Origin of the sequence: Vibrio sp. L3-7, from assembly GCF_963898195.1 — a bacterium.
In the GTDB taxonomy this organism is placed as follows: domain Bacteria; phylum Pseudomonadota; class Gammaproteobacteria; order Enterobacterales; family Vibrionaceae; genus Vibrio; species Vibrio echinoideorum.
Window position 1 is genome coordinate 230,686 of the sequence record NZ_CAWQUW010000023.1, and the last position, 57,671, is coordinate 288,356.

Annotated in this window: 46 protein-coding genes and 1 pseudogene (2 of these 47 only partly in view); 18 read left to right on the top strand and 29 right to left on the bottom strand. The window is 42.3% G+C overall.

Annotation, left to right across the window (positions count from 1 at the left end):
* From AACW75_RS16095 to AACW75_RS16110, 4 genes and pseudogenes are all read right to left on the bottom strand, one after another.
* Positions 1-326: the 5' portion of an HdeA/HdeB family chaperone gene (locus AACW75_RS16095; protein WP_145568976.1), read on the bottom strand. Its footprint begins 49 nt before the window's first position; the window shows 326 of its 375 coding nt (coding positions 1-326); it begins with the start codon at positions 324-326; its stop codon lies beyond the left edge, outside the window.
* 515 nt (positions 327-841) lie between these two features.
* Complete coding sequence (locus AACW75_RS16100; protein ID WP_065205778.1) at positions 842-1,207, bottom strand: hypothetical protein; 366 nt, start codon at positions 1,205-1,207, stop codon at positions 842-844.
* 90 nt (positions 1,208-1,297) lie between these two features.
* A pseudogene (gene tolC / locus AACW75_RS16105) lies at positions 1,298-2,620 on the bottom strand (outer membrane channel protein TolC).
* 32 nt (positions 2,621-2,652) lie between these two features.
* Positions 2,653-3,057, bottom strand: a complete 405-nt coding sequence (locus tag AACW75_RS16110; protein WP_145568974.1) for a sigma factor-like helix-turn-helix DNA-binding protein — start codon at positions 3,055-3,057, stop codon at positions 2,653-2,655.
* Positions 3,058-3,356: 299 nt separating this feature from the next.
* On the opposite strand from AACW75_RS16110, the gene AACW75_RS16115 reads away from it, so the two are divergent.
* Complete coding sequence (locus AACW75_RS16115; RefSeq protein WP_029225015.1) at positions 3,357-3,761, top strand: glycine zipper family protein; 405 nt, start codon at positions 3,357-3,359, stop codon at positions 3,759-3,761.
* An 89-nt stretch (positions 3,762-3,850) separates the two neighbouring features.
* Here AACW75_RS16115 and AACW75_RS16120 read toward each other — a convergent pair whose 3' ends face one another.
* The 8 genes from AACW75_RS16120 to AACW75_RS16155 form a co-directional block, all read right to left on the bottom strand.
* A complete protein-coding gene (locus tag AACW75_RS16120; RefSeq protein WP_145568973.1) occupies positions 3,851-5,512 on the bottom strand; it encodes a winged helix-turn-helix domain-containing protein in 1,662 nt (553 codons plus the stop codon).
* A 120-nt stretch (positions 5,513-5,632) separates the two neighbouring features.
* Positions 5,633-7,231: a bifunctional aspartate transaminase/aspartate 4-decarboxylase gene (locus AACW75_RS16125; RefSeq protein WP_145568970.1), complete on the bottom strand. Its 1,599-nt coding sequence runs from the start codon at positions 7,229-7,231 to the stop codon at positions 5,633-5,635.
* A 56-nt stretch (positions 7,232-7,287) separates the two neighbouring features.
* Positions 7,288-7,560, bottom strand: a complete 273-nt coding sequence (locus AACW75_RS16130) for a hypothetical protein (RefSeq protein WP_145568968.1) — start codon at positions 7,558-7,560, stop codon at positions 7,288-7,290.
* A 520-nt stretch (positions 7,561-8,080) separates the two neighbouring features.
* Positions 8,081-8,938: a pyridoxal kinase PdxY gene (gene pdxY / locus AACW75_RS16135; protein ID WP_145568966.1), complete on the bottom strand. Its 858-nt coding sequence runs from the start codon at positions 8,936-8,938 to the stop codon at positions 8,081-8,083.
* A gap of 28 nt (positions 8,939-8,966) precedes the next feature.
* On the bottom strand, positions 8,967-9,977 hold the full coding sequence (locus AACW75_RS16140) for a phospholipase A (protein WP_145568964.1): 1,011 nt from the start codon (positions 9,975-9,977) through the stop codon (positions 8,967-8,969).
* Between the two features lie 400 nt (positions 9,978-10,377).
* A complete protein-coding gene (locus AACW75_RS16145) occupies positions 10,378-12,207 on the bottom strand; it encodes an FUSC family protein (protein ID WP_145568962.1) in 1,830 nt (609 codons plus the stop codon).
* On the bottom strand, positions 12,204-13,055 hold the full coding sequence (locus AACW75_RS16150; RefSeq protein WP_017074694.1) for an efflux RND transporter periplasmic adaptor subunit: 852 nt from the start codon (positions 13,053-13,055) through the stop codon (positions 12,204-12,206). The genes AACW75_RS16145 and AACW75_RS16150 overlap by 4 nt, the downstream gene beginning before the upstream one ends.
* 1 nt (position 13,056) lies before the next feature.
* Entirely contained in the window at positions 13,057-13,257 is a 201-nt protein-coding gene (locus AACW75_RS16155) for a DUF1656 domain-containing protein (protein ID WP_017074693.1), read from the bottom strand.
* A gap of 544 nt (positions 13,258-13,801) precedes the next feature.
* Between AACW75_RS16155 and AACW75_RS16160 the strand changes: the two genes are divergently transcribed.
* The 5 genes from AACW75_RS16160 (at position 13,802) to AACW75_RS16180 (ending at position 21,930) form a co-directional block, all read left to right on the top strand.
* Positions 13,802-15,187, top strand: a complete 1,386-nt coding sequence (locus tag AACW75_RS16160; protein WP_237297477.1) for a glutamate decarboxylase — start codon at positions 13,802-13,804, stop codon at positions 15,185-15,187.
* 89 nt (positions 15,188-15,276) lie between these two features.
* Complete coding sequence (gene aspT / locus AACW75_RS16165; protein WP_145568960.1) at positions 15,277-17,169, top strand: aspartate-alanine antiporter; 1,893 nt, start codon at positions 15,277-15,279, stop codon at positions 17,167-17,169.
* 390 nt (positions 17,170-17,559) lie between these two features.
* Positions 17,560-18,282: an ABC transporter ATP-binding protein gene (locus AACW75_RS16170; RefSeq protein ID WP_145568958.1), complete on the top strand. Its 723-nt coding sequence runs from the start codon at positions 17,560-17,562 to the stop codon at positions 18,280-18,282.
* Positions 18,269-20,806, top strand: a complete 2,538-nt coding sequence (locus AACW75_RS16175; protein ID WP_145568957.1) for an ABC transporter permease — start codon at positions 18,269-18,271, stop codon at positions 20,804-20,806. Before AACW75_RS16170 ends, AACW75_RS16175 begins: the two co-directional genes overlap by 14 nt.
* Positions 20,806-21,930: a lipocalin-like domain-containing protein gene (locus tag AACW75_RS16180; RefSeq protein WP_145568955.1), complete on the top strand. Its 1,125-nt coding sequence runs from the start codon at positions 20,806-20,808 to the stop codon at positions 21,928-21,930. The genes AACW75_RS16175 and AACW75_RS16180 overlap by 1 nt, the downstream gene beginning before the upstream one ends.
* A 188-nt stretch (positions 21,931-22,118) precedes the next feature.
* Here the strand turns inward: AACW75_RS16180 and AACW75_RS16185 are convergent, their stop codons facing one another.
* Positions 22,119-22,454 carry an endonuclease gene (locus AACW75_RS16185; RefSeq protein WP_237297485.1) on the bottom strand — a complete coding sequence of 112 codons (336 nt, stop codon included), beginning with the start codon at positions 22,452-22,454 and terminating at the stop codon, positions 22,119-22,121.
* 855 nt (positions 22,455-23,309) lie between these two features.
* Complete coding sequence (locus AACW75_RS16190) at positions 23,310-23,741, bottom strand: nuclear transport factor 2 family protein (RefSeq protein ID WP_237297478.1); 432 nt, start codon at positions 23,739-23,741, stop codon at positions 23,310-23,312.
* 105 nt (positions 23,742-23,846) lie between these two features.
* Between AACW75_RS16190 and AACW75_RS16195 the strand changes: the two genes are divergently transcribed.
* Positions 23,847-24,737: a LysR family transcriptional regulator gene (locus AACW75_RS16195; protein ID WP_135454431.1), complete on the top strand. Its 891-nt coding sequence runs from the start codon at positions 23,847-23,849 to the stop codon at positions 24,735-24,737.
* Between the two features lie 598 nt (positions 24,738-25,335).
* On the opposite strand, the gene AACW75_RS16200 is transcribed toward AACW75_RS16195, so the two are convergent.
* Entirely contained in the window at positions 25,336-26,124 is a 789-nt protein-coding gene (locus tag AACW75_RS16200; protein ID WP_237297479.1) for an AraC family transcriptional regulator, read from the bottom strand.
* Positions 26,125-26,222: 98 nt separating this feature from the next.
* On the opposite strand from AACW75_RS16200, the gene AACW75_RS16205 reads away from it, so the two are divergent.
* From AACW75_RS16205 to AACW75_RS16215, 3 genes are all read left to right on the top strand, one after another.
* The gene (locus AACW75_RS16205) at positions 26,223-27,116 is read left to right on the top strand and encodes a DMT family transporter (RefSeq protein ID WP_237297480.1); all 894 of its coding nucleotides are present in this window, start codon (positions 26,223-26,225) and stop codon (positions 27,114-27,116) included.
* Positions 27,117-28,013: 897 nt separating this feature from the next.
* Positions 28,014-28,517, top strand: a complete 504-nt coding sequence (locus AACW75_RS16210) for an acyl-CoA thioesterase (RefSeq protein WP_017074677.1) — start codon at positions 28,014-28,016, stop codon at positions 28,515-28,517.
* Positions 28,518-28,812: 295 nt separating this feature from the next.
* On the top strand, positions 28,813-29,058 hold the full coding sequence (locus AACW75_RS16215; RefSeq protein WP_029225012.1) for a hypothetical protein: 246 nt from the start codon (positions 28,813-28,815) through the stop codon (positions 29,056-29,058).
* An 8-nt stretch (positions 29,059-29,066) separates the two neighbouring features.
* Here the strand turns inward: AACW75_RS16215 and AACW75_RS16220 are convergent, their stop codons facing one another.
* The 5 genes from AACW75_RS16220 to malE all read right to left on the bottom strand — a co-directional run bounded on the left by AACW75_RS16220 (position 29,067) and on the right by malE (position 35,712).
* Positions 29,067-30,719, bottom strand: a complete 1,653-nt coding sequence (locus tag AACW75_RS16220) for an ABC transporter substrate-binding protein (RefSeq protein WP_145568951.1) — start codon at positions 30,717-30,719, stop codon at positions 29,067-29,069.
* Between the two features lie 78 nt (positions 30,720-30,797).
* Positions 30,798-31,409, bottom strand: coding sequence for an outer membrane beta-barrel protein (locus AACW75_RS16225; protein WP_135454425.1), 612 nt, complete (start codon positions 31,407-31,409; stop codon positions 30,798-30,800).
* Between the two features lie 563 nt (positions 31,410-31,972).
* Positions 31,973-32,863 (bottom strand): maltose ABC transporter permease MalG, encoded by an 891-nt coding sequence (gene malG, locus AACW75_RS16230; RefSeq protein WP_017081399.1) that lies wholly within the window; start codon positions 32,861-32,863, stop codon positions 31,973-31,975.
* A gap of 11 nt (positions 32,864-32,874) precedes the next feature.
* On the bottom strand, positions 32,875-34,446 hold the full coding sequence (gene malF / locus AACW75_RS16235) for a maltose ABC transporter permease MalF (protein ID WP_017074675.1): 1,572 nt from the start codon (positions 34,444-34,446) through the stop codon (positions 32,875-32,877).
* Between the two features lie 81 nt (positions 34,447-34,527).
* Positions 34,528-35,712, bottom strand: a complete 1,185-nt coding sequence (gene malE / locus AACW75_RS16240) for a maltose/maltodextrin ABC transporter substrate-binding protein MalE (protein WP_017074674.1) — start codon at positions 35,710-35,712, stop codon at positions 34,528-34,530.
* 664 nt (positions 35,713-36,376) lie between these two features.
* Between malE and malK the strand changes: the two genes are divergently transcribed.
* Positions 36,377-37,489 (top strand): maltose/maltodextrin ABC transporter ATP-binding protein MalK, encoded by a 1,113-nt coding sequence (gene malK, locus AACW75_RS16245; RefSeq protein WP_135454423.1) that lies wholly within the window; start codon positions 36,377-36,379, stop codon positions 37,487-37,489.
* Between the two features lie 270 nt (positions 37,490-37,759).
* On the opposite strand, the gene AACW75_RS16250 is transcribed toward malK, so the two are convergent.
* Both AACW75_RS16250 and AACW75_RS16255 read right to left on the bottom strand, forming a co-directional pair.
* Complete coding sequence (locus AACW75_RS16250) at positions 37,760-37,960, bottom strand: hypothetical protein (protein WP_017065689.1); 201 nt, start codon at positions 37,958-37,960, stop codon at positions 37,760-37,762.
* A 332-nt stretch (positions 37,961-38,292) separates the two neighbouring features.
* Positions 38,293-40,209, bottom strand: coding sequence for a methyl-accepting chemotaxis protein (locus AACW75_RS16255; RefSeq protein ID WP_145568950.1), 1,917 nt, complete (start codon positions 40,207-40,209; stop codon positions 38,293-38,295).
* A 462-nt stretch (positions 40,210-40,671) separates the two neighbouring features.
* On the opposite strand from AACW75_RS16255, the gene AACW75_RS16260 reads away from it, so the two are divergent.
* The 6 genes from AACW75_RS16260 to AACW75_RS16285 are packed head-to-tail and all read left to right on the top strand — an operon-like array spanning position 40,672 to position 47,636.
* Complete coding sequence (locus tag AACW75_RS16260; protein WP_017074671.1) at positions 40,672-41,628, top strand: AAA family ATPase; 957 nt, start codon at positions 40,672-40,674, stop codon at positions 41,626-41,628.
* An 11-nt stretch (positions 41,629-41,639) separates the two neighbouring features.
* On the top strand, positions 41,640-42,566 hold the full coding sequence (locus AACW75_RS16265) for a DUF58 domain-containing protein (protein WP_145568948.1): 927 nt from the start codon (positions 41,640-41,642) through the stop codon (positions 42,564-42,566).
* Positions 42,563-43,048 carry a DUF4381 domain-containing protein gene (locus tag AACW75_RS16270; RefSeq protein ID WP_145568946.1) on the top strand — a complete coding sequence of 162 codons (486 nt, stop codon included), beginning with the start codon at positions 42,563-42,565 and terminating at the stop codon, positions 43,046-43,048. The genes AACW75_RS16265 and AACW75_RS16270 overlap by 4 nt, the downstream gene beginning before the upstream one ends.
* Positions 43,041-44,048, top strand: coding sequence for a vWA domain-containing protein (locus AACW75_RS16275; protein ID WP_145568944.1), 1,008 nt, complete (start codon positions 43,041-43,043; stop codon positions 44,046-44,048). Before AACW75_RS16270 ends, AACW75_RS16275 begins: the two co-directional genes overlap by 8 nt.
* On the top strand, positions 44,041-45,951 hold the full coding sequence (locus AACW75_RS16280) for a VWA domain-containing protein (RefSeq protein ID WP_237297481.1): 1,911 nt from the start codon (positions 44,041-44,043) through the stop codon (positions 45,949-45,951). The genes AACW75_RS16275 and AACW75_RS16280 overlap by 8 nt, the downstream gene beginning before the upstream one ends.
* 2 nt (positions 45,952-45,953) lie before the next feature.
* The gene (locus AACW75_RS16285) at positions 45,954-47,636 is read left to right on the top strand and encodes a BatD family protein (protein ID WP_145568940.1); all 1,683 of its coding nucleotides are present in this window, start codon (positions 45,954-45,956) and stop codon (positions 47,634-47,636) included.
* A 152-nt stretch (positions 47,637-47,788) separates the two neighbouring features.
* Here AACW75_RS16285 and AACW75_RS16290 read toward each other — a convergent pair whose 3' ends face one another.
* The 5 genes from AACW75_RS16290 to AACW75_RS16310 all read right to left on the bottom strand — a co-directional run bounded on the left by AACW75_RS16290 (position 47,789) and on the right by AACW75_RS16310 (position 53,909).
* Entirely contained in the window at positions 47,789-49,933 is a 2,145-nt protein-coding gene (locus tag AACW75_RS16290; protein ID WP_145568938.1) for a sensor domain-containing diguanylate cyclase, read from the bottom strand.
* A gap of 348 nt (positions 49,934-50,281) precedes the next feature.
* Positions 50,282-51,031 (bottom strand): phosphate ABC transporter ATP-binding protein PstB, encoded by a 750-nt coding sequence (gene pstB / locus AACW75_RS16295; protein WP_017074664.1) that lies wholly within the window; start codon positions 51,029-51,031, stop codon positions 50,282-50,284.
* 75 nt (positions 51,032-51,106) lie between these two features.
* Positions 51,107-51,970 (bottom strand): phosphate ABC transporter permease PstA, encoded by an 864-nt coding sequence (gene pstA / locus AACW75_RS16300; RefSeq protein WP_029225008.1) that lies wholly within the window; start codon positions 51,968-51,970, stop codon positions 51,107-51,109.
* 65 nt (positions 51,971-52,035) lie between these two features.
* Positions 52,036-52,965 (bottom strand): phosphate ABC transporter permease subunit PstC, encoded by a 930-nt coding sequence (pstC, locus tag AACW75_RS16305; protein WP_017074662.1) that lies wholly within the window; start codon positions 52,963-52,965, stop codon positions 52,036-52,038.
* A 122-nt stretch (positions 52,966-53,087) separates the two neighbouring features.
* A complete protein-coding gene (locus AACW75_RS16310) occupies positions 53,088-53,909 on the bottom strand; it encodes a phosphate ABC transporter substrate-binding protein (RefSeq protein WP_135454408.1) in 822 nt (273 codons plus the stop codon).
* Positions 53,910-54,376: 467 nt separating this feature from the next.
* Here AACW75_RS16310 and AACW75_RS16315 point away from each other — a divergent pair, with 467 nt between their 5' ends.
* Positions 54,377-56,020 carry a methyl-accepting chemotaxis protein gene (locus tag AACW75_RS16315; protein WP_145568936.1) on the top strand — a complete coding sequence of 548 codons (1,644 nt, stop codon included), beginning with the start codon at positions 54,377-54,379 and terminating at the stop codon, positions 56,018-56,020.
* 116 nt (positions 56,021-56,136) lie between these two features.
* Here AACW75_RS16315 and AACW75_RS16320 read toward each other — a convergent pair whose 3' ends face one another.
* Together AACW75_RS16320 and AACW75_RS16325 are read right to left on the bottom strand one after the other, a co-directional pair.
* Positions 56,137-56,694: an Lcl C-terminal domain-containing protein gene (locus AACW75_RS16320; RefSeq protein ID WP_135454404.1), complete on the bottom strand. Its 558-nt coding sequence runs from the start codon at positions 56,692-56,694 to the stop codon at positions 56,137-56,139.
* Between the two features lie 2 nt (positions 56,695-56,696).
* Positions 56,697-57,671: the 3' portion of an Lcl domain-containing protein gene (locus AACW75_RS16325; protein ID WP_135454402.1), read on the bottom strand. Its footprint extends 510 nt past the window's final position; only the last 975 of its 1,485 coding nucleotides appear in the window; the start codon falls outside the window, past its right edge — the gene reads right to left on this strand; its stop codon occupies positions 56,697-56,699.

The following is a 57,671-nucleotide window of genomic DNA, read 5'->3' on the forward strand; positions in this document are numbered from 1 at the left end:
TCAATAACTTCTACCGCTAAAGCTGTTGGATGTTGTTCACAAACTTCCACAATCTGAGTGATATCGATGGTGTCAAAGTCTTCCACTTTGTGAGTATCAATACTTTGTGTTTCTGAATCCCACCCCATTAAATAGTTAACACTGACTGGGATAATTTCTTGGTCTAGTTCCAAAAAGTCGGCACAAGTAATCGTTGACTCAACCTGCACTTCTGCTGTTGTGGATGCTGTATTTAAAATGTCATCATTTGCTGCTTGAGCAAATGTAGAAAATGTAGAAAATGTTACAAGCGTTACAATAGAAAGGTTAAGTAGTTTGTTTGTCATGTTGCTTCTCTCGTTGAGTAGGTGTGAGACAGATACTAATGAAACATCTACACATTGTTATCAATCAAGGATAATCAAAAACTAATTATTAAATTTTCTCTTAATAACAGTCAGTTACAAGTAATCAGCTTTGCTATTTTATAATTAATCAATCTACTCTTTATCACCGTTTTATAGCCAACTCTATAATGCGTCGTCTATTTCTAGCGACTGATTACTAAGTCTTAGTGAATTTGCCAAACTCAATTTCTGATAGGCTGCGCAAGACAGTTGTTGTCACTAAAACAAAGCCATAGCTATGCAGAGCATCGGTATAGGAAGAGTATTTTCTAGTGCCGAGAAAACGATGGAGTTACAGATATCACGACAACGAACTCTTGCCATAACCTATAAAGAACAGACGTAAAAAAGAGCTGCATAAAACTCTCGAACGAAAGTTTCAAACAGCTCTTATTCGCAATGTGGGTTGGACGTTAGTAAATTCAATTCTGTCGCAATGGCACTTTTGATTTCGATTAACGAATCTTGGCAAGCAAAGTTTGTCGATTACTATTCAAAGCATTAACCATTTGACCTATCTTTGTGGCTATGACTTGTTTAACTGCCTTTTTATCATAGTATTTCTGTAGTTTATGTTGGAGTCCAAGGAATGCATCTTCTAGTCCCTTTTCCAAATCATAATCAGTGTTGTTCAGATAAAAGGTTTGGCTTGGCAGAAACGCAGAGACTTGAACCTCATAATCTTGGAATACAATATTAAATTTAACGTCATACTCAACGTACAAAGCGTTTTCGGTCAACTGCATTAAAGTTGATAACTGCTCATTAATCATTGATTGCGCTTGTGGTTCGATAACTACATTTTGGGTCAAATTTTTCATTTCATTTGCCTATTTAATGGCATTTTCGCCATAGTAATCTGTATTGCCCCCAAGCTTTGGGAGCACATATATAGTATTCAGAATGCGCAATTAATGGATTCGAGTTAATCCAGCGTCCACATCAAAAATGTCTTGTTCACTTAGTGAACCAGTAGCTTGTCTCAACTGAACTCTTGATAAAATATATTGATAACGAGCATCCGATAGGTTCTTTTTTGCTTGATAAACGTTTTGCGTACTATCCAAAACATCCACCATGGTTCGTGTTCCCACCATAAAACCCTGCTCAGTAGCCTCTAACGCTGATTTTGCAGACACTAATGATTGTTCATAAGCCTTTATCGAACCAATCGCTGAACGAATGTTGTTATTGATTGCTCTAATGTTCTTCTCTACGTCGCGATAAGTACTCTCGAGATCTTGGCTTGCAGCAACATATTGATATTGCGCTTGTTTACTTTATGAAGTAACACGTCCACCGGAATACACAGGCAGATCTATCGATAATCCTATGTTGAATAAGTTCTCATCGTCATCTTGCGTATAACCTGTTACTGGGTTGTTCGGTTCATCAAAATTCTTTGTGTATTCATAACCAGTGGTCAATGATATTGTCGGTAAGTGACCAGAATCTGCGAGTGAGATTTGCTCTTTAGCAATGTCTTTTTGAATACGCCCCGCCAAAATTTGTAGATTCTCATTACTTGCCTTTTGAACAAGATCATTTGCAGAGAGGGCAGGCATCGAAGTCGAGAATCGTTTGATATCAAGAACAGAAAGGTTTGAAGCAGGCTGTCCGGTAATCGCTCGTACTTCTTCCAAGGCATTTTCTACCGAATTTTGAGCCTGTATTTCTTGCGCTACAACATTGTCGTATTGCGCTTGTGCGTCCTGAACATCAGTAATGGGAGCACTGCCCACTTCAAAGCGTTGTTCAGTTTGATTTAGCTGTTTAGCTAAAGCCTCCTTCTCTGCTTGCACAAAAATAAGATTATCTTTAGCCGATAAAACATCAAAATAGGCTTCTGTTATATTGTAAATAACAGATTGCTGAGTAACCGCATAACGAGCATCTGCTTCGCGTGCCGTTTTTTCAGAAATATTGAGAGATATCCAACTGCTGCGATCGTATATCGACTGAACTAATCCAAGATTAACGTTCCCAGTGCTACCGTCAGCCTCATGACGATCAGTATCTTGATAGACGTACCCTGTTGTTAAGTCAATCTGTGGTAACAAGTTACTTCTTGTTGAGTTGATCGCCTCAAATGCGCTGTCACGCTGGGCGGCCGCTTCAAGTAACTCAGGATCATGTTTTTTGGCTAAATTATAGATTTCACTCAGTGAATCAGCATTTACCGCGCCACTCACCGCCAACAAGATCAGAGGAGTAATTTTCATCTTATTTTTCATTTTGATACCGTATTAAATATAAAATTGTCTTATTAAAAAGTAAATAAAGTGGCTGGAGCCATCAAATAACGAAGCTTGTCTAATGTAATCGCTTCTAATTGATGAATGTCCTGTCTTGATAAATTGTGACGATTAGCTAATTCATCCAATGTGGCTTTTTCCTGTGTCAACCAGCGATGTATAAGTACATCCTTACTAATGTGGTCTAGTTTATTCAGAGCAAATCGTAATTCTCTAGAAAGGTGTTTCTTCCAATTCTCCTCTTCATGCTGAGCTGCGGAGTCGATGTAAAAAGAACCTAGAGCACTATCCTCAATATAATTATCAAATGTATCGTCATTCTCATTAAGTAAGGATTCAGATTGACTGGCTGCGCCAACATAGTATGGAAGGCTATTAAACGTCTCTGAACGGTATAACTTGGTTGGAGTTGGCATATTCTCTCTTAGATAGGATGTGGTTAACGTTGGGAGAATATTAAGGTACTAAGCCATCTTTGTTATCAGCAATTAATCATACTATGCTAATCTCAATATAATCCTTTTAAAACAATGAGATAAATTAATTTTTTATTGAGTTTTTATCTTGCTTTTATCTGATTTTTATCCTGAAATTAATACTTATTTGATGATAACTTTTCAGCAGAAGATTATTAGATATGATTTATATGGCCTTTATTCATTCAGATTTGTTATCCGTTATGATCATCTTAATTAATCAACTAACGGATAAGAAAATGAAAAAAGCACTTCTACTATCATTAATGGCAATTGCGGTTGCTCCGCAAGCTTTCTCTCAAAACTTAATCATCGACACCAAAGGTTTAGATCAGGAAAAATACAGTGCTGATATGTATCAATGTGAACAATTGAGTAGCCAAGTGCAGTTGCAACAAACACAGAGCACAGGCAGAACAACGATTAGACATGTCGGCAGGGGAGCGGCTCTAGGTGCTGGCGCAGCTGCAATCGGCGGTGGCTCAGGTTCAACAGGCGCAGAGATAGGCGCGGGCATTGGACTGGTGACGGGGTTTTTAGGCGGTTCAGCGCAAAAAGAACAAGCTTCTATGCAATATTCAGGAGAAAAAGACAAAGTGATGAGAAACTGTATGACTGAACGTGGTTATACCATCCTTAACTAAAGTAAAGCGAACACAAGGTGAATGAACTCAAACATAAAAGGCACGGTAACCTCAGTTACCGTGCCTTTTGTGTATCTGGTTGCTAGTTTCTAACGAGAGCTCAGTTCTATTTTGGTCTTTATATCCGATAAATCACTGTTGAAAAATAAGACTTCAGATAGATCGAGTACTAAAGTGGTCGAAGCCTCTAATACCGCATAGTAATAAAGCTCTTCTGCTGCATCTCGATTACCCGTTAACTCTGCTTTTTTAGCACTTAGAATATAAAAAAGAACCGAACGACGATTTGGAGGTATCGCATTAAGTAACGAATTTGCTGCTACAGTATCATCCTGTGATAAAGCCATCATTACCATAGCCTCTATTACTCTTGGAGTATTACGTCCTTCTTCGGAGAATGACGAAAATTTCCTTAGTGCTCTTTCATTTTGCTCTGCAATTAACGTTGTATTATCTTGCTTGGGATTCAAATACATATAAGAAAGGTTATAAATATAACCCGAAGCCACAATGTAAGGATTTTCTGGTGCGTAAATCTCAGCTTGTTTTATCAGGTCAAGAGCTTCTAGCTCTGAAGTACCATGGTAGGTAGCCGAGTAGGCGGTCAAGATTGAGTTTAATGCGACGCTATCATCAGGTAATTCATTAACTAGTTTCGCTATCTGTTGTTTATCGATATCAAGATTGAATGAATCCAGTAAATCATCCAACGACGATTTTATAGATCTTTTCAATGCTTGATTAGATACATCATATTTGCGGTCTAAATGCTTATGTTTCGATATACGATTGAAATACTCTATCTCTAACCGTTCTTTATTTTGATTTGTACTGCTTTTAAAGTGAATCTCATTTGCCGCTAACTTGGCAGCGGGACCATCATAGATAATCCGAAAATCTTGATATGTTTTTAAAAAGTCTAATAACGTTTTGATGACACCGACTTTCAAATCATCTTTTCTTACATCATCATCAATAATCACATGAATGTATCTAGGCTCAAGAGATAAATAACTTGGTGTTTCAACGATATCTTTTGTCGCTACATGTGTGCTTGGGGCTTGGTTCTGATTAATAAAAAACCAAGAGACTATCACGGCAAAGAGCACAGCAACGGTAATCAGCAAAGGTGCTTTTTTTACGTTAGTTGATTTGGGCTCTTTTGTCTGTGCCTTTGGTGGCTGTACTGGCGGATGACTAGGTTTAGTAGGCTCGACTAACTGTGTTGAGGTCTGCGCCTGCTCTTCAGCAACCGGGTCTTCATTGAAAGCTTCAGGTTGTTCCACCTCTTTGGTCTCTGCGATAACAGACTCTGCAGATTCTGTTTCAGGTTGCACTTCGCCTTCATTTGAATAGTCCGATGTTTCAGTTTCTAGCGATTCACTTCTAAAAACACTATCAATCAATACTTTCGGAGCTTCGATTGTCCGATCAACAGTAGCGTCTAATTTATAACCTCGTTTGGGCACCGTAACAATATATCCATGAGGGTGATTCCCATGCTGTTTGAGAATTTTACGAAGCTCAAAAATAGCTTGCGTGATAACTTGATCAGAAAGAATCGAACCATTCCACACTTCGTCAATCAGCTCGTCTCTGGAAAAGACCGTATCAGGGTATTCACAAAGGAAATGAAATAGTTTGGAAAGTCTATTGTCAATAACAATGGTCTCTCCATCTAGGATAAACTTATCCTCGTAGGGAACAAACAACCATTCGTCGAATTTATACTGCACTTTTTGATTCTTCATAAATTCTATCAAGACTCTCTATAACTTATTGTATTTAGTTAAAAACTATAGGATAGAATTGTACAAAAAACAAAAAAACTCGATAATTTTCATTATCGAGTTTTTTTTAGGATCAATAGCTTATTTTGCGCTTAAATACGCTTCGTAGTAGCCTTCTAACGTCAAGTTGATTGCTGAAGAAATCTCTGCGTAATCAGACTCTGGTAAATTCGCTAATGAAACTCGAAGCGACCATTCAGGAGCATCGAAACCACCACCCGGCATGACGACAATCGCACTTTCTTCTGCCATGCGAACCAAGAAATCCAATGGTTCAAAATTCTCTTTCATCCAAGTAAAGAAGTCTGCGTTATACACTGAAGAAGCCAAGTCCTGAATATCAATCTCTACATAATAGAAAGCACCACTTTCATCGTCTTCGCTCACAATTGGTTGTGTTAGCGATTTTTCCATCAAAGTATGGTAGCGAGAGCGTACAATTTGTTTCGCGTGTTGTTGATATTCCTGTCCACCTTCAAGCAGTGCAAGAAGAGAAAATAGTGACATTTGGATCTGTTGCGGTGTTGATAAACCTGCGGTGTGGTTGAGTGCAACCGCTCTACTGTCTGCTACCAAACGATCAATGAACTTGATGTTAGCCGGATCCAAACTAATCCCACTGTATCGTTTCGTAAGTTGATTACGGGTTGACTCTGGTAAGTCGGCAATCATTCGGTCAAAAACATTCTCTTCGTTTACGGCAATAACACCCAAACGCCAACCCGTTGCGCCAAAGTACTTCGAGTACGAGTAAACCAAAATTGTATTCTTTGGTGCCAGCATTGCTAGGGATGTGAATTTGTCAGTAAACGTCCCATACACATCATCGGTAAGAAGAATGAGATCTGGGCGTTCATTGGCAATATCCGCAATTTTTTGTAGTGTTTCATCACTTAGCTTAACCGAAGCTGGATTGCTTGGATTGACTAAGAAGAAAGCTTTGATTTTAGGGTCACGTAGTTTCTCTAACTCGCTATCCGGGATCTGCCAATGGCTTTCTTCAGTCGCCATGATCTCAACTTTATTGAGGCTGTAATCCTCAAGTTCAGGCATTTCAATATATGGAGTAAAAATAGGAGCACCAATGGCAATGCTATCTCCCTTGTTCAGGAGGTGATTCGCTTTCAACGAGTTAAAGATATACACCATCGCAGCGGTGCCACCTTCAACAGCAAACAAATCAAAGTGAGAAGCAGGAAGAGTATCTTTATACCCCATCTCTTGTTCGATGTACTTTCGTGAAATAAACTCGCTATTTTTCAGCATACGATCCGGCACAGGATAATTATCACCTAAAATACCTTCTACCCACTCATATATAAGCTCATCGGCATTAATTTTATGTTCAACAGTTAAAAAACTGAACGCGTTAAGTAGAAAACGAACACCGTCTACTTGTTCATTATCTTCACAAAAAGAAAGGAATCGTTCCGAAATACCATTTTTTTTACTAGTACCACCAAACCCAGGGTATTGAGAAAATGTTGATTTAGATTCTTGAAGAGCAAAAAGTCCTAATTGGAAAAATGCATCTCTTGGCTCTGTTGCAATCCAATTGGGATTTCCACGACCTGCATTTATCATTGAATGTTCTTTATTATTTTCTGCTAGTTCAATTAAAGTATTTTTTACTTCAAAAGGGCTTAATGTTTCTAATTGCTTTTCTGTATTACGGTTCATTTCTATATTCCGAATTAATTTTCATGATGATTACGATTACAACTGAAGTTATAGGACTATTTATTGCTTGTTTTATGATGCAAACGTGAAGCCTTCTTATGGCTATGCTTTTTATCATGATGTTCTTTATCATGATGACCATCAGCGTGATGATTAACTAAATGCTTATGACCTTCATTCTTACCACCATGTTTTTGGTGAGGATGACTCTGTTCTTTATCTTTAAAAACAAGATGGTCTTTATTATGCTTGTGTTCAACTTCTGTTCCGTATGCACGTTGCATCTTTTCTGATGTTGCATGTTTAGTGTGTTGGTGATTGTTTGACATGTTTTGCTCCTCATTTAGTTCTCGTACACTTTACGACTGCGTGAGATCAAAAACATGCATTCCTCATCATAATTTTATCTTTTATAATTTCATTACAACTTACTTAAGTAATTGTTTTTAATAACTTATATTGAACTTAACTAATGTTAGATATTCTTTAAATGACATTAGCTCAGAGTGACTATAAGAAATAATGAGATTAGATAATAAAACATCACCAATTTATTAAGACTTAGAATGTTACAACGGAGTACTGAATAGACGATTGTGAGATCAACAGCTGTATAAATTATTTCACTTAACAAGTTCATTGACCAAAATTTAGAAATTGGTCAATGAATAAGTGCAACACTCAACGAACTTTAATAGCAAAGGTAGGTAGGTAGTAAGTAAGTAATAAAGGGAGTCAGGTAAGTAGTAAGTAATAAGGGGAGTCAGGGAGTCTACGATGTTAGATACCCCTCTAGCGGCAAGAAACGCAATTGATTTACGCACTCACCGCCACTGGATTTTTAGAGTATTAAATTACTTTTTGTACAAGGTAATCGTAAGAAGGTTGAATAAATTCATTCTGCGCTTTAATGGTTTGCAACTCCCACTCTCCACAGTCTTGAGTCACTTTTAATACACCAAACGCTGCATTGTGCGCATGCCCAAAAGCATCGACTGCCGATAAACCTTTTGATAGACCCGCTGAAAACAAGCCCGTGATCAAATCACCAACGCCCACCGGCTGTTTGGCAAACTCCAATTTAGGGCGCTGAGCTAAGTAAGTGCCTTCCGCTGTTGCCAACATCATCAAGAAATTTTCATCCGACAGGCTATGTAAGTGTTTCACTAACACCACTTTCGGACCTTTACTCAATGCCAATGCACACGCCTTCACCGCATCATCAAGTGATTCAATCTTCATCCCTGTAAATTGAGTCAGTTCAAATTGATTCGGAACGATCACATCGGCGATTGGCATCAAGCTGTTGACCAATTTATCGGTCACTTCGTCAGGTACAATACATCCTTTTTTAGGGTCCCCCATCACAGGGTCGCACACATACAATGCCTGTGAGTTACGCGCTTTAAGAGTATTCACCGCAGTCAAAACGGAATCACATTGAGCCGCATTTCCTTGATAGCCGGAGACTAAGGCAAAACATTGATCAAGCTGTTCGATATTATCCAAACCTGAAATCAAATGGTCAATGTCCGAGGCGTCAAACGCTCGTCCCGTCCAACCTTGTTGATATTGTGTATGGTTAGAATATTGAACAGTATGAATTGGCCACACCTCAACGCCCATTCTTTGCATTGGAAAAACGGCAGAGCTATTACCAGCATGACCGAATACAACATGTGATTGAATTGAGATAATATTTGTCATCGAATGCTTCTCTTTAATGTTTAGTAGATTAAATAATGTCAGTTAGTAAGATGCCAACACCGATACGTTGGTTGTTGTAGTCATAATCAATCAAGCTTTCACCATAGCCTTGGAAATATTGTACGTAACCGCGTACATGGTTCAATAACGGGAAGCTAACACCCGCTTCAATACCACCGTAGCCTGTTTTGAAGTTGTAGTGACCCACGCCAGTGAACTCTAGTACGTCATATTTGTACGCTGCCGTCACTTCATAGTGACCAAGGTAGTCCTCAATATCGGTGTTATCACTGTCCATGCCGCCCAGGTTGTACCAAGGTTCAACGTACATCATAAAGTTATCTTCCTCGTAACCCACACCCGCATAAATACGGTTCCAGCTTCGGCTTAGCTCATCAGTACGACCGTTTGATTCGTGTTCATAACCAACTCGAGAGAACCACAAGCCCTCCCCAGCTTCGATAGGCAATTTTGTTTCGTAAAACACTTCTGGGCGATAATTCGTATCACGAAACGGTGCTGAAATATCAGACGAGTACGCCTGCCAAAATGATTTCAGTGTAAAACCAAAATACAGCTCATCACTTTCATTGAAGATATCGTCCGTAATCAAAGGCACTTTAAAGCTTATCTGGAATTTGATTTCTTCATCGCTCAAACCATCGGCTGCATCACCGAACACCTCAGAATTGTATGGGTTTTTATTCACCGCTTTCATATGAGTGATCGGGAGTACGTAATTCTGACGATAAGGCGTAATAACAAAAGGGTTATCTGCCGTTTCTTTTTCTAATTCATGTCGTGTTGTGTCTTCAGCTCGTCCAACTGTTTTTTCTTGCTCACACTGAGCTTTAATTTGTTCTAAGCTGTCTTGCTCAACATCCATATGGATTTGACGTAATACACAATTATCAAACGTTTGTTCAGAGTCAGTTCGAGTATCATCAGCCATAACCGGTGACGCAGCTAAAGAAAGAAGTAGTAGTAAAGCTTTAGACTGCGGAGAAGGTTGATTAGTACGGGTTATGTCAGTGTTCATCGTTCGCTACCTTTCATATCGTTAAGTAAGTTTCGAAATGAATAATGCGCGATACATTCAGCTAATAAATAAAGTAAATTTCATTTTCTGGTAATCTTTAAATCATTTATGATTTTCTCTCTGACATACAAAAATAAAACTTTTCAAAATATAAATAATACATTTTAAATAAACAAATTCAACAACTTGCATGGCATCTCACTTTAAGGCGCATAGTTTATGCGAAAAAATAAAATGCAGATAATACAAAAATGACAGTTTGGTTTATCCCGGCGTGCGACTATTTATAAAAACAAACAGCGTTATCGAACTAATGTCGATGATAAGCACCGTTACATTGCAAGCGACTCCTTATCCTATATAGAGACTGACGTACCAATCTCTATATAGATCACCACGATTAAAGTTTGCTAGTGCATAACTTATCTAGCGAAAACCAATTGTAATTGAGCTGCGTTTTATCGCTAATCTTGCTACTCACAAGCTTCTGCAACGCTTGGTTTTTCACGAGTTGCTCTTTATCACTGTCTAAAGAAGAAAGGAGCACGTCGCGCTCCACGCTATCAAGCATTTCGTTTGCTAGCACACGAAAAATGGACTTGGTGTAGATCAACCGAAATACAGTATCATCTTCGTTCTCACCTAGCACGTGAGGATAAACTGACAAGAATAGGTTGTTCAAATTCAATTGGCTAATGGCACTCTTATGCTTGTTTTTAACTTTACGCACTAGTTGTTTAACACGACGTTTAGCAATATCTACTTCCGTTCTAGAAGGTATTAATTGGTAAGAAAGCCAAAGCACAATGAGTCCAACCATATTCGCCACTAATGTATTTAAGAAATGAGCAAAATCAAAACTAGGAATACTCGTTGTGGGGACAAGATTACCCCAAGAAAACAACGAGACCATCATGATGATTTTTAACAACGATTTGCTTTGATTAAACCAATACGCCATGATGTAAACGCCTACAAACCCCACCGTATAAACAATAATTGGTGAACCTATTGGCATCACAATAAAATTCACTAAAAAGGCAAATCCTCCAGCCAAAAACTGGGCATAAATGTTTGGACTAAATGCTTTTTCTGCGCCAGGATTTGCAGCAAAGACCGATACCACCATACCAGCCATTATCATTGCCCCCATTCCATCTTGCCACTGCAATTCAATCCACATAAATGACAATAGAAAAAGTGCTAGTGCTGCTCTGAACATATTGATTAGCACCAAGTAGCCATCAGTAAAATCGCTAATTTTATCAACAAATTGTGTCTCACTAGTTTCTACCAGGCCGTTTTGCTGCGAAAAGCTGTCAAGTTGGGCAGCAAAATGCTTAACTTGAAAGTGGAAAAGTGAGAAAAAATCGCTTTCTGTCAGTGACCACTCTTGTGCAAAATTTGCTTCAAGTATGAAGTCATTCTCTTGCAATGCCTGCCATGCCTCTTGAGTCATCCCTACCGAATTGCCCACCTTACGAAGTTCAATTCCCATAATGGCAATATTAATGCAATCATAGAAACTGGCACGACTTGAGTTCTTCGTCGCCGTACTGGTTTGACTGCCAAAGATTTCATCATCCACTGCCAGCCATTTTCGGCCAATCATCGTCAAAAAACCTCGAATCAACTTAGTGACAGAGGACGCATCCGATTGAAAAAGTGTCTTGATAAAATGAATTGTCTGCTTTTTTATAAACGTCAGCTCACGCTTATCATCCGGGTACGGGACCATGAGACTGGCCACCATCGACATCAAGATCCCAAACAAGATACCGACACATCGTAACTGTACGTGATCAAAGAGATTAGCCATATTCGGGTCCGCTGCCACTGGGAATCCAACCAATGACAATGTCACGCCCACAATGGCAAACATATACGAAACTCGGTGATGAAAATAAGAAGCGATGCCAAGGCTAACTACAATGCCCAAAATAATGAAGCTGTTAAAAAGCCATGCATCAATCAAAGTTACACTTGCGATGAGCAACACATAAGCGCCCCCCATAAAAGTGCCCGCAATGCGCGCCATGGCTTTTCGGATGCTTGCTCCCCGAGTACCGGTAATTTGAATAATGGCTGTGGTCATCATTGCCGTTCCAGTGGAGTCCGAATCAAACAGCTGCGACAAAACCCAAGTAAACACTACGGCAACAGCAAAACGAAAACCAAAAATGGCAGAGTCAGGATCGAGCCACTGGCGTGCCCAATTGAGTAACATCATTGAATGGTAACCGAGACAGTGGTGCCCGCAATCAGCCTTTCATTTGCGACGACTTCATTTGGAATACTAATACGAACAGGTACACGCTGTGCTAAACGCACCCAAGGGACAGTGGGATCTACATTTGATACCAAGCCAGAACTATCGGCACTTTGATCGGTGATCGCACGTCCAATCCCCTCCACTTTACCTTCAAAGGTGTCACCAGAAGAGTAAGGTGTGATGGTTACAATCGCTCCTTCTTTAATTTCTTTGATTTTGTTTTCGGTAAAATAAGCTTGAATGTAATAGGTATTGCTTTCCACCAATGCCACAAAGGTTTCGCCAGTATTAATAAAGTTACCTTGGCGTTGTTGAAGATTGGTGACATAACCATCTTGTGGCGCAATCACTTGGGTTCGGCTCAAATTTAGCTCCGCTTTTACTAGGTCTATTTTCGCCTTCTTATACTCAGCTCTGTCGGCATCAACTTGCAACTTCTCTGACATTACCTGTTCAGGTGAAATCAATCGCGAAGACAGTAATTTCAAGTCACGACGATACACATTCTTAGCTTGATTGAGTTCAGCTTCTGCCTTGAGCATTGAAAATTTTGCGTCAGAGACATTATGCTGATAATCCGCATCATCAATGGTAAACAGCAAATCACCCGCATTCACAAACTGATTATCTGTAACCGCAATGCGAGTAATTTCTCCCGACACCTTTGGTGAAATTTGTGCAATCTCAACGTGTATTTTTGCGTCACGAGTCCACAATGAATCTGTGTACGCAACCCAAGAGGTATAACAAGTCACACCTGCGCCAATAACAAGAACGGTAGGTAACAACACTTTAAATACATTCATTTTATTTCACCTGTAACAATAAAAGTTGCCCGGCAGCAATAATGACCAGGCATAATTCACACAAAGACGGGTTGATTATTTTTTTCTTTCTTAGAACATCACCAAATAAATACTTAACTGCCATTAATGCAAACAAACTAACAATGACCAGTATCATAAAACCAGGTATATAAACGTTGCCAAATAATAATTGATCTTTCATTCCAAAACCCCAAGTAACGATATTTAATATTGAGCGGAAAGTAGATCTTATTAATACCACCATGGCAAAATATTTAGTCAACCTTGCTAACCACTCTCGATAAGTTGTAAAGAAGTTTATCGGTGAATGGACATAAAAAAATCACACCAGAATCAGAATCTCATCATTTTAATCTGCCAATAAATATCAAGGTGCTGATTTATAAGTATTATATTTTTTGATATAGCCTTTTACAAAATCATACCGCTTCTTTTTAGGATCTATCAACATCCGATTTGAGTAGAAAAATGGCTATTGCCTTCAATGAACGATTGTTACCAACATCAGATCAGAGAACTAAACTTAGCAAGTTAAAATCTAAAGGAATTATTATCTTATCATTTTAAACTTAATTATTTTTATCTTAACTTTTAATTATTGCTATTTTATTTTCTATTGATGGTTTTATTTTCTTATTAAGCAATAATTCATCTCGTCCTAACCAAGACCGGTTTTAAAAATAAACAAGCCTGTCCTGATTACTAATTATATAACGGAGAAGAAAATGCTAAATAACGAACACAACAATCAAATCGATGATGATGTATTTGCAGACAAATTACTCGATACCACTATTAATAATCACGTCTTTCCGAGTGATGAGTCTAATCCAGACGCCGCATATCAATTAGTTTCTGATGAATTAATCCTAGATGGAAACTCTCGTCAAAACCTAGCGACTTTTTGTCAAACTTGGGTGGATGACAATATCCATAAAATCATGGATGAGTGCATCGATAAAAACATGATTGATAAAGATGAGTACCCACAAACAGCAGAAATTGAAGACCGTTGTGTTCGCATGCTAGCTGACCTTTGGAACTCACCTGATGCAGAAAACACGATGGGCTGTTCAACAACAGGTTCAAGTGAAGCTGCAATGTTAGGCGGTATGGCAATGAAATGGCGCTGGCGCGAAAAGCGTCGCAAAGAAGGTAAATCAACAGACAGACCAAATCTGATTTGTGGCCCTGTTCAAGTGTGCTGGCACAAATTTGCAAAATACTGGGATGTTGAGCTTCGTGAAATCCCTATGGAAGGTGACCGTCTTCTGATGACGCCTGAAGAAGTTCTTGCTCGTGCTGATGAAAATACCATCGGTGTGGTACCGACACTGGGCGTGACATTCACTTGTCAGTACGAACCTGTAAAAGCCATCGCGGATGCACTAGATAAGCTAGAAGCAGAAACAGGTCTTGATATTCCAATGCACGTTGATGGCGCAAGTGGCGCATTCATCGCCCCATTCTGCGACCCAGAACTTGAATGGGATTTCCGTATTCCTCGTGTGAAATCTATTAATGCATCAGGCCACAAATACGGTCTAGCTCCTCTTGGTGTGGGCTGGGTAGTGTTCCGTGAAGCAAGTGATCTACCGGAAGATCTTATTTTCCGCGTTAACTATCTTGGTGGCGACATGCCAACGTTTACTTTGAATTTCTCTCGTCCTGGCGGCCAGATTGTAGCTCAATACTATAACTTCCTGCGCCTAGGTAAAGAAGGGTACAAACGCATCCATGATGCTTGTTACCACTCAGCTCAATACCTATCAGACGAAGTGGCGAAATTAGGCTTGTTTGACATTATTTATGATGGACGAGGTGGTATTCCGGCAATGAGCTTTAGTTTGAAAAAAGACATTGATGCGGACTTCAACTTGTTTGATTTAAGCGATGCAATTCGCGCTCGCGGTTGGCAGATTGCGGCGTATTCAATGCCGTCTAACCGTGAAGACTTGGTCATCATGCGTGTGCTTATTCGCCACGGTGTGAGTCGTGACATGGTTGATCTATTGATTAAAGACCTTAAGCGTACGATTGAAAAGTTTAACAAGTTCCCTGTTGTGAACTCTGTTGATGAAGACAGCGCAAGCTCATTCAACCACGGTTAATCCGAACGCAATTTGGGGCTATTCACTTAGCCCCAATCATCACTTAATGAAAAACAAACAAAATCACCATTAACGTCTTTGAGGTTCCAATGACATTCTTATCCAAACTGTGCCCGACAAAATTTGTCAGACATGTATTTCTAAGCTTGCTTGCCGTATTCATGCTCGCTGGCACTATTAATATTGACGCGACGCAAGCGACGCCTTCTTTTAATCTCATCAATTCGGCGCAAGCACAAGAACAGGCATCTACGCAAAAAACAGACACCACTACTGTAAAAGCGGCCGTAAAAGCACCAGTAAAAGCAGAACCAATGTGGATTGTGAAAGTATTCCGTGAGCACCAAGCGCTGGCTATTTTCCTGACTCTAGCTGTGGGTTACTGGGTAGGGTCTATCAAATTTGGTCACTTTAGCCTTGGCGCAGTAACAGGCACTTTGATTGCCGGTGTATTAATTGGTCAGCTTGATATTTCGATATCATCGCAAGTTAAATCAATTTTCTTCACGCTCTTTTTGTTTGCTGTCGGCTATGGCGTAGGTCCACAATTTGTTCGAGGTGTCGCAAAAAATGGCGCCCCACAAGCTATCTTTGCCGTGGTTATTTCACTATTGTGCTTTGCTGTAACCTATACAGGCGCAAAGATGGCCGGTTATGACGTAGGTCTAGCTGCTGGTCTTTGGGCTGGCGCACAAACAATTTCAGCCTCTATTGGTCTTGCAACCGATGCGATCAACTCATCAGGTGCTGCCAATACTCAAGAGTTACTCGATCAAATCCCTGTGGCTTACGCAATTTGTTACCTGTTCGGTACTATCGGTACAGGCATGATTCTCGCGTACGTAGGGCCAAAACTGTTGGGTATTGACCTAGAAAAAGTCTGCAAAGATTACGAACAAGAAATGTCAGAAGGCACACCTGAAGAAGGTATTGCACGAGTTTGGCATCGCACAGAATCTCGTACTTATGAAGTTCAAGACAACATCAACAACAAAACGGTAGCTGACTTTGAAGCTCAGCACCAAGAAGAGCGTTTGTTCATAGAGAAAATTAAACGCAATGACCAAATGATAGAGTTTGATGCAACAACTCCACTTATGGCAAAAGATGTAATTGCATTAACCGGTCACACAGACGCATTAGTTCATGCTCAGCAGTATCTGACAGAAGTCGTTGATGATGAGCTAGATAATCTGCCTCTTGAAACGGTCGATCTTGTCGTCACCAACAAAACATTTGCTAACCGCACTTTGGTTGAACTAGCAAAAGAAGATTACACTCGTGGTGTTTACCTAAACAAAATCACTCGTGGCGCGGCGGGTCAAGAAATCCCAATGCTTGCTCAAACGGATATTCATCGCGGCGATGTATTGTCAGTGACTGGTACCGCTCTTCATACCGAGCGTATGGAAAAAGCGGCAGGTCACGTTGATAGAACAACAACAGAAACAGATATGGTCTGGGTTGGTTTATTCATCGTTATCTTTGGCCTGCTTGGCGCATTGGTGGTTAATGTTGACGGCGCACCTGTTACCTTGTCGGTATCCGGTGGTGTGTTGGTCGGTGGTTTAGTACTAGGCTGGTTACGCTCAGTACACCCAACGTTTGCTCGTCTACCACAACCAACACAATGGTTTATGAACTCTGTTGGTCTAAACATATTCATTGCTATTGTCGGTATTTCTGCTGGTCCTGGCTTTGTTGCAGGCCTTAAAAGCGCTGGAGCAGGTCTGTTTGTTATTGGTGCAGCAGCAACAGCAATCCCAATGCTATTAGCGCCATTGATTGGTAAGTACATCTTTAAATTCCACCCAGCACTGAACTTAGGTATTTGTGGTGGTGCTCGTACCAGCACAGCGTCGGTTGCGATGGTTGGAGAAAAAGCGAAAAGTAATATCCCAATGCTTGGCTACACCGTACCTTACGCTGTATCGAACACACTACTAACACTCATAGGCATGTTCATGGTGCTGTTCTACTAACATATGATTTATTGATAATTAAAGCCTCTTGCTACTCGCATGAGGCTTTTCTTCATTCATGCAACCTTCCTTCGTCTCTGAGCGGAAAACTGGGCATAAACGAGTGAGAAGCTAACTCATGACTTGATATAAAAACCTAGTTCAAGCATTCACCAAGCTAGCATGGCCCTCGAATCTCAAGTTAGAAGCCGTCCAAATTGCCCTTCAATCGTTATCCCCTCTTCTTTTACTGATCTATTTCCTCCTAATCGAAGTACAAGTTATTAATAATTCGATGTAAATCGCTAATTTTTTTTAATTGTTGTCTAGAATCTCATAGGGCTTATCGCTTCGGTAATTGCCAATAGAAACGACACCTTTTGATTCTGTTTTTGGTTTTAGGGAGATGAAATGGAAAGCCCAATTGTCACGCTCAAACATGCGAGAAAAAGCTTTGTTGATGGCAAAGAGACCCATAACGTATTGGAAGGCGTCGACTTCACATTGGCGACGGGCGCAAGTGTGGCTTTGACAGGAGCGAGTGGCAGTGGCAAAAGCACCCTACTCAACGTGATTGCTGGTTTCGAACCACTTTCAGATGGTGAGTTGTGGCTAGATGGCGATAACGCGATGGTTTGGAAGGATCCGCAATGGAGTCGCTTTCGCCATCAAAAACTCGGCGTTATCTTTCAACAGTTCAACTTACTCACCCCGCTCAACGTAAAACAAAACATCGCCTTCCCGCTGCATTTAAACCAACAAAAATGGAACGATTGGTGTGATTATTTGGTGGAAGCTTTAGGCATCAGCGAGCTACTTGATAGGCATGTTTCTGCGCTCTCTGGCGGCCAGCAGCAACGTGTCGCTATTGCACGCGCGCTAGCCCACAAACCCAAGCTACTGCTTGCCGATGAACCGACAGGCAACCTCGACCAAAAAGCAGGCTTAGAAGTCATGAAGTTGCTGAGTGAAATAACCACACAAGGCAACACTGCTGTACTGTTGGTCACACACAGCCCTGAGTGTGCCAGTTTTATGCAAACACAGTTGGTTTTAGATGATGGTCGTTTGAAGACCGTTGATTTGAAAAAGGCTCTATCGCAAGCCAGTGAGCAGCCCTATGAAGCAAACTAGGTTTGCGAACACCAAGTTCACCCATATCAAACTGACTCTAAATCTGTTCGCGGCGCACTATCGTCAATCACCGTTACAAGCTGCTGCAATTTTAATCGGCATCGTACTGGCGGTGACCTTGTTTGTCGCCGTGCAAGCCATTAACCTTAATGCCAAACGCAGTTATTCAGAATCGACTGAGCAACTTAGCGCCCAAGCGAAGAACTTGATCATTCCACCAGCAGGGCAAAACTACTTACCAGAATCGCTTTACTTCGCCTTAAGACAAAATGGATTAAGTGCCTCGCTGCCTGTGATTGAAGGGCGAGTGAGAGACGAGCAAGGACGTCGTTGGTCAATACAAGGGAGTGAATTAATCGCCGCTCTCACCTCAAGATCTCGTTACTCTGGCGTCGATGAAAAAAGCGATAACGAAAAAGACAATACTCGAGGCAATGAACCAAACATTTCCCTGTTCGATACCGCCTTGCCTTTACCGCCACTCTTAGCGGGCGAGCCCATCGTGATGATGAGCCAATCGCAATACCAAAACTTGGGCGAAGTAGACACGCTCACTCTGGATGAAATCAAAACCAAAGTCGTGGTGCTACCAGACGAATGGCAACTGGGTAGCAGAATGCTGATGGACATTGGATTCGCTCAACAACTGCTCAACAAACAAGGACAACTGAGCTACATCGCTGTGTTTAATCCCAATAACAACTCACTCGATAAATGGCAAAGCATCGTTGGCGAACAAGGGCAATGGATCACCAATAATCAAAGTACCGATCTCGGCTCGATTACTGACAGCTTTCACCTTAATTTGACTGCGATGAGTTTATTGGCGTTTTTAGTCGGCTTGTTCATCGCTTATAACGGCGTGAAATACAGCTTGTTAAAACGTAATCGGTTATTGGTGCAGATCCAGCAAGCTGGCGTTGCACCAAGCATTGTATTTTCGGCACTGTTAGTCGAGCTCATTATTTTAGTCACATTTGGCGCTTCGCTTGGTTTCATTCTCGGCATTCAACTCAGCCATTGGCTACACCCAACGGTTGCAATAACCCTTGAGCAACTCTATGGCGCAACGCTGCTTCCCGGCACTTGGCAGTGGCAATGGTTAGCTCAAGCTTTACTCCTCACCTTAGCAGCAACGCTGATTGCGTGTTGGCAGCACTTTAAACAGAGGGTCCGCCAACCCCTCTCTTCACATGGTGGTTTTTATCAAGCGCCGGAAGCCTCGAACGAAAATCAGCTATTTGTTATTGGCGTGGTACTCACTGTTTTGGCGTTGGCCGGTTTATGGCTGAGCGAACACCATCGGTTCACTATGGCCTGGCTCGGTGTGTTAGTGGTGTCGATTCCTTTGTACCTACCGAAAACCCTAAGTGCGCTAGCGAGTTGGAGCGAAAAGCGCGCCCAATCAGGTTTAATACAATATCTGTTTGCTGAACTGCGTGAGCTGATCTCCCCTCTTTCCCTTGCCATGATGGCGCTGCTTCTTGCTGTTACCGCCAATATGGGAATGAATACCTTAGTTGGCAGTTTTGAGTCCACTCTAAAGCAATGGCTTGAACAGCGATTGCATGCCGACATTTACGTTAGCCCCGCCCAAGGTGAAATTGCCAACGTTGAACGTGCCTTAGCCCAGTTTGATAACGTTGAAACCGTCTACAAGCAATACTACGTTGATGATAACTTGCAAGGCTTGCCTATTTTGCTCGGCACCAAAGACAAAGACACACTTGAACAAACCATGGTGTTCCAGTCTCATGTTGATAACTTCTGGCCGCGCTTTTACCAAGGTGAATTAGTGGCGATCAGCGAGCCCACCGCGGTGAAACTCAACTTGTCACTTGGAAGCCAACTCAAATTAGACGCTATCCAAGACAATACACTGAGTGTTGGCGCGATTTTCCATGACTATGGCTCACCGAATGGGGAAGTGTTATTGGCTCCCAACTTATGGCTTGAAAACGGCTTCACAGACTTACCCACCAGTTTGGGAATCAAAGTATCTGGCGACCCACAACAGGTGTACGAACAACTACGCCAACAATTGAATTTGCATCCCAGTCAGCTTTACGATCAAGCCCAAATTAAGTCGATAGCTTTGGACATTTTCTCACAAACTTTTGCCATTACGCGGGCGCTCAATGGCGTCACTTTAATGGTGGCTGTTATTGGTTTGTTCTGTGCCTGCTTTATGTTGCTCGACGCACGCAAAGCCGCTATTGCAAGGTTGTATGCGCTTGGCGTTAGTCGGAAGAAATTAATGGTTATGGTGGTGGGGCAAATCGTTGTTCTGGTCGCTTTTACTCTGGTGGTCGCCGTGCCGCTTGGTGCCATGGTCGGCTATGTGCTGACAGATATCGTCACCCTTCGCGCATTTGGTTGGAGCTTAAATTACGTATGGAACTGGAGTGACGCACTGAGCATTGCTGTCATCACCATTTTAGTCGCAGTGGTTGCTACCTTAATTCCGCTGTGGCGTTTGGTCAGTAAACCGGTCGTGTCCAGCTTACAAAGTGAGGTGTTGTGATGAACCAACTAATTAAGGCAGCAGCGCTCATTCTGTTGAGTTTACCTCTTGTCGCATGTGAAGACTCACAGCCCCAAAAAATGGGCTCAATCCTCGGAACTGAAAGACAAACCGGCGGGGAAACGCAAACAGACAAAGCGCAATTCACTCCGGTGGTAAAAGGCATCGGCATCACCTTTCCTGCCGACCATCAAGCACACCCTGATTTTCGCCATGAATGGTGGTATTTAACTGCCAATCTAACTGATGAAGAAGGTCACTCATTAGGTGTGCAATGGACTCAATTTCGTTTCGCAACCGCACCACAAGAAAGTGACCACAGCGCTCAGAAAACCGCGTGGCAAAGCCAACAAATCTACATGGCGCATAGTGCCGTCACCACCAAAGACAAACACTATGCCGACGAAAAATGGTCTCGCGGTCAAGCTGAACTAGCTGGTGTCGATTCTTCACCATTTCGAGTTTACCTTGATGATTGGCAATGGACCTCGGCTACCGATGATCTATTCCCTGCTACGTTGAATGCAGACTCTGAACAGTTTGGTTACTCGCTCAAATTAACTAACGATGCACCCTACCAAAAACAGGGCGAGCAAGGCTACAGCACCAAGAGCGGTGACGCGCAGGTAGCTTCGTATTACTACAGTCAGCCGTTCATTGATGTATCAGGCGAAGTGATCATTGATGGCGTCGCACATCAAGTATCAGGCAAAGGTTGGATCGACAGAGAGTGGAGTTCGCAGTTTTTGCTCGACTCACAACAAGGTTGGGATTGGTTTGCTCTAAGGTTAAATGATGCAACCAGTTTGGTCGTGTTCCAACTTCGAGATTCAAAAACAGGCAAAGCCAGCTATTCCCATGCGAGGTTAATGCAGCGAGAAGGTTCTGGCATCGCGATTAAACAACAAGATATCAGCTTAATCGCGACCAAGAAAACAGAGATCGATGGACGTGACTATCCAACAGAGTGGCAAATTAAGATTCCGACGCAACAAATTAAACTGACTGTTTCGGCGCTTAATCCAAATGCGAAAATGCCACTATCCGTGCCCTATTGGGAAGGGCCAATCGTGATTAAAGGATCTCACTCTGGTTCTGGCTATATGGAGCTGACGGGATATTAAGCAAAAAGCATGTTCTGAACATGAGGTACTCCAAGTTCTAATATGTCAAAGATGAGTCGCTAGTAAAGATGTATTAATTGATGTTAAATAGACGACTAAGAATCAAATCAACCGTCACATCGGCTACCATAAAATGTTGTTAACCCAATTCGGATTATCGATGAAAGAGTTACAGTTGCCTTGCCACGTCACAGCTTTTTCGTGGCGCTGAACCAGCTGTCTACTGGGTCAGCGTTATACAATTGAAGCAACGTACATCGCTTGCCAACTTTAGGTTTACCTGACGTACTCGAAATATCATCAACCAGATACAAGTCGGGTATTTTTGCATTGTTGCCTTCATAGCGCACAGCCATGTAGAAAATCGAACAGGCGGTATCACCTTTCATTGCATCTCGAGGTTCAAAGCTATCGTATTCGGTTTTGTTGAGCGGCGACTTTTTTAAGGGCGAATCGACGAAATCAAAACTTTTGTTTGAACGGGTGGAGTGATTCTCTGCATCCGTTTGTGGTAAATGGTGGATACCGGTATAGCCCCATTAATCTTTACGCTAAAAACCAAAAGACTTAGGCCAAAGGTGTTCACGATTCCATGCATTTTTGTCGTTGTTACCCGAAGAAGTAAAGTCTTTGGATTGTGAGCGGCCGCTGGAATAGAGAATAACGTTGTCTGAGTTATTCGGGTCTCCATTGGTATCTTTTCATACCAACCATACCTGTGTATACGATAATTACTTTTGCTCATGAGTCGCTATTACGCTTAGCATTTCTTTTAAAGCACTATCATTTAACCCTTCAGCTTTGAGGTGTTAGCAGTGGGTATGTAGCATCAGCAAACACAATTGGACTAAGGGCTGTAGAGACGAGGTAAAGGTTCAGATTCAAACGCATTTTCATTATTTTAAGTATCCTTGTTATTGTTTTAATGACTCATCATTGATGAGTGCCACGCTTGTTCTACTCTACAAAACAAAACAAAACAAAACAAAACAAAACAAAACAAAACAAAACAAAAATCATATGTGACATTTTTGGAAACAAGCTATGTATATCAAAGAACAGAACACTATAAATAGCTAATCTTATGACGAGCACCGCCTAATGATACGTATAAAGGCATGTCCTTTTTTTTCGATTTAATATCCAATAAAACAATATCACTAAGTAAATCACTATTGTAGTTAATGTACAAATAAGCACTTTTAAAAAACCTCACCATTTCATCCTTAAATTGCATTTTCGATATTTATTACAATATCTATAAAATATAAACTTTGACCGCACATTAATTTACCTTCATTCGCAGGCTTAACAGTAACACCGACTAAAAATCCAACGTTAAAAATACGCATGTAATTAGACATAATTAGAAGGAAAAATCAGTACATGGAATGACCATTTATTGAGTATTCTGGTATAGCCTGAATAACATCCCAATGTTCTATTATCATTGAGTTTTCGACTTTGAAAATATCAACTATGACCCTATTTTTATCTCCTCCAGGAGAAAAACGCTTTACGTGTAATGCTACCAAGTTGCCATCAGATAAAACACGTACAATCTCACCCGGTGTCGTGCTTGGAACGTTATTAATGAAATCTTTTAGCGCCTTTTTACCATCAGGAAGATTAGGGTTATGTTGTATATATTTGTCACCAATATATTTATCAATGGCGTCCGAGTTTCTATTTAGTAGAACATCGCTATAAAAAGACACAACTATCGATTTGTTAAGTTCTTCGTGACTTTGGTCTGCATATAAACTAGTACTTACCATTACTAAGAACATTAAAATCATTACTTTATTCAAACTCGCTCAACTCCTCAAAAAACAGTGTATGTATCATAATGTATTGCCGATCAATGAAACATCCGCAATAATGAGCATCATTGATTCATAAAACGTACAAAAAATATGGATAAAATAGTCGCTGCTAAAGTTTTTATTGATGTAGCCCACACAAGTAGTTTTAGTGTAACTGCTGACCGTTTAACTATGTCAAGGGCTATGGTGACTCGTAGTATAGCTGTTATGGAAGAGTGGTTTGACGCTCGTTTATTTCATCGCACAACTAGAAAAGTTGCCTTAACAAACGTGGGAGTAGAATGCTTAGAAGACCTCAAACGCTGGGTTGATGATACAGAGAAGATGATTGACCAATTTAAGCCTAACGCTGATCTGAAAGGAACCGTTTGTATCGCAACAAGCATGTCATTTGGCCACTCTCAATTAATGGCTGCAGTCAGTGAATTTATGTCATTAAACACAAAAGTTAAAATAAATGTCGAGTTACTCGACTCTCCTCAAGATTTGATCAATAACCGTATTGACTTGGCTATCCGTATAACTAAATCTCCACCCCCATATTTGTTGGGCAAGCCAATCGCTAAATGTCGCTCAATATTAGTAGCTAGCCCTCATTATTTAAACAAGAACCAACCTATTAATTCACCTGAGGACTTGCTTCACCACCAATGCTTGGGGCATAAGAACCTCGAAACTAACGCATGGTCGTTGTACAAAGACAACCTCAAAAAAGTTATCGATGTTAACTGTCGATTAGTAACCAATGAAGCTACTTCTTTAATGCAAGCTTGCATACATGGTACTGGCGTGTCTTTTCTTCCAATTTATTTAATTCAACCCTCTATCGATAATGGTCAATTAGTTCAAGTACTGCCGGATTGGGCGCTGAAAGATATGGATATTTTCGTCTTGTACCCTTCACGTAAACACTTATCACCTATAGTCAGAGCTATAATTGACTTTCTAAGTGATTATTTCAAAAGGCATGAAATTAATTAATATTACGCTTTGTATTTAGACATTGGTCCGATATTAGAACAATTCCATCTCAAAGTTGGCTTGCTTCCAATTTTCTGGCATAAATTCGCATTCGACGAGAGTTAAGATAGGTTTCAATTTTTCTGTCCAACAGCCTTTTAGAGTCTTATCAATTCTAAATTACGGAGAATATCTCGTTGTACCTTATCTAATTAACTAATGATGAATTAATTTATTTCAACAGCGCCTTTAAACGATACTATAGCAAGTTACTTTGACATCTATTTCAACGCTTCAAGTTAATCAAAGAGCCTAAAAATATTATTGAACCCTAAGGCCACAGTTAACACTAAACATTAGTTGGGGGCCCATTTCAGTATTTTTAACTTGCGCCGAACATATCCAATGAAGAATGGAGATAAGTATTACATACTCGGATAGCTCATAAGATCAAGGCGTATCTTGTGGCTTCACCATTTTAAACTTGGCGCTAGACTAACTGCTAAAATTCGGTCACCGTTTTTATCTAAAATAATGATGAAACAGCTAAAACTAAACGTCTGTCCAACCCTTGTGCTAACTTATAGAAAACATCATAAAAATTGATTTAAATGAGTAATTATAACAAACGGTTCTTATATTGTTCTGGTGTTTGGCCGGAATATTTCTTGAACATACTAATGAACGGGCTCGCTTGGTTATAGCCTAAAGTCAGTGCGACTTCTTTAACGGATTGCCCATTTCTTAACAGATCCATAGAGTACAAGTAGCGTACTCGAAGTCGCCATTCAGTAAAGCTCATCCCCAGTTCACTTTGACAGTGGCGCGATAAGGTTCGCTCTGTCGCGTGCACTCTATCGGCCCAATCCTTCAATGAAATATCATCAGTTGGGTTCTCTTCTATCGCAGCCAGAATGGGCGCAAGATATTTGTTATCAGTTGAAGGTAAAAAATGGTGCTCAACTTGGCGCTCTGCCAATTGATCCAACAATACTTTCACTAACCTTTGGTCTTGTTCGCTATCAGCAACGTTGATATCACGCTGACGAAAGTCATCAATAATCGAAGACACGATTGGCGTGATCTTAATTAGGCTGGTTTTCTCAGGCAGATGTTGAGTTAGTTCGTGCGCAATATTCAGAGAGCAATAATCCAAGGGTTTACGGTTATAACTGCAATGCGTAACTCCCGCAGGTACCCAAATCGCTAGATGTGGCGGCGCTAGGAAGCGTGTACCTTCAGCTTCCATTTCTAGAATACCGCCACTGATCAACTGTACTTGTCCCCAAGGGTGGCTATGCACGCGAGTTTCGGTGTTCGATAAGAAAGCTTCGAAATTCATAAATACGTTGGATGGAGCCTTATCGATTGATAAGGATGGGTGAAGGTTTCTTAAGTGTTTTTTCAAACTTGTCTTCCTATCGCGCCTGATGTCTTTTTAAAGATATCTGTAAGTATAACGACCTGTCAAACTAGCCGCATCAACTCATTTGCGACGGAACTCACATGTATTATCTCTTACCATTTTTCACAGTCTGTATCTGGGGTGCAAATGCTATCGTCAATAAACTGGCCGCAAGCACCATTGAACCGAGCGCAATGAGTTTTTACCGTTGGTTTATTGCAATGTTGATCCTGACACCTTTCTGTATTCGGTCTGTGATTAAACAGTGGCCAATCATTAAACCTAATTTGTCTAAGCTGGCATTCCTTGGCTTTTTGGGCATGGTGTTAAACCAATCTTTAGGTTACTACGCCGGCTTAACGACAACTGCATCTAATATGGCGTTGATCACTTCATTAGTGCCATTGATCAGTGTTTTTCTGAGCGTTCCTTTGTTACGTAAGTCAATTTCTAGTTTGAGTATTGTTGGTGGCATATTGTCGCTGTCTGGGCTAGCTCTGATGTTAGGGAAAGGCGATCCTTTATTCTTCATCCATCAAGAACTGACTCAAGGTGATGGCTACATGCTAATCGCGGCATTCGTTTATGCTTCATACTGCGTGTTACTCAAACGCTGGAAAATGCCGATAAGTAGCTGGGTGGTTATTTATATACAAGGGTTGTTTGCGGTTGCTATGTTGACACCACTTTGGTTAACCAGTGAACAACTGTTGCCATCCCAACAGGCTATTCCTTTGATTGCTTACGCTGCCCTTGCTGCTTCTATTCTGGCACCTTGGATGTGGGTGAAAGCGATTGATACCATTGGAGCGGATTCAAGTGCCATGTTCATGAACTTAATGCCCGTTATCGCGATTGTATTTGCGTCTACTTGGTTAGGTGAAGAAATTAACCAATTCCATATCATTGGAGGCGTGATGGTAATTTCAGGTGTTATTCTTGCTCAAATCAAAAGAAAGCCAAGGCTTGGGGTTCCAATTCCTCAACAAAGCTAAGCTAACCCTACTTAGCAAACATATTCTAATATTTGTCCTCCCAGTACCTGCCCCCTAGCAGGTACTTTTGTTTTATTGCTACTTCTCATTAAAAACTTCTATGATTTTGATTTTTTGTTGACGAAACTTTTAAATATTTTTAATACCTACCATTACTCTTGCAACATGGTGTTGAATCATATTTAATGCACAGAGTACGGTTTATTGAGCGGAAGATTGACATTCACTTTGTAGGCGATCGTTTCTGTTGAAACCTTCACTGCGGGTATGCAGCCAATGAAATTAGATACTGTAATTCATAGAATTGTGAGCTATTTAAGCAACCAAAATAAATAAAAAAACAGTCTCAACGGCTTAATTTACATCAGCATGAAGAATCGATATTTAACGAATCGGCAGCAGCTATACCTTTTTATAACGATAATCACACTTGATTAGTACGAAATACACTCAGAAGTGCCTCTAACAATAATCAGAAAGGAAATATCCACACAAAGGATCTATACTTTACATAAGAGCGATAAATGAGCTGAATAGTAAAGAAACTTTAACTACCACTTTAGAGTTAATAGAGATAGAATTACTTTAACTTAACCAAATGAACAACGGTTAGTTGGCTAAAATCAAAAAGGTACCGATATGAGTACCGAACGGCTTGGAAACACCTAGCACTATGCTAGGTGTTTTTTTTGCTATCACCCTTTCCACCCCATCGAACACCCTAAGTTTTCTTAAGCTTCGTGCACTCTCAAATGCCTGCATTTACTTGTCTATCGCCTATTTCAAAAAATAATCTGAACCATGAGATTATCTCCTTTAATTTATCTCATCTTAAGTATATTGTTATTAGCAAGTAACAAGCATGTTATGCAGCACGATAATAATGAAGGAAGATAGATGAGCAGTAACAATAGCCGACTAGATGGTAAACGAGACGTCACTCTACGTTTTTTAGCTGAACCCGGAGATGTGAACTTTGGTGGTAAAGTTCATGGTGGGGCAGTAATGAAGTGGGTCGATTTAGCAGCCTATGCTTGTTCTGCCGGTTGGAGTGGCAAGTACTGTATAACAGCTTACGCCGGTGGTATTCGATTTGTAGCACCAATCCATGTTGGCAACCTTGTTGAAGTAAGCGCGAAGGTCATCTATACCGGTTCATCTTCTATGCACATCGCTATCGACGTTCAAGCTAGCGACCCTAAAGAACTCAACAACCGCCTAACGACTCACTGTATCGTTATTATGGTTGCTGTGGATGAAAATGGTAACCCGACTAAGGTGCCAGAATGGGTGCCAGAAACGTCAGAAGACATCGAATTAAGAGATTCGGCTATTCGCCTAATGAACATGCGAAAGCAGATAGGCGAAGAGATGGAAGCGCACGTGAAGTACCTTAAATAAGGTCAATCATTAGCCCCACAAAACCTAGTTACGATGCCAAGCACATGCTTGGCATCTGTTTATCTAATCCCACCTCTCCTAAACACACTCTCACAAGCAAAGTAGTGTCTACCCAATACTGCTTATCTCTATACTACTTGCCTGAATACGGCTTATATAGCGTGATACTCAGCCAAGGCTTTAAATGAACCCGCTATTGTTTAGCGATTTGCTCGAACTGTAATAAAGTCGTCATTTTGCTCTGTTTAAATACCGCCAATCATAATGGATGTATTAAAATTTTCCGGAGCTACTCTTGAGCGTCACACGCCCCACTCTTAGCGAATCTACACTGAACAATTTGAAGGCTGTTGAGTATCAATGGGTTAGAACTTTGTACGTCGAAGGCTACGACAGCAATGAGATTAACCACTATATTCAAACTTGTTTTGGTGGTGACAGCACGTTTGCCGATCTCTTTCGACGCGTTGCACTCGACCAAGAAAGTATCTATGTACTGTTGCAACATCTTGGCTGTGCTCCTTCTAGTAGAGAGTTTTAATTACAAAGTCACAGGTCGATCCACAGTCGATAAAAATCACTGTAGCCAGTGTGTCTGACTTGAACCCCTCTGACTTGTTGAGTTTTGGACATCTCCTCATAACCAGAAAATAACGGCAAATAGGTATACCTTAAACGTAAACCTCTTTCTATCGCCATCAACTCACTAGATGGTGAATCGCCACTTATCGCTCGCTTGATCTTAGCTTGATGCTCATCCATTTCAAACCGGTCAAGACTAAATCGTAATCCAGTTGACACGCTTAACCATTCATAAGTTCCGTAATCAACGGGAGTCTCAATCACATCTTCAATAAGAAGAATATCCGCTAGCTCGGACACTAAGTGGGGATTGCTAATGTTATTGACGATGACAACTTCCAACTCGAGTCCTGTTGAACGGATGACATCATGTAACCATTTAGAATTACGAATTAAGTATGGAATAGTCCATTTGGGCTCAGCCAAGACAATCTTCCCTCTCAAGCTTGGGGCGTTTGCTATCATTGGCCTAGCTTTACAGGGATCAAAAGCCAAGCTTTCGACCGCATTAATAGGATCATGTAGCTGTTTTTTCTGATGGATATAATCAGCTAATTCACACCACGTCTCTCGAGATATTTTCGAACCAAACCTTTCTCGATAAGTTAAATAAAAGAGGGCGCTGATACTTTGAATTTCAACTTGGTCCGAAGGACAGTTAAAGCTGATCATATTCTGCATATCTGCATTGGCATGAGACAAAGTGACTCGCTCTAACAAAGCTCGAGTAGAAAAATAGTCTTTATGTGCTCGCAATTGAATACTGTCTTGACACCAGTGTTCAATCTTGAACGGTCCAGTTCCAATATGATAACTGTATTTGTCACCGAAACTTTGTATATCTCGGCAAACAATAGATGCGTTAGACATAGCGAGCATATAAGGAAAAAACTTATTGGCATACTTGAGAGTAATAACTAAACAATTGGACGCGATTGCGTCTACGCGTTCAGCGCATTGCCATAACTCTTTTATAGGGCCATTACCCTCAATTAAACGTCTGATGCTCCAAACCACGTCTTGAACTTGCAGAAGCTCACCGTCATGTCGGTAAACACCAGGACGTAACCATAGAGTTATCGTTTTGTCTTCCATCATCCAATCGTGAGCCAAGGAAGGCATTAAATCACCATCTGGACTCTGAACCAGCAATACATCATATACACTTTTTGCTATATGCAGCTCTGCATGCCGAAACGTCTTGAGTGGATCAATAGTGTGTACCCATGGATAGGACGCTATCAACACAGCATTACTTGATTCATTGGTTTGGTTGAGGTGCTCTGTCGCTAAAGTAAGTGCTCGGACGGCTGTCGAACCGTATATGTCGACAAGACGGGATACTAGTTTAAAACTGCCTTTATTTAGTTCACTAATCAACAATTCGGTAATTGCTTGTTGCAACGATTTTTTAATCGTAAGTTTACTAGAATTACTCCTACCTATTGCGGGAATCCATTCTATCCACTCCTGTCCGGACAGCTTTTTCATAACAATTGATACGTTACGTTTAGAAGTGCATAGTGCGACCTCTAATTCGCCTAAGCCTATTGAGTGGGATAAATGAATCTCAAAATGCTTAAGCAACTGATCTAAGTGTCTAAGGTTTACATCATTCACAACAATTCCACTTCAATTTCCGTCAGCTAAAACATAGCAAAGGGAGCTACATATTCCTAGCTCCCTAGAATCTCAATATTAGAAGTGGTAATTCATTCCAAGAGAGAAAACACTAATCTCAGCATCAACAGAGGCTGTCGCTCCAAGCGCTTTTGCCACGTCTAGTTCAGGTTTCATATAGTCCCATGTTGCCTCAATTCGAAGATTATCTGTCAACAAAAAGTCAGCCCCCAAACCATACATGCCCGTCACTGTTGTATCAGAGAATGTTGAATAACCCGTAGCACCAACGAAAGAGTTACTTACTTTAAATTCAGCATTAAAATATGCGACCCCTGCTTTCGCAAAAAGATTAAAACGGTCATTAATTGGTAAAATAACTTTAGGTTGGATCGCTGCAAACTTCATGTCGCCGACAGTAACAGATTTACCGTCTAAAGCATCATAGCCTCCAATTGAACCTTCCAAAGCAATGTAGCGGTTGAACTGATAACCACCGTAGATTTTGCCAGCCAAACTAGAATCATCATCTAACTTTAATGACGTCTTGTTAGAACCGTATGCGGAATCAACAGAAAAGCTCGCACTATCAAAATTTGCTTGACCAACAGATGCTCCAATATATGGATTTGCGTTTGCTGCAGAACATAGCATCAGGAGAGTTGTTGTGATTGTTGTTTTTCTTAACATTGTATTTAACTGCCTATCTAAGAATAATATTTATTGTTTTTGCACATCCTTTAGCAACCAATGCAATCCCTTTCACTGGGTTTCGAAACAGAATAATATTAATTAATAGGAAACCATTAAAACACGTAATTGTTCGCCATTATTTTTCTACATATCAATACAATCAGACACAACTCTTCACATTTAAGTTGTTAACCATAAGTTATCTTGGGCTTTGGGCAAGTGTGTGTAGATCACGTATCAAAATGTAATTTAAGTATAATTATTAAATATTTACGCTATGCGTCGCATGCTAATTTGACTGAAGTGTTGTTTGGAAGTGAGATTACTATAATCAAGAAAAGAAATTAAAAACTAGACATAAAAAAACCCAAGTAAATACTTGGGTTAGAGTTACAAAAACCACTAATCATTAATAGCGTAAGGAACCTGATTAGCGGCCAGCTATGCGTAACCTGAGGGTTATTTTTATTACTGATCGGCGGCCAAACCAAATGATGTAATAAAAATGCCAATATAGAGCGACCTAAAGGTCGCTCTTTTTCTTTCTTATAGGGTACAGCTTATCCTTTTACACCACCTGCAGTCAAACCGCCAACTAACCAACGTTGTGCAAGTAAGAATACGATAGTAATCGGAAGTGCTGATAGTACAGCCGCTGCCGCAAAGTCACCCCATAGGTAGTTCTGAGGATATAGATATTGCTGCATACCTACCGCTAACGTGTAAGAGTTCACATCAGTTAACAGGATAGATGCTACTGGCACTTCACCAACGGTTGCGATGAACGAAAGAATAAACACAACCGCTAGGATTGGCACAGACAATGGTAATAGAACCAGTCTGAATGCTTGCCACGGCGTTGCTCCATCCAGAGCTGCCGCCTCTTCCAAAGAGTTATCAATCGTCTCAAAGTAACCTTTGATCGTCCAAACGTGCAGTGCTATACCGCCTAAGTACGAGAAGATTAGACCACCGTGCGTGTTCAAGCCTAAGAACGGGATGTATTGACCAAGCTTGTCGAACAGCGCGTAAATAGCGACTAGAGCCAGTACTGCTGGGAACATTTGGAAAATCATCATCGCTTTCAGGATAGTTTCTTTACCTTTGAAGCGCATACGAGCAAATGCGTAAGCCGATGTTGTAGACAATGCCACAATAAGAAGCGACGTCACACCCGCGACTTTAATTGAGTTCCATAACCACGTTAGTACTGGGAATGGAGGTGGTGTCACCGAGCCGTCAGCATTCGTTACCGACATACCAAGAGCCAGTTTCCAGTGCTCCAGTGATGGGTTATCGGGAATCAAACTACCTGTTGCGAAGTTACCTTCACGGAACGAGATAGCGATGATCATCAGTAGTGGGAAGATAATCATTGCCAAGAAGCACCACAACACTGCATGCGTTGCCCACACTCGGTATTTAAGGCCTTTACCTTGTACCATAGCCATTGTCGTGCTCCTTAATCTTGAGACAGTTTAGTGAAACGAAGGTTTAGTAATGCAAGTCCACCAACCAATAGGAAAATAAGCGTTGCGATTGCACTTGCTAGACCGAAGTCTTGACCGCCGCCGCCTTCGAATGCAATTCGGTAGGTGTAGCTTACAAGCAAGTCTGTGTAACCCGCTGGCTCTGAGGTGCCAATCATGTTCGGGCCACCGTTCGTCAATAGTTGAATCATTACAAAGTTATTGAAGTTAAAGGCAAACGCTGCAATCAATAGCGGTGTAAGCGGCTTAATCATCAATGGGAATGTAATACGCTTGAAGTTATCAAGGAAGTTCGCACCATCAATCGCTGACGCTTCGTACAAATCATCAGGAATCGCTTTTAGTAGACCCATACATAGAATCATCATGTAAGGGAAACCTAGCCACGTGTTAACCATCAACACCATGGTTTTCGCAAGAATTGGGTCAGAGAACCAGTTCGGGCTTAAGCCGAAGATATTCTCAAGCACCATGTTGATCTCACCAAAGCTCTGGTTGAATAGACCTTTAAAGATAAGAATCGAGATGAATGCTGGTACTGCGTAAGGCAGAATCAGTAGAACACGATAGATTGAACGACCTTTTAGCTCTTCCCATTGCACGATATTCGCAAGTACAAGCCCGATAACAAGTGTGAACGCTACGGTACATACCGAGAAGATCACCGTCCAAATAAAGATGCTGATGAATGGTTCTTTAATACCATCATCTTTCCAAACACGTTCAAAGTTATGTGTACCAATATTAACCACAAAGCCCGGGGAGATTGTGTTACCAGTAAACTCACCATTGGCATCAACAGGTTGATAGAAACCCTCTTCCATATTTGGCTTGAGAACTTCACCCGTTTCATTGTTGATTAACGTTTGTTCATCGTCTTGTAGCGTGTAAAGCGGAGCAACAGAAGCAAACTTACGTAAGCCACTCATGCGGATGTCGTCACCGTTAGGCAGATGGAAATCAACCGCATTAATCGCAGCACGGTTTTGGATGATCGCTTTGATCTTCTCTTTCTCACCTTGTGCAGACTCAATTGCAGATAGGTCCATCTCTGTTGCACTCATATCTTCAAATGAAAATACGTCTGTTGCTAACAGCTGGTCGCCATCTTTAACAACGATCTGGTGACCGTCATCAGTCTTGTACAAAGTAAATGGGTAGCTCTCACCGCTTTGGAATGAGCGATCTAAAAGAACGGTTTGAGTACGCTCTAGAGACAGTTGGTTTTTTGCGCTGTAGTTAGTGAACGCAAGCCCGACGGTATAAGCCAATGGAAAAAGAATGAACAAGATCATTCCGGCAATACCCGGATAAATATAACGGTGGGCGTAAGTTTTCTTACTGCCAAAAATGTAAAGTGCCAAAGCCGTTAAAATCACAGTAAGCAACGCAAAAGCGAGCTCACCGCGTGAATACATTAGAATTGTAGCGTAGCCGTTAATTAAGCCAACACTACCAAGCAACCCCCATTTGATGAAGACGCTTTTACTGCCTAGAAGGCTTGATGGTGCTGGGATAGCATCTGTACCTTGAACTGACTGCATAGAGGAACCTGCTAGCGATATAGATAAAAAATAGAAAAGTAAGGAGAGGTTACCCTCTCCTTAAAAGGTAGTGCTTGGTTGTTACTTAGTCATACGACCTTCAGCAGCTTTTAGTGCTTGGTCTACTGTTTGACGGCCGTCAACTACGTTACCGATCGCTTCTTCCATGCTGTACCAGAACGTTGTGAACTGAGGAATGTTAGGCATGATTTCGCCATTCATCGCGTTGTCCATTGTTGCTGCAATGCGAGTGTCGCTGTCTAGTTGACGTTGGAAAGAGTTAAGAGCAACAGCGCCTAGTGGCTTGTCGTCATTCAGGCTCTTCATACCTTCATCAGTTAGTAGGTAGTTTTCCATGAACTCAACAGCTAGGTCGCGGTTTGGAGAAGCAGAGCTGATACCACCAGCCCATACACCAACGAAAGGCTTAGACGCTTTACCGTTGAACTTAGGTAAAGTTGCTACGCCGTAATCGATGCCAGCTTTCTTGATGTTTTCCCAACCCCAAGGGCCGTTGATTGTCATTGCAACGTTACCCGCAACAAATTCAGACTCAGCAACTGAGTAATCCATGTCTGCAGAGATAACTTTGTCTTGTACCATTTTCTCGATGAAACCTAGAGACTTCTGAACACCGTCAGTCGCTACGCCCGCATCTTTAATGTCGTAACCTTCTGCAGTCTGTTTGAATGCGTAACCGCCGTCAGCTGCAAGTAGAGGCCATGTGAAGTAAGCGCCGCCACGTAGAGGCCACATGATCGCTTTTTTGCCGTCTTTTTTAAGTTCAGCATCAAGTGCTGGGATTTCTTCCCAAGACTTAGGTGGGTTAGGAACAAGCGCTTTGTTATAAATTAGAGAAACTGACTCAACCGCTACTGGGTAAGCGATTGTTTTACCTTCGTATGAAACAGCGTCCCATGCGAAGTCTACGATACCTTCTTTAATTTCTTTAGAAGGTTTGATATCAACAAGAAGTCCCGCTTCTGCATAGCCGCCAAAACGGTCGTGTGCGTAGAAGATCATATCTGGGCCATCGCCAGCCGCTGCAACTTGAGAGAACTTCTCTTCTAGTTTGTCAGGGAAAGCCACTGTTACTTTAACACCAGTGTCTTCTTCGAAGCGTTTACCTACTTCAGCCATGCCTTCATAAGCTTTGTCACCACCTACCCAGATAGTTAGTTGTCCTTCTTCGATAGCAGCATTTGCACCAAAAGAACCCAGAGCAACTAATGTTCCTAGAGCTACAGCGCTTAGAGCGTTTTTCATGTGAATATCCTTTTTATATTTATACGTAGGGCACATCTACCAAGACGAGCCAGTTTTCAGGGCTTATGATCTGAGAAAATAGCCCCTAACTCATCATCCTAGCCACTACGCCCTAGCTATTATGGCTTAAAATCGTGATCGCCATCCGGTCAGATTAGAGATTAAAGTCACAAAACACATACTCACCGTGATCAACATCACCGTTATGTGGTGGATTTATTTGAACTGGATCGCCAATTATTAATAACCCCATTTATATACTCCTCCCCTACTACTCCCCCTCGTTAATTTTTCGTTGGGAGGATGTACCGTTACGCTAATTCACCGAAACTGCATTCATCCAAGAGTGGATAGTAAGAACCCTTTACCAGTAAGTGTTATGTTTAACAGCATTGTTCATTTAGTTGGCTTCACTGCCCGCTGTTGTCTTTAAAAAGCACGAGTTAAATCTGTGATTGAATCACGGGGGAGGTTTAACTCGATGTGGGGGAAATAGACACCAGTTTGGCTATGACGGGTGGGCTTGGTTAAAGAATCCAAGTCTCACCCACTTTTTTTCTTACTCACTCAATATTTACCAATTCCTACAGTTACTGCTGACCCAAAAATTTCTTATAATGATAAGCAGTAATACTTAAAATTTGATCGATCGAGGACAAGCTAGATGGCGAGTGTCACGTTAAAAAACGTTTATAAATCATATGGTGATGTAGAGATTTCTAAGGATGTAACCTTAGACATCAACGAAGGTGAATTCGTAGTATTCGTTGGACCATCAGGTTGTGGTAAATCGACGCTATTACGTTGTATCGCAGGTCTAGAGGACATTACGTCTGGTGATTTGTACATCGGTGACCAACGCATGAATGACGTTGAGCCATCAAAGCGTGGCGTAGGTATGGTATTCCAATCTTACGCGCTTTACCCTCACCTTAACCTTTACGACAACATGTCTTTTGGCCTTAAGTTAGCAAAAGCAGATAAAGCTGAGGTTGATAAACGCGTTGAGCATGCCGCTGAAATCCTTCAGCTTGGTCACTTACTAGAGCGCCAACCTAAAGCACTTTCTGGTGGTCAACGTCAGCGTGTTGCTATCGGTCGTACTTTGGTTTCTCAACCAAACGTATTCCTGCTTGATGAACCTCTATCTAACCTAGATGCTGCACTGCGTGTTCAAATGCGTTCACAGATTACTAAACTACAGCGCCAACTAGGTTGTACCATGATCTACGTTACCCACGACCAAGTGGAAGCGATGACAATGGCGGATAAAATCGTAGTTCTTGATGGTGGTCATGTATCTCAAGTCGGTAAACCACTTGACCTTTATCACTATCCGAAAAACCGTTTCGTTGCTGGATTTATTGGTTCACCTAAGATGAACTTCATGTCAGTACACATTGAACAAGCGGAAGCAGAACGCGTACAAGTTAAACTTTCAAATGGCATGACTTTCTGGATTCCAGTAGACGGTACGACTGTCAATGCTGGTGACCGTATGTCTCTAGGTGTTCGTCCTGAACACCTATTGTCTGCTGAAACAGGTGATGCAACGATTGAAGCTGAAGTTATGATGGTAGAGAAGCTAGGTAACGAAACACAAGTTTACCTAAACCTCGAAAGTGCAGACGCTGACGTTATCTATCGCCAGCCAGACACGTTGACGATTGAGTCTGGTGACAAGCTGTCGATTGGTATTCCAGCACACCGTTGTCACTTGTTCCATAGCGACGGTAGAGCATGTCGTCGTATGCACAAAGAGTACGGTACAGACTAATCGCTTAGCCTTTTTAAGATGTAACTTGCCCATATCCAATCCCTCTTACGTTGTAAGGGGGATTTTTTTCAATTTGGTCATTTATTCTTGGATTAATCTCACTTGCGTTCGGTTTGCTCTAGATACCTTTGCTAAAGGCAATAAAAAAGGCCTAGCATCGGCTAGACCTTCATCTGTTTATTCAAAGTGTAAACCCTACCAATCTCTTTAAACACTATTGAGCGTCTAGAGCTTATTGGCGTAACTCGAACTTATTGGCTCTACAGAAACCTAGTGAATTGGTGTATCACTTGTTTTGTTGAACTGACCAAAATGCTTTTCCAACACTTCAGGTGTTAGCTTGCCTTCCGCTTCTAGTCGCTTAAATTCAGCAACAATTGCTTTTTGCTCTTCAAGTGATGGCAGTTTTACTTCAGGCTCATCGCCCATCTCTTGAGTCATCTGCTCTAGTTCTTTTTCAAAATCGCTCATGATACTTACCTAAATATTAAACCTAACGAGATTTTACTCATTTACGCCCTATGATGCTAGAGCGATTAAATGCAAAGCCCGAAACCAGATCAATTGAACGTTAACTTAATGCGTGCTGTAAGCTTAAATGCGTGCTGTAAACATAAATGCTCATGGCAAATGGTAAATGGCAAACTGAGGCTCAGTTCAGCTCGAGTACTTAGGTCAACTAAAGTACTCAAGCCTACTTCAGCGACCCATTTCAATCGAAGTAACGGTTCCTAAATCAAAAGAGCCAGATTCACGATCAAATGAATCTAGCTCTTTTATTATGGTTAGTGGCCTAATCGCAATTAAAGCTTAAACGAGCCAACCATCTTATCTAGACGTGAAGAAAGGTCTCGAAGCTCTTGGCTTGCTTCAGCAAGTTGCTCAGCAGTGCCTGTTGTCACTTCGTTGATCGCGTTGATTTCTTCGATGTTCTGGTTGATGGTGTGAACTACCGTTGATTGCTCTTCGGTTGCCGTTGCAACTTGAGTGTTACGGTCAGTAATATCAACGATACGGTCTGAAATGCCACCCAAAACGTCTACTGCTTCGTCCGATGCCGACACACCTTCAAGCGTAATAACCTTACCTGCACTCATCGCAGATACTGCATCTTTTGCATCGCTTTGCAGTTGGTTGATCATCTTCTGAATCTCTTCCGTTGAATCTGCAGTGCGGCTTGCAAGGTTACGAACCTCATCCGCAACGACCGCAAAGCCACGACCTTGCTCACCCGCACGTGCCGCTTCAATCGCAGCGTTCAGTGCCAACAAGTTAGTTTGGTCTGAAATATCACGAATTACACCCAAAATTGAGCCGATATCTTGCGTCGTAGAAGCAAGCTGCTCAACCACTTGACCTGTATTTTCAATATCTTGAGCTAAACGGCTAATCGCGTCTTTCGCTTTGTTTACCACAGAGCGGCCTACTTCAGTATTACCTGAAGCCTGCGTTGCCGTTTCCGCAGCCGTAGCCGCATTTGATGCAATCTCGCTGATGGTCATGCCCATTTGGTTAATGGCAGCCACCACTTGAAGCGTTTGATCACGTTGTTCTTGGCTGTTGTCGTGAGTGATATGCGCTTTATTTGACACACTCTCCGCCGCAACTTGAAGCGCTTGGCTGGTAGAACACACTTCTTTCATCGACTCGTGAATCTTCTCAATGAATCCATTAAAGCCCTTAGAAAGCTGTGCGATTTCATCGTTGCCTTTCACTTCGATACGCTGCGCCAGATCGCCATCGCCTTCGCCAAGGTCACCGAATCGCTTAGCCAGAAGTTTAATTGGTTGAGTAATACTGTTTGCTAGCACTACGCCCATTAGGATAAACACTAAAGCCACGATAGCCGTCATGATCAGCATCTTCTGCGCAGTCGCATCGAGCTCAGCAAACACTTCATCGGTTGGTACCACACCAATAACGAACCAGTCCATTGACGACACATACAAGCTCGCCACGAATAGCTCTTGCCCTTGGCTTTCAGTGGTAATCAGATTGAAGCCCGACTTGTTCAATAGTTGGCTTGATTGAGGGCCGTAAAGTTGTTGAAGTGAAGAATCACTACGAGAGCGCTCACGGTGAATTTGTACATCACCTTGGCTATCGGTCAAAAATACAAAGCCGGTATTCTCAATCTTGAAGCCATTAAGCAGGCTTACCATGTCGTCCATCGATTTAGATAAACCTGACATCGCTAAACCAGAAGGCTGCTGATAGTTAGCGAACATCTTCACCTCACCGTTGGCTTCTTGGAACATGCTCACCATGGTCGACTGGCCAGATTGAGTAAAGCCAAAGAACCAACCATCTTGTTGTTGGTTTAGCTGACGCAAGAAGCCATTTTGGTTCCAGTAATAAGCCGTTTGACGGTTTGCTACCGAAGCATCATTCAGTTGGTATTGGTTGCGAACATTGTTCAGTTGTTTAACCAACTTATTCTCTAATGCTGCATCACGATCTGTCGATTCGATAGCGTCAGAAATAAATTCATTCGAAGCAATTTGCTCCGCAGCTAACAATAACTGAGAGACTTCACGATCAATTTCACCATTGATTCGCTCTAGCATTCCGGGAAGCTCAATATCGATCAATCGATGACTTAATACATCTCTCGCTTGTTGTTGCGCCATTGCACCAACAATAACCGTGGATGCAAGAACCGCAAAAGTAATACCAAGTACAACTTTTTGCTTAATACTCAGAGAGTTAGTTTTGAACATATTTGGACCTTTAAAAAGAATCGCTCATTATTAGTAGACCTTAAACAGGACTTTGTTAGTGCGTCCCAACAAAGCGATGCACAACCTGAGTGATATATCGGCCAAAACCAATAAAACTAGAGACTTTTCTCTCAAAAAAACTGCAAATGCGATGTAACAACTCAATCATTTTCTTTTTGGATAAAGATTAACTAGCTAAATGCGATCCCATTTTTATTATTCACCCTTATTATTTAACCCTTTAAGCTTCATCTGAGTCAGGCAACATCACACCGTTGAGCTTTGTTGTAAAAAAAGCAATTGATATGGTAAAAATCATGACTTAGTCGCGTTTTTCACTAACCACTTGTAAATCATTCCATTTTTGGAAAAATAAATTACGCCGATTTACTGGAACTTTTTACTAGTAATCAGTGACCAATACTCAAAATAAGAATCAAATGGTACCCAGAGAGTCCAAAAATGCATAAAAATAACTTCGAAATCCTTCAAAACTATCTAGAGTCTCAAATCATTGGTCAGCAAGAGCTCGTTAAGCAACTGATGATCGCCTTATTGGCAGATGGTCATATTCTTGTTGAAGGGCCTCCAGGGTTGGCAAAAACCCGCGCGGTAAAATCACTAGCTGACTGTGTCGAGGGAGATTTTCACCGTATTCAATTTACCCCTGACCTATTGCCTGCCGACCTAACTGGTACCGATATTTTCCGTCCAGAAACGGGAGAGTTCACCTTCCAATCTGGACCGATTTTTAACTCGTTAATTCTAGCGGATGAGATCAACCGTGCTCCGGCGAAAGTACAAGCCGCTATGTTAGAAGCTATGGCTGAGAAGCAGGTGACCGCAGGTCGAAAAACCTATGCTCTACCGGACCTGTTTTTGGTAATGGCAACGCAAAACCCGATTGAGCAAGAAGGTACTTACCCGCTACCAGAAGCTCAATTAGACCGTTTCTTGCTGCATTTAGAAGTGGCTTATCCAGACATGGAAAGTGAACTTGAGATCTTGCGCCTAAACAGAGGCGAAGCTCAAGGCAACCAACCTGTTCAACCAGAGCCTATTTCTCAACAAACGATCTTTGAAGCTCGCCAAGAAGTGCTCAACATTCATATGGCAGACACCATTGAGCAGTACATTATTCGACTGGTTATGGCGACTCGCCAACCTAAGCAATACAGCGACCAACTTGATCAATGGTTAGATATGGGTGTCAGCCCACGTGCAACTATTGCTTTAGACCGATGTGCCAGAGCGCACGCATGGCTAGCAGGCCGCGATTACGTAACACCGCAAGATGTTCAAGCGATGGCATTCCCTGTATTACGCCACCGTCTACTTCGCAGTTACCACGCACAAGCTGAAGGGGTTACGGCCAATCAAGTAATTACACACCTTATCTCACTGGTTGGCAGCGCATAGGTGGTACGCGTATGAATAATCAACTACCCAACCATAGTGACGGTGTCACGTTGAATCTGGACGAACTGCTGCAATACAAAGCGCAATCTGTTCGATGGTTGCCTCCAGCCAAGAGTCTTTGGTCGCAGCTTAACGGTCAACACGAGAGCAACCGTAAAGGTCGCGGGATGAACTTCTCTGAGGTTCGTCAATATCAGGCGGGCGACGATATCCGCAGCATTGACTGGCGAGTAACGGCGAGAACCGGAAAGGCGCATACTAAGCTGTTCTCCGAAGAAAGAGAACAGCCAGTGATTTTGTTCTTAGATCTGTCGAGCAGTATGATTTTCGGCTCAACCTTGTTGCTTAAATCGGTTCAACTCGCGCACTTTGCCAGCCAACTTTGTTGGTTAACCGTCGCTCAAAAAGACCGTATTGGCGCAGTGATAGATACTGGCCAAGAGATCATTGAGATTAAACCAAGTGCTAGCAACCACGCTCCGCTGCGTATTTTACAAAAAGTCATAGAAATCAATAACGCAGCACTGACCAACCAAGACAATCACAGCGACACAACCTTAGAGCATGGGCTGAGGTCTCTACAGCAACTCTGCCCGAAAGGCAGTGATATTATTATCCTTAGTGACTTCGTCCGTTACCGAGAAAGTGACTACTCACTTATCAGCCAAATTCGCAGGCACAATAGAGTGCGTCTAGTTCATTTTTACGACCCTTTGGAGCAAGGTGAAACTACCTACAAAGGATCTAAACAGGTGACCGATGGCGACAAAACTCAGTGGTTCAACTTCTCTTCCAATAAAGAAAAGGAAAAGCTTAACCAAGCGTTTTCATTAAAGAAGCGGCAGTTGCAGAAACTTGGTTTATCTCTCGCGATACCTTATAGCTCTCTGTCTAGTGCGCAGTCACTAATGAGCCAGATATCAGGATCTCAGTCATGAATCAGTCCTTAGATTTAAGCCCAGTCATTGCACCAGATGCACCGAGTTGGTGGCCTTTAGCGTGGGGCTGGTGGGCGGTAATTATCACGGGCATCGTTCTGATCGCCTTAGTATTTTTCATTGTAAAACGCAGACAAAAGAACCTGCACGCGAAGAACGAAGCACTTGCTTGCTTTCGTAATAGTCAGCCTTCAAATACCTTGCCTCCGAGTGCAGCTCAAGACATCGTTCGTCGGGCAGCACTAAGCTATTTCCCACGCGAAAAAGTGGCAGGCTTATCTGGTGATGATTGGTTGACGTTCTTAGATGCACAATTAGCAAAGCCGTTATTTTCCGAAAAACAGTCACTTTGGCAGCAAGCGCTCTACCAAGATGCAGCCTTGATGACCGACGAACAGAAAAAGGCTCAACAGCAATTGGTTAATGACTGCGAAACCTGGCTTCGAAAAGCCCTTCCTCCAAAGCGAGGTCGTTATGAATGATTTTCTAAACTCTATGTTTCTAAGTAGGGGTTTATTAGATGTGGAGTTTGTTTGGGGGTGGATACTGTTTCTAGCGCCCCTGCCGATCCTTGTTTACCTATTCTCACCAAAATCAGAATCAAGCAGCGCTCTAAGGCTTCCATTTTTGCCCGAGGACAGCAATACCAAAACGCCGAGCAGTCGCTTACCTAAAACCTTGTCGGTCATCATCTGGCTTTTATTGGTAACAGCCATGGCACGCCCAGTTTGGTACGGTGAACCGGTTGAGTTTCAGCCGAAACACCGTGATTTGATGTTGGTTGTCGACCTCTCCTACTCGATGAGCCAAGAAGACATGCAATTCAATGGCGAATACATCGATCGCTTATCTGCGGTGAAACATGTATTGAGTGACTTTATTGAGCGACGAAAAGGCGACCGAGTCGGATTGGTGCTATTTGCTGATCACGCCTACTTGCAGACGCCACTTACGTTAGATAGAGATACGCTTTCACAACAACTCAATCAGGCTGTGCTAAAGCTGATTGGTACTCAAACTGCGATCGGTGATGGAATTGGCCTCGCTACCAAAACCTTTGTCGATAGCGATGCGCCTCAGCGTGTAATGATTCTACTCAGTGACGGCAGTAATACTGCAGGGGTATTAGACCCACTAGAAGCCGCGGATATTGCAAAGAAATACGACGCGACGATTTACACCGTAGGTGTCGGTGCGGGTGAAATGATGGTCAAAGAGTTCTTCATGACTCGTAAGGTCAATACCGCTCAAGACTTGGATGAACGCACTCTAATGGAAATCGCCAAACGCACTGGCGGTCAATACTTCCGTGCACGAGACAGCAAAGAACTGGCAACGATTTACGACACCATCAATCAGTTAGAGCCCGTGACGAACGCCACTAAGATATGGCGACCGCAACAAGAGTGGTTCGTATGGCCACTGTCTGCGGCAATGTTCTTCGCATTTATGCTGTTAGCCATTAGGAGAAACAATGTCTAACTTTACTTTTATCTACCCTTATTGGTTCTTGGCGCTTGCCGCGCTACCCGCTATTTGGTGGCTTAGCAAAAGACAATCTAAGCAAGGATTATTGGCGTCACACATCGCCCGTTATCTGGCTCCTGAATCGAATAAACCATCGAAGAATCGCAGTACTTATTTCGGTATTTGGTGGCTGGTCGGTGTGATTGCACTAGCTGGACCAAGCTTTGAAAAAAACGAACAACCAAGTTTTGAAAAAACGCAGGCGCGAGTTGTGATAATGGATATGTCGATGTCTCTGTACGCCACAGATATTAAACCGAACCGTTTAACACAGGCACGATATAAAGCTTTGGACCTGCTTTCATTATGGAATGAAGGCCTAACAGGAATGGTGGCCTACGCTGGGGATGCTTACACCATTAGTCCGCTAACGTCTGACATCAACACCATCAAGAACTTAGTTCCTAACCTATCTCCGGAGATCATGCCATTCCAAGGCGGTGATGCTACGTCAGCAGTCAAACTCGCCATTGAGATGATGACTCGCGCTCATATCTACCACGGCGACTTGGTGTTGATTGCGGATGATATCGACGACCAAGAGAAGCAAGAGATCGATTCCCTACTCTCAGGTGGCAATTGGACATTGTCGATTCTAGCGGTAGGAACGAAAAGCGGTGCGCCGATCTCTCTACCAAGCGGCTCGATGCTGAAAACCGACTCGGGACAAACCGTGGTCGCAAGAACCAACTTAAATAACATGCGTGAGCTTACACGCAGCTATGGTGGCACTTTTACTGAGGTTCAATTTGATAACTCAGATGTTGAGCACATTGCGAATTATCTCGACCGAATTGCTACGACATCAGAAGTCACCAAGACCAATAACTCACTCAATACCAGAGTTAACAACGGTTTCTGGCTATTGCCGTTTCTGTTACTTCCTGCACTTGGGCTATTTCGAAAAGGGGTCATTTGGTGTGGCCTAGCTGTGCTTGTCTCGTTCAGCCAACCGAATACTGCGTTTGCGAACCCTTGGAAAACCGATGACCAAGTGGGTTATCAGTTGTATCAAGATGAGGATTTTCAACAAGCCGCAGAACAGTTCGAACAGCAAGAATGGAAAGGCATTGCGCAATACAAAGCCGGTGATTTCGAAGCGGCCGAACAGACGCTACAAGGTCTTTCTGGCGAAGATGCTCGCTACAACCTAGCCAATGCACAAGCAAAGCAAGGCAAGTACGACCAAGCGATTGAAGAGTATCAACGTATTCTCGAAAGCAACCCTGACCATGCTTACGCGAAGAAGAACCTAGAAATCGTCGAACAGGCCCAGAAGCAACAGCAACAGCAACAGCAACAGCAACAGCAACAGCAACAGCAACAGCAACAGCAACAGCAACAGCAACAGCAACAGCAAGACGATTCTGAATCCAAAGACCAGAAAGACCAAAACCAGCAAGGTCAGCAAGGTCAGCAAAATGATTCTTCGCAAAGCTCGCAGGATCAAAAACAAAGCTCAGCTGACAATGGGAAGTCGCAAGATCAAAGTGAAAGCCAAGCTCAGAATACTGACCAAAGCCAAGCTGATAACCGCTCTGATTCCAAGACGGATGAAGAAAACGACAAGCAAGCTGTGCAACAAAACAAACCGGATCAAGCAGATAAACAGCCACAGGACAAAGGTGACGCAGCATCTCAGACTACACAAGCACAAAAAGCTGCAAAGGAAGACAGTGATAGCAATGCTCAACAAGCCGCAACACAAGTGTCAGGTCAGCCTATATCGAGCGATCCTGATATGCGAAAACTTGAGCAAGTAGAAAGCGCTCGAGATCCGAGCCAACTGCTTAAAGCGCAAATGATTCTACAAGCACGACAAAAAAGTGCTCCCAACAACCAAAACAAAAAGTGGTAACCATGCGATTTTTAAACAAGCCATTTTTATCAATACTACTGACACTGCTAATCGGTGTTTTCTCGTCACATTCTGTATTAGCAGCAACCGCTGTTGCCAGTGTTTCCCAAAACAGAGTGACCAAAGATGAAGTCTTCCTACTTAGAGTAGCGACCGATGAAAAAGTATCGTCCGGTGCTTTAGATCTATCCCCCCTTCAGAAGGATTTTTACGTCAGCACCCCAAGATTTGGGTCGTCGATGCGAATCGTAAATGGCAGCCGTACTGTGTCTAGCGAATGGAATATTACCCTTGCCCCACTTCGATTAGGCCGATTTGAGATTCCTAGCTTTGATATTGACGGCGCAAAAACCCAACCGATCACCATCAACGTTTCGGTTAATAAAGCCGCTCCAAAGCAGAGTGATATGGCCGAGTTTCAACTTAATCTGAGTAAAGACTCGCTGTACCCTCAAGAGGTCGCGGAGCTTGATGTAAAACTCATCATTAAGGCTGATCCTAGAAGACTGCAAGATCCTAAAATTGCGCCGCCAAGTTCAGCGCAATTAGATGTGGAACCAATTGGAGAGTCAAAGCAATTTCAAGATGTTATCAACGGACAAGAAGTCACGGTTGTTCAGCAATCTTTCCATATATCGTCACAACAAGCAGGGCAATTTAAACTGCTTGGACCGAAGTTAACAGGAGCGGTTGTTTACTCAACCAACAACTCAAGTAAAACACGCCTTTTCCAACTCGATACACCTGTCGAAACCCTAGATGTAACCGTGAAAAACGTGCCAAAAGGCTATCGAGGTGAGTGGTTACCCACATCGAACTTCAAGTTGATTCAGAAGTGGTCAGATAGCCAAGGTAACGAGTTAACACGTAACCAAGGTTTAGGCAGTGATAGCAAGCCACTTGAAATGGAAGCGGGTGATTCTTTAACTCGAACCATCACCATGACAGCCAGTAATTTGACCCAGCACCAATTGCCAAAGCTGAACATTCCCTACCCTAAATCGGTACGTGTTTATGAAGAGAAACCTCAATTTGGCACCACCCAATCCGGTGATGCTGTCGTTGTCTATAAGCAGGTACTAATCCCTAAGGAATCAGGAAGCATCTCTCTGCCTGATGTTTCTCAAGCTTGGTTTAACACAGACTCACAATCACAAGAAACCAGTAAAGCTCTTGGTCTTGAGTTGTCGGTTCAGGCAAGTGAACGCGCTAGCTCAAGCTCGCCAGATCCTGTTATGGAGACACCAACTCAACAAGTTAGCCCGACGATTGTTACCGTTGATAACCCAGGAATATGGCCTTACCTAACCGCGCTGTTCGCTGCCTTGTGGTTAATCAGCTCTGCGGTTGCGTTGTACTTCTGGTCACACCGCGGTACCGCAGTAAAACCAAAGCACCAAGATGAACGTCAATCAGATGCAGAAAAAGCGCTTATCACAGCTCTGAAAGCGAAAGATGGGGTGGTGACGAGAACCTTGTTTGAGCAGTGGCAAACAGAAAACCCAGACTTGAGTAGTGAGACGTTACAAGCAATTGAAACCGAGCTCAATAAGCTCAACCAAAGCCTCTATGCAGAAGCTGGGGCACCAAGTCAGTCATGGGATCCTACTCAAGCAATCAAAGCAGTTAAGAAGCCAAAACGCATGTTGAGCAAAGCACACAAGAGCGCATTAGAAAGGCTTTAATTAACCAGCGATCTAAGTAAGCAGAACGCTAGTTAAGCAGAACGCTAGTTAAGCAGAAAATCTAAGTAAGTAAAAGGAACGAAGCCGTGATGACCACATTGTGATCATCACGGCTTCATTCGTTTTTAAGAGCGGAAAAAATAAATACCACACTAAGTCAGTGGCGTCGCAACCTTTCTTCGCTTTAAAGCAGAGACAATTCTATTTCGCCCTGAATCTTTAGCTTGATACAAGGCCTTGTCTGCCTTTCCATACAATAGATCGAAATCGAACTGGTGTTGATCAGAGGTGATCGACGCATAACCGACAGACGCAGTTAAATATTGGCTGGTAGTACTTTCACAATGGAGGATCTTTGCCTCTTCAATACATCGACGAATCGACTCAGCTCGCTGCTTGGTTGTCGCATGACTGGTTCCGATCATCAATAACATAAACTCCTCGCCTCCAATTCGGCAGAAAGTTTCTTTATCGCTGTATACATGATCGTTTAATATTTTACCGATCGTACGCAGAGCAGCGTCACCTTCAGTGTGGCCATAGACACTGTTGTATAAACCAAAGTGATCAAGGTCGACGAGAATTAACCCAAATGTGACATCTTGTTGTGAGGCAAATGCACGCTGCTCGTCACAATTCAAATCCTCTAAAACCTGAGTCAACATACGCCGATTGCCAAGGCGAGTCAGAGGATCGAGCTTAGAAATAACTTCCAACTGTTCGTTCGCCAACTCCAACTCCTTAGTTCGTTTGCTGACTTCCTGTTCAAGTGTCTCATTGAGCTTTTTAAGCTCCTCTTGTGCCATCGTTCTTTGCAATACTTCAGCAAGGCTAGAGGCAAAGATACGTATCACTTCGCGTAATTGTGACGTTAAAGGGCTTCGGGTCAGTAAGTTATCTGCCGCAATGAACGCAATCGGATCGCCCGTATTGGTGGTGAGCATGGTCATGGCCGTCCAACCGACACCCACAATATTGAAGTCGTGATAGATAGGAACTGACTCTTCAAAGGCAACTTGATTCGGACAGGCCCGAGCGGCAGCAACAATATCACGCTCCACAAGCTCAGAGCGGTAGTAAGACTCATCGACAATATCGCCTTTAATATCAGTGCCCCAAGTACCTTGCATGTAACTGCAATTTTTATCGGTGAGAAAAACAGCCAGTCGGTCGATGCCTAGGTGCTGAATAGCAAAACTTACCGCTGACTTACACACTTCGCTGACAGTATCACAACGAGATAACTCAACCATGCTTGAATGAAGCATCCGTATGTTCTGCTCTTGGCGTTTGCGAATGTAGATCTGAGAAAGAAGTGAACCAAATGACTCGAGCATCTGTTTTTGATAATTGGTAATGGGTGAACGGTGGATGTAGTTGTCCATCGCGATCCAGCCCACAGGTTTATCCCCTTCGCGCAAGATAAGCATGCCATTCCAGCCCTGCCCGACCACTTTTCCTTCTGTATAGAGGGGAGCTTGTTCAATGATAACCAAATTGGTGTGGTTGTCCGACAATGCCTCTATGTATTCTGCTTCTAACTGATGCAAGTCGTACTGAGTATGATGCTCACTGTTTGTCATCCCTGCTTCATCAGTACCATACGTCCCGCTAAAGCAGCGCTTTTTCATATCAAGTAACATGAAAATCGCACGATCAAACCCAAGCCTATCTCGAACCGCCTCGACTGAAGCTTTATACAGCGCATCTAAAGATTCAGGGTTAGAGAGGTCTAATGCTACCTGATGGACCAATTTCATGTTATCGACAAACAACTCACGTAACTTAATCTCATCGAGATATTGAGCCTCACGTGTGTCTCTGTGTTTTATCTCAGTGGCAGCATTCTTTTCTGCTCGAATACACTGCCAACGCGCGGCGGCTAGCTGAAGGACATCAAGCCCTTGGTCAAAAGTTTGATTGACCTTTTCTGCATTGCAATTTTGAACAATTAAATAAGTTCTACAGGCAGGCGCATTATCAAGCATCATGATAAATGACTCACCACCCAATACATCCATGTGTTCCCACTTACACGTATTAATTGCCATAGGAAGTACACCGTCGGCGGTGTCAAATTGTGAAACCCAAGGCCAAAAGGTTGAGGGATAGTTTGCAAGAGAGGTTAATTCACCACAGGAGAACATTGGTAAAAAGCCGCTTTTCGTCGTTGGCTCAGAAAATATTCCAACCCCTTTAGGAGTCAGTACCTCGACAAGGTAATCAAAAAGAGATTCAGCCAATAAACGGTGGTCGCGCGTAGCAGATATTTGTTTTGCAAAGGCTTTAACAGGCACAGCTTCCGTCCATTGGCTATAAAGAATAAAGCAAAAATACAGAAGCCTTGATATGCAATCAATATAACTAAAAATGAGATGTTAAGCGGGTCGCAATTTCACTTTTAACATTATCACAAGCATGAGAAGGACTACAAAAATGGGATTTCCTGCCCAAAATCTCATCGACATTGGGGCTGTTATAAAGACATAAAAAAGCCCCACGTAAAGTGGGGCAAAACTTCCATCGCTTATAGTTATAGTGATAATTCTGTCGATCGATTCGATTATCTAACCTGCGTTTCAGTTAGCGTGCTCTGGTATTTGACAGCTAAAACAAAAGGTCAAATACAGCACTTGAATAATCAATTAACCAAAGTCACCGTTTACGTAACCTTTAGTACGATCATCTTTTGGTTCGCTGAAGATAACACTCGTTTCGTTGTGTTCTACAAGCTCGCCCATAAGGAAGAAAGCAGTACGGTCTGAAATACGACGCGCTTGTTGCATTGAGTGCGTTACGATAACGATAGTAAAATCTTTCTTCAGATCTTCCATCAACTCTTCAATCTTGTGAGTCGCGATTGGATCCAAGGCTGAGGTTGGTTCATCCATCAAAATCACGTCAGGTTGCATCGCGATCGTGCGAGCAATACACAGACGTTGTTGTTGACCACCAGATAAACCAAATGCGTGAGCTTTAAGACGATCTTTCACTTCATCCCACAATGCAGCTCCACGAAGCGAACTTTCAACTACTTCATCAATATGCTTTTTATCTTTAATACCCTGAGCACGTAAGCCGTAAGCGACATTTTCGTAAATGCTCATTGGGAACGGGTTTGGCTTTTGGAAAACCATACCCACCCTGATACGCAGGTCTGCAACATCAATATTGCCGTAAATGTTGGTGCCATCCATCTCAAGAAGACCAGTAATCTTCACACCTTCAATGAGATCATTCATGCGGTTCAGACAACGCAATAACGTTGATTTACCACAACCAGATGGGCCAATCAAAGCGGTAACTTGACGCTCTGGCACTGGTAAATTGATTGATTTAAGTGCTTGATTATCGCCGTAAAAAAGGTCTAGGTCTTTAATGTTAAATTTGTTCATGTTCATAATCTCGTAATTCGTCAAAGTCTGTACTGTGTTTGTTTTAAGAGCTCATTTAGCTCAAGAAAACCCTGCTTAGTAAGTTGCAGTATTAAAACGTCTTGCGATCAACTTGGTAAATGTGTTGATCAGCAGTACAAGAACAATCAGTACTGTTGCTGTGCCGTATGCTTGATTCCATTCTTCAATGGTAAACAGTTCTGTGGTTAGCTTATATAAGTGAACAGTTAGTGTTCGGCCAGAATCCATCAATGAATCTGGGATACGAGCAACCATACCAGCGGTCAGGAATACGGGTGCTGATTCACCAATAACACGACCAATACTCAGAATAATTGAAGTGATGATGCCTGGCATTGCACTTGGAAGAATCAAACGCCAGATCGTGTAGATTTTAGATGCACCTAAACCATATGAGCCTTCACGATAAGTTTGAGATACTGCCATTAATGCTTCTTCAGTGGTACGAATAATCACAGGAAGAATCAGGATACTCAATGTCAACGCGCCAGATAGGATAGAGAAACCTAAACCTAAGATAGCTACGAAGAATGTCATACCAAACAAACCGAAGATGATCGACGGGATACCCGCTAATGACTCAGTACAAAAACGTATGATTTTAACAAGTTTACTACCCACTTTTGCGTATTCAGTCAAATAGATTGCCGTCATGATACCCAGTGGTGCGGCAACCGCTATTGAAGCAAAAACCATATAGATAGTAGAGATGATCATCGGAAAAATACCGTGCTCATCGCCAGTACGAGTGTAGTCGTCAGTAATGAATTTCCAATCAACGTGCTGTAGGCCGTTAGAAAGGATGTACCACATAATCCAGAACAAGAAGCCCACAGTTAGAGCGGCAGCAGCCCAGATGAAGCCGCTTAACACGGCATCTTTACGTGCGCGAGCTTTCTTTAACGCGACTTTATTCATCGTCTTACCTTGAGAATTCGTAGGATTAGCTTGAGGTGTTACGTTATTTTCTAAAGACATAATGTTTACCTCGCCTTCTCACGGTTCAAGTAAAGGAGAATCGCATTAAGAGACATGATGAAGACAAGAAGAACAACACCCGTCGCGTATAGTGCACTTGCGTGAATGCCACTTGCGTAAGACATTTCAATCGCAATGTTTGCGGTTAGTGTACGAGCTGAATCTAAGATACCTTCAGGCATTGCTGGTGCATTACCCATCACCATGATGATTGCCATTGTTTCACCTAGCGCACGACCAATACCAAGAATCACACCCGTCATAATGCCAGAACGAGCAGCAGGAACGAGAAGCTTGAAGATGGTAAAAACCTTTGAAGCACCCAACGCTAAAGAGCCTTCTTTATACGTTCTTGGTACCGCGCGGATTGATGTTTCAGAAACCGTGATTACCGTCGGAAGGATCATCACACCCAGTACAATGATACCAGCCAAGATCGTGTTACCCGCAGGCACTTGAAATACGTTTTGAATCAGGGGAACGATAATGACTAGGCCGAAGAAGCCGTAAACTACCGAAGGAATACCCGCTAGCAATTCAACGGCAGGGCGAATGATATCCGCTAGACGCTTTGGCGCGATTTCAGCAATAAAGATTGCCGTTAAAACACCAATTGGTACACCAACCACTACCGCACCTAATGTCGATACGACAGATGCCACAATCATGGTAGCAACACCGTAAAGTGCTGGTGGTAGCCAGTTTTGCCCTAAAACGATGCCAGATAGGCCCGCTTCGCGGAATGCAGGGATACTTTCTCTAACGATGAAGTAAGCAATAACAGCAAGAGATACAATGCCGATAATTGCGCTTGTAAGAAATAAGCCGTGAAAAATACGCTCTTTCCAATCTACACGCTTCTTTTGACGTAAGCTGCGTTTCAGTTGAGTCGCTTCGCTATTCATAAGCTGTTCACTATTCGTTGCGATGGTCATAACAAGTCTCACATATCGATAATCCTTAACACGCTACGTGAGCGTAGGATTAACTCGAAGTGGGATAGAAAAGGCTCAGCCTGAAAAGGTAGGCTGAGCAATATTATTAATTTAGGTTTAGATTAGTTAACTGCGATGTAGCCTTTGCTCTCAACAAGAGACTGAGCTTCGTCAGTTAGCATCCAATCTAGGAATTTTTGAGCTTCAGCAGAAGGCTTGCCTTCTTTGTAAAGTACTAGGAAAGGACGAGCTACTTTGTAAGAGCCGTTCTTAACGTTGTCTACAGATGCTTCAGTACCGTCAATAGAAAGCGCGTTAACTGAGCTATCTACTGTACCTAGAGAGATGTAGCCGATTGCGTAAGGGTTAGATGCAACCATTGTTTTTAGTGCGCCGTTACCATTTGCAACTTGAGCACGCTGAGAGATTGCTGATACTTTTGTACCAGAAATTTTCATTTTTAGAGACATGATGTCTTCGAATGCACCACGAGTACCTGACGCTGTATCACGAGTGATTGCTACGATTGGCTTGTCTGCACCACCAACATCTTTCCAGTTTGTTACTTCGCCTTTGTAGATAGCCGTTACTTGCTCAGCTGTTAAACCTTCAAGGCCGTTCTTCGGGTTAACGACAACTGCGATACCGTCACGAGCAACAACTTCTTCAACGAGTGTTGTTTCTTTCTCGTCGTCTTTAAGGTTACGAGAAGACATACCTAAATCTGCACTGCCATTCTTAGCCGCTTTTACACCAGCAGAAGAACCAGGGCCTTGTACTTCAATAAATACGTTTGAATTCGTTTTCATGTATGTTTCAGAGAAAACTTCCATCAGTGGAGTCACGCTGCTTGAACCAACTGCTGAAATAGTTTCTTTAGCTGAAGCTGGAGTCACTGTTAGTGCACCTAGAAGAGCGATTGCACCGATAACTGTCTTTTTCATCACAAATTTCCTTTAGTGGCGTAATTGCCGTAATGTTGTGTTTTGCTTGAACGGTGCCCACTTTAGAATCTGAATGTGACAGTTGTGTTTCACTTAATTGAAGCCTATATGACAACTACAACTTATTTTCTTGTTTTCCCCTACCAAATAACCTTGAAGTAATAAATTAGCCTCACTCATAGGCACTGAATATTCATTCCAACCTATTTAAGCCAAACCGCTCAATATCTCGCCATCCCTTTTATTACCTAATACCACACAAGGTTCTGTGCTAAATAACCCTACCTTAAAAATGGCTAAAGACTTGTTTGTACGATAAATAATCAGAATTTATGAAATACCTATCGCATATATAAAAATAGCATCTATTACTGATTGAATTGTCATTCTCAATAGTTAGAATCACTGGCTAATAACAATAATAACAATTGCTTCTGCTCATTTACTTATTCAAAGAAGGACAATACATGCGACAACTTCTCAGTGGCTTATCTATAAAGATTCAAATCCTTATTCCAGTACTCTTTTCCGTCGTACTACTTTTGACGGGTGTCATTATCGGTGGTGACAAACTGGAAAATGCTTTTAAAGATGTATCAACAGCTACAGATCAGCTAATTCTACATAAAGAAGAACTTAGCGAGATCGTCGACAACAGCTACGGCATGCGCATCAAAGCGATTTACAGCTTATTTAATGCAGACGATGTGAAAACCTTAGTTGAGACACTAAATCAAAAGCGCGACCAAAATGCGCGTCTATTAGATTCATTAAACACAGTGGCAGGGATGCAAGACGAAGTCGCAGCAATGCGTAAGGCGATGAATCACTACGTCGACTTCTCTCGCACCACCATACTTCCTCTATTAAGAGCAAAACATGGCAATACAGCGCTATCTTCTGACTTTGATAATCGCTACCAGATCGCAATTGACCAATACCGTCACGCGGGTAATGACATGGTGCAGGCAATCAATACGCTTTCTAAAAAGCTAAACCTGCTTGCCACTCAAGAAGTCGACATCAACGGCCAACAACACACCAGCACACTGGATACGGCGACCATCGCACTGTTAGTGATTCTTTCAATCGCATTAGTCATCAGCTGGACACTTGCTGGCATCATTGTTAAGCCTCTGAGCAATATTCAAGAAACGATGCGTGAAGTAGCAAAAGGTAACCTGTTAGTAAAAGCCGAAGAACATGGCGACAACGAGATATCGCGCCTTGCCCAAGACGTAAACAAATCAGTTGAGCAATTGCGTGACACGGTAAGTTCACTGTCTCGAATCAGTATTGAAGTTGCATCTGCGTCGACAGAACTAGCTGCAGTAATGACTCAATCAAGTGCTAACTCAGACCAAGAGAAGCAGGAAGTGGAGCAAGTTGCTTCTGCCGTGAACCAACTTGAGAGCACAGCAGCACACGTTAACGAGAATGCGGTACAAGCCGATTCAGCGTCTAAGCAAGCCGACGAAATGGCGACGCACAGTATGAGCTTGTTTAATGAGAGCAACCAAGCTAACGAGCAAATGGCGATTCAGCTTAGCGAAGCGGCAAACGTTGTAGGCACGCTAAAAGAGCATTCTGAACAAATTGGCAAAGTGATAGAGGTGATTCAAAGCATCTCTGAGCAAACCAACCTGCTTGCGCTTAACGCGGCAATTGAAGCAGCTCGCGCAGGTGAAAGTGGCCGTGGTTTCGCAGTTGTAGCCGATGAAGTTCGAATGCTGGCAGCCCGCACACAAGATTCAACCAAAGAGATCCAAGCGATCATCGAAGGCTTGCAGGTTCAATCGGGCAACGCTAATGAAAGCATGAGCAGCTCACTGTCTATGTTAGAGCACAACCAAACGCTCTCGGGCGAGGTAAGCGCGGCCCTTTCAGGTATTGCTAACTCAGTAACCGACATGACAGAAATAAACACTCAGGTTGCCTCTGCTGCAGAAGAGCAAAGCCAAGTGACTGCAGATATCAACCGTAATATCTCAAACATCTACAGCTTGGTAAGCCAAAACGTAACCGGTATTACCCAAGCCGCAGCAGCGAGCCACGAGCTATCTAACTTAGCCGAGCAGCAAAAGCAGCAGTTGGATTATTTTAAGGTATAGGGTTTAAGGTGTAAGCTTCAAGGTCTAAGCTTCAAGATCTAAGTTAAGACCTATATACCAGAACCTAAAAGGCCGTGGAAAACCACGGCCTTTTTATTTACGCATTAAGAACTAAATCATTCTGCAACTAATAAGACGCTAAATTTATATTGTGCGGCGTTGTACTGGTAAACCTCACCATTAATCGAATCAAACGTCATCACGCTCTGACCATCACTCGCAGGAGTTGAACTCCATATAAACGAAGCTAAGTTTCCAGCTTCAACGTTAAACGTCTCACCAAACACCTTGTGACTTATTGCTGGAGAGTGGCAAGCCACTTCTTTTAATGACACTAACTCTTTGATGTTTGGCATGCGCCACTCTTTTTCACCACCGAACTGATGCAACGCATGGCTGCCACTCTGGTCATTAATTGATTCAACCATAGCAAGCGCACTCTGCCAGTGGTACGTTTCAGCTGGCCCACTACAAGCTAATGTCTTCGTATCCCAAGTTTTGCCCAGCTGGCAACGCATCCAAGTTAATCCTGTCAGTTCATCGCTAAACGTCCCATTATCATTCGCGACATAACGCGTGCTCGGCGCCGATTTTTCCATATCTAAACTGCACTCTTGTGCCATTGCACCCGCAGAAAACAGAGCCATTAAAGTGATGGAGAGTAAATTTTTCATATCTATTGACCTTGTAGTGAAACTAAACGAACTGGAAATTGGTACGAGTCATAATTATCTGAAGAATCAACATCACCTGAATAGATCTCTATAGAACCAACAACTCCTCTATCTGAGCCTTGTGTTCCAATCTCGTTATAATAGAAGCCACCTTCAACAGCGCCATTTGTGTATTGGCTATAAGTTATGGATTGAGTCCATACCGAGCCAGTGTAAGTTGTATAGTCAATACCAAGGGTTTGATGTGGGAAGTACTTGTAAGTTAAACCATAAACTTCACCGTCCGAGTTGGTTTCTGTCTCACCGAAGTCGAGCACGTTGTAGAATTCATGGAACGTTGGTAAGCGCCAATCTGACTTGCCGCATAAGTTCATTGCATTGATATGTTCAACGTAATCTTGAGTGGTACATATCGCATCACCTTTCGTTTTACACGTCGCTAAATCAACATCTTGATCGTAAGGCGTTACTATTCCGGGTAACTCAAGCGCTAATATGCGATCTTTATGTTGAATAGAGCTTTCATCATCCGTTTTCGACTCCCAAATCAAACCACTGCGTTGATCCAAAACACAAGACCACTCCGCAGCATCATCAGCAAGCACCTGGCCATTTGAATCTAGCTTTGCGAACTGGAAACCATTGCCGGTATTGGCATTCAGCTCTGTTTTATCAAATCCGTATTCTGCATCTTGACCTGGGAATGAACTCTGTGGTTCAACGACATTTTGTGTGTCATCGATATCTGAGAAATAGCGTAAAACACCCGTATCATTCAATGCTGTCGCAGCTTTTAGCTCTCCTTCGAGGAAATTTGCAAAAGCAGTAACTTGGTCATTATCTAGTACTCCACCCACATAATCGGCCGCACTCTTATCAAATTTCGCACTCAATTGAGCCAGCATGAACGCGCGATTAGAGTGCTTAAACGCCTTAATTGTTGATACGACATTTTGTTCCAGACTCGCGAGTTCAGA

Coding starts and splice junctions, on each gene's coding strand:
- AACW75_RS16100 (WP_065205778.1), bottom strand. CDS start 1,207: ATGAAAAATTTGACCCAAAATGTAGTTATCGAACCACAAGCGCAATCA.
- AACW75_RS16110 (WP_145568974.1), bottom strand. CDS start 3,057: ATGCCAACTCCAACCAAGTTATACCGTTCAGAGACGTTTAATAGCCTT.
- AACW75_RS16115 (WP_029225015.1), top strand. CDS start 3,357: ATGAAAAAAGCACTTCTACTATCATTAATGGCAATTGCGGTTGCTCCG.
- AACW75_RS16120 (WP_145568973.1), bottom strand. CDS start 5,512: ATGAAGAATCAAAAAGTGCAGTATAAATTCGACGAATGGTTGTTTGTT.
- AACW75_RS16125 (WP_145568970.1), bottom strand. CDS start 7,231: ATGAACCGTAATACAGAAAAGCAATTAGAAACATTAAGCCCTTTTGAA.
- AACW75_RS16130 (WP_145568968.1), bottom strand. CDS start 7,560: ATGTCAAACAATCACCAACACACTAAACATGCAACATCAGAAAAGATG.
- pdxY (WP_145568966.1), bottom strand. CDS start 8,938: ATGACAAATATTATCTCAATTCAATCACATGTTGTATTCGGTCATGCT.
- AACW75_RS16140 (WP_145568964.1), bottom strand. CDS start 9,977: ATGAACACTGACATAACCCGTACTAATCAACCTTCTCCGCAGTCTAAA.
- AACW75_RS16145 (WP_145568962.1), bottom strand. CDS start 12,207: ATGATGTTACTCAATTGGGCACGCCAGTGGCTCGATCCTGACTCTGCC.
- AACW75_RS16150 (WP_017074694.1), bottom strand. CDS start 13,055: ATGAATGTATTTAAAGTGTTGTTACCTACCGTTCTTGTTATTGGCGCA.
- AACW75_RS16155 (WP_017074693.1), bottom strand. CDS start 13,257: ATGAAAGATCAATTATTATTTGGCAACGTTTATATACCTGGTTTTATG.
- AACW75_RS16160 (WP_237297477.1), top strand. CDS start 13,802: ATGCTAAATAACGAACACAACAATCAAATCGATGATGATGTATTTGCA.
- aspT (WP_145568960.1), top strand. CDS start 15,277: ATGACATTCTTATCCAAACTGTGCCCGACAAAATTTGTCAGACATGTA.
- AACW75_RS16170 (WP_145568958.1), top strand. CDS start 17,560: ATGGAAAGCCCAATTGTCACGCTCAAACATGCGAGAAAAAGCTTTGTT.
- AACW75_RS16175 (WP_145568957.1), top strand. CDS start 18,269: ATGAAGCAAACTAGGTTTGCGAACACCAAGTTCACCCATATCAAACTG.
- AACW75_RS16180 (WP_145568955.1), top strand. CDS start 20,806: ATGAACCAACTAATTAAGGCAGCAGCGCTCATTCTGTTGAGTTTACCT.
- AACW75_RS16195 (WP_135454431.1), top strand. CDS start 23,847: ATGGATAAAATAGTCGCTGCTAAAGTTTTTATTGATGTAGCCCACACA.
- AACW75_RS16205 (WP_237297480.1), top strand. CDS start 26,223: ATGTATTATCTCTTACCATTTTTCACAGTCTGTATCTGGGGTGCAAAT.
- AACW75_RS16210 (WP_017074677.1), top strand. CDS start 28,014: ATGAGCAGTAACAATAGCCGACTAGATGGTAAACGAGACGTCACTCTA.
- AACW75_RS16225 (WP_135454425.1), bottom strand. CDS start 31,409: ATGTTAAGAAAAACAACAATCACAACAACTCTCCTGATGCTATGTTCT.
- malG (WP_017081399.1), bottom strand. CDS start 32,863: ATGGCTATGGTACAAGGTAAAGGCCTTAAATACCGAGTGTGGGCAACG.
- malF (WP_017074675.1), bottom strand. CDS start 34,446: ATGCAGTCAGTTCAAGGTACAGATGCTATCCCAGCACCATCAAGCCTT.
- malE (WP_017074674.1), bottom strand. CDS start 35,712: ATGAAAAACGCTCTAAGCGCTGTAGCTCTAGGAACATTAGTTGCTCTG.
- malK (WP_135454423.1), top strand. CDS start 36,377: ATGGCGAGTGTCACGTTAAAAAACGTTTATAAATCATATGGTGATGTA.
- AACW75_RS16250 (WP_017065689.1), bottom strand. CDS start 37,960: ATGAGCGATTTTGAAAAAGAACTAGAGCAGATGACTCAAGAGATGGGC.
- AACW75_RS16255 (WP_145568950.1), bottom strand. CDS start 40,209: ATGTTCAAAACTAACTCTCTGAGTATTAAGCAAAAAGTTGTACTTGGT.
- AACW75_RS16260 (WP_017074671.1), top strand. CDS start 40,672: ATGCATAAAAATAACTTCGAAATCCTTCAAAACTATCTAGAGTCTCAA.
- AACW75_RS16265 (WP_145568948.1), top strand. CDS start 41,640: ATGAATAATCAACTACCCAACCATAGTGACGGTGTCACGTTGAATCTG.
- AACW75_RS16270 (WP_145568946.1), top strand. CDS start 42,563: ATGAATCAGTCCTTAGATTTAAGCCCAGTCATTGCACCAGATGCACCG.
- AACW75_RS16275 (WP_145568944.1), top strand. CDS start 43,041: ATGAATGATTTTCTAAACTCTATGTTTCTAAGTAGGGGTTTATTAGAT.
- AACW75_RS16280 (WP_237297481.1), top strand. CDS start 44,041: ATGTCTAACTTTACTTTTATCTACCCTTATTGGTTCTTGGCGCTTGCC.
- AACW75_RS16285 (WP_145568940.1), top strand. CDS start 45,954: ATGCGATTTTTAAACAAGCCATTTTTATCAATACTACTGACACTGCTA.
- pstB (WP_017074664.1), bottom strand. CDS start 51,031: ATGAACAAATTTAACATTAAAGACCTAGACCTTTTTTACGGCGATAAT.
- pstA (WP_029225008.1), bottom strand. CDS start 51,970: ATGAATAAAGTCGCGTTAAAGAAAGCTCGCGCACGTAAAGATGCCGTG.
- pstC (WP_017074662.1), bottom strand. CDS start 52,965: ATGACCATCGCAACGAATAGTGAACAGCTTATGAATAGCGAAGCGACT.
- AACW75_RS16310 (WP_135454408.1), bottom strand. CDS start 53,909: ATGAAAAAGACAGTTATCGGTGCAATCGCTCTTCTAGGTGCACTAACA.
- AACW75_RS16315 (WP_145568936.1), top strand. CDS start 54,377: ATGCGACAACTTCTCAGTGGCTTATCTATAAAGATTCAAATCCTTATT.
- AACW75_RS16320 (WP_135454404.1), bottom strand. CDS start 56,694: ATGAAAAATTTACTCTCCATCACTTTAATGGCTCTGTTTTCTGCGGGT.